This window comes from Bartonella sp. AA18HLJMS, from assembly GCF_042197245.1.
Classification (GTDB): Bacteria; Pseudomonadota; Alphaproteobacteria; order Rhizobiales; family Rhizobiaceae; genus Bartonella.
This window is the reverse complement of sequence record NZ_JBHIRP010000005.1, coordinates 57,672-115,342: the sequence shown is the minus strand read 5'-3', so window position 1 is coordinate 115,342 and position 57,671 is coordinate 57,672. Positions and strand designations below refer to the sequence as shown.

At 35.2% G+C, this 57,671-nt stretch carries 53 protein-coding genes, 1 tRNA gene and 1 pseudogene (2 of these 55 cut by a window edge); 28 read left to right on the top strand and 27 right to left on the bottom strand.

Annotated elements, in window-relative coordinates; all coding sequences use genetic code 11:
* On the bottom strand, positions 1 to 759 hold the 5' portion of the coding sequence (locus tag ACFINW_RS04745; RefSeq protein ID WP_375621287.1) for a DsbA family protein. 114 nt of this gene lie to the left of the window's left edge; 759 of the gene's 873 nt are visible here — the first part of the coding sequence; it begins with the start codon at positions 757 to 759; the stop codon falls past the left edge of the window.
* 345 nt (positions 760 to 1,104) lie between these two features.
* Here ACFINW_RS04745 and glpD point away from each other — a divergent pair, with 345 nt between their 5' ends.
* The 3 genes from glpD (at position 1,105) to cobT (ending at position 5,696) form a co-directional block, all read left to right on the top strand.
* Entirely contained in the window at positions 1,105 to 2,634 is a 1,530-nt protein-coding gene (glpD, locus tag ACFINW_RS04740; protein WP_375621286.1) for a glycerol-3-phosphate dehydrogenase, read from the top strand.
* A 702-nt stretch (positions 2,635 to 3,336) separates the two neighbouring features.
* On the top strand, positions 3,337 to 4,317 hold the full coding sequence (gene dusA, locus ACFINW_RS04735) for a tRNA dihydrouridine(20/20a) synthase DusA (protein WP_375621285.1): 981 nt from the start codon (positions 3,337 to 3,339) through the stop codon (positions 4,315 to 4,317).
* A gap of 392 nt (positions 4,318 to 4,709) precedes the next feature.
* Complete coding sequence (gene cobT / locus ACFINW_RS04730) at positions 4,710 to 5,696, top strand: nicotinate-nucleotide--dimethylbenzimidazole phosphoribosyltransferase (protein ID WP_375640810.1); 987 nt, start codon at positions 4,710 to 4,712, stop codon at positions 5,694 to 5,696.
* Positions 5,697 to 5,744: 48 nt separating this feature from the next.
* Here the strand turns inward: cobT and ACFINW_RS04725 are convergent, their stop codons facing one another.
* From ACFINW_RS04725 to topA, 7 genes are all read right to left on the bottom strand, one after another.
* On the bottom strand, positions 5,745 to 6,236 hold the full coding sequence (locus ACFINW_RS04725) for an Lrp/AsnC family transcriptional regulator (protein ID WP_375608344.1): 492 nt from the start codon (positions 6,234 to 6,236) through the stop codon (positions 5,745 to 5,747).
* A gap of 21 nt (positions 6,237 to 6,257) precedes the next feature.
* Positions 6,258 to 6,887, bottom strand: coding sequence for a uracil-DNA glycosylase family protein (locus ACFINW_RS04720; RefSeq protein ID WP_375640809.1), 630 nt, complete (start codon positions 6,885 to 6,887; stop codon positions 6,258 to 6,260).
* Positions 6,888 to 6,915: 28 nt separating this feature from the next.
* Positions 6,916 to 7,479, bottom strand: a complete 564-nt coding sequence (locus ACFINW_RS04715; protein ID WP_375640808.1) for a thermonuclease family protein — start codon at positions 7,477 to 7,479, stop codon at positions 6,916 to 6,918.
* 315 nt (positions 7,480 to 7,794) lie between these two features.
* Positions 7,795 to 7,962, bottom strand: a complete 168-nt coding sequence (rpmG, locus tag ACFINW_RS04710) for a 50S ribosomal protein L33 (RefSeq protein ID WP_004864083.1) — start codon at positions 7,960 to 7,962, stop codon at positions 7,795 to 7,797.
* A 102-nt stretch (positions 7,963 to 8,064) separates the two neighbouring features.
* Positions 8,065 to 9,237 carry an MFS transporter gene (locus ACFINW_RS04705; protein WP_375640807.1) on the bottom strand — a complete coding sequence of 391 codons (1,173 nt, stop codon included), beginning with the start codon at positions 9,235 to 9,237 and terminating at the stop codon, positions 8,065 to 8,067.
* Positions 9,238 to 9,513: 276 nt separating this feature from the next.
* On the bottom strand, positions 9,514 to 11,784 hold the full coding sequence (gene rnr, locus ACFINW_RS04700; protein ID WP_375640806.1) for a ribonuclease R: 2,271 nt from the start codon (positions 11,782 to 11,784) through the stop codon (positions 9,514 to 9,516).
* A gap of 3 nt (positions 11,785 to 11,787) precedes the next feature.
* Complete coding sequence (topA, locus tag ACFINW_RS04695; protein ID WP_375640805.1) at positions 11,788 to 14,361, bottom strand: type I DNA topoisomerase; 2,574 nt, start codon at positions 14,359 to 14,361, stop codon at positions 11,788 to 11,790.
* 264 nt (positions 14,362 to 14,625) lie between these two features.
* Here topA and ACFINW_RS04690 point away from each other — a divergent pair, with 264 nt between their 5' ends.
* Positions 14,626 to 14,832, top strand: coding sequence for a hypothetical protein (locus ACFINW_RS04690; protein WP_005773510.1), 207 nt, complete (start codon positions 14,626 to 14,628; stop codon positions 14,830 to 14,832).
* Here ACFINW_RS04690 and dprA read toward each other — a convergent pair.
* From dprA to ACFINW_RS04670, 4 genes are read right to left on the bottom strand one after another with little or no spacing between them, the layout of a single operon-like run.
* Entirely contained in the window at positions 14,762 to 15,994 is a 1,233-nt protein-coding gene (dprA, locus tag ACFINW_RS04685; protein ID WP_375673840.1) for a DNA-processing protein DprA, read from the bottom strand. The two genes, ACFINW_RS04690 and dprA, sit on opposite strands and share 71 nt — an antisense overlap.
* The gene (gene plsY / locus ACFINW_RS04680) at positions 15,951 to 16,583 is read right to left on the bottom strand and encodes a glycerol-3-phosphate 1-O-acyltransferase PlsY (RefSeq protein ID WP_375673838.1); all 633 of its coding nucleotides are present in this window, start codon (positions 16,581 to 16,583) and stop codon (positions 15,951 to 15,953) included. Before plsY ends, dprA begins: the two co-directional genes overlap by 44 nt.
* Positions 16,584 to 16,594: 11 nt before the next feature.
* Complete coding sequence (locus tag ACFINW_RS04675) at positions 16,595 to 17,896, bottom strand: dihydroorotase (protein WP_375629874.1); 1,302 nt, start codon at positions 17,894 to 17,896, stop codon at positions 16,595 to 16,597.
* On the bottom strand, positions 17,893 to 18,858 hold the full coding sequence (locus ACFINW_RS04670; RefSeq protein ID WP_375621278.1) for an aspartate carbamoyltransferase catalytic subunit: 966 nt from the start codon (positions 18,856 to 18,858) through the stop codon (positions 17,893 to 17,895). Before ACFINW_RS04670 ends, ACFINW_RS04675 begins: the two co-directional genes overlap by 4 nt.
* Before the next feature lie 125 nt (positions 18,859 to 18,983).
* On the opposite strand from ACFINW_RS04670, the gene ACFINW_RS04665 reads away from it, so the two are divergent.
* Positions 18,984 to 20,603, top strand: coding sequence for an acyl-CoA dehydrogenase family protein (locus tag ACFINW_RS04665; protein ID WP_375621277.1), 1,620 nt, complete (start codon positions 18,984 to 18,986; stop codon positions 20,601 to 20,603).
* Here the strand turns inward: ACFINW_RS04665 and ruvX are convergent.
* Entirely contained in the window at positions 20,588 to 21,067 is a 480-nt protein-coding gene (ruvX, locus tag ACFINW_RS04660; RefSeq protein ID WP_375673837.1) for a Holliday junction resolvase RuvX, read from the bottom strand. The genes ACFINW_RS04665 and ruvX overlap by 16 nt on opposite strands.
* Before the next feature lie 148 nt (positions 21,068 to 21,215).
* Here ruvX and gatC point away from each other — a divergent pair, with 148 nt between their 5' ends.
* Positions 21,216 to 21,503, top strand: a complete 288-nt coding sequence (gene gatC, locus ACFINW_RS04655) for an Asp-tRNA(Asn)/Glu-tRNA(Gln) amidotransferase subunit GatC (RefSeq protein ID WP_375621275.1) — start codon at positions 21,216 to 21,218, stop codon at positions 21,501 to 21,503.
* 31 nt (positions 21,504 to 21,534) lie between these two features.
* On the top strand, positions 21,535 to 23,019 hold the full coding sequence (gene gatA, locus ACFINW_RS04650; protein WP_375621274.1) for an Asp-tRNA(Asn)/Glu-tRNA(Gln) amidotransferase subunit GatA: 1,485 nt from the start codon (positions 21,535 to 21,537) through the stop codon (positions 23,017 to 23,019).
* 94 nt (positions 23,020 to 23,113) lie between these two features.
* On the opposite strand, the gene ACFINW_RS04645 is transcribed toward gatA, so the two are convergent.
* From ACFINW_RS04645 to ACFINW_RS04625, 5 genes are all read right to left on the bottom strand, one after another.
* Positions 23,114 to 23,824, bottom strand: coding sequence for an ABC transporter ATP-binding protein (locus ACFINW_RS04645; RefSeq protein ID WP_273791026.1), 711 nt, complete (start codon positions 23,822 to 23,824; stop codon positions 23,114 to 23,116).
* Positions 23,811 to 24,593 (bottom strand): ABC transporter ATP-binding protein, encoded by a 783-nt coding sequence (locus tag ACFINW_RS04640; RefSeq protein ID WP_375621273.1) that lies wholly within the window; start codon positions 24,591 to 24,593, stop codon positions 23,811 to 23,813. Before ACFINW_RS04640 ends, ACFINW_RS04645 begins: the two co-directional genes overlap by 14 nt.
* Positions 24,590 to 25,648: a branched-chain amino acid ABC transporter permease gene (locus tag ACFINW_RS04635; RefSeq protein ID WP_375621272.1), complete on the bottom strand. Its 1,059-nt coding sequence runs from the start codon at positions 25,646 to 25,648 to the stop codon at positions 24,590 to 24,592. Before ACFINW_RS04635 ends, ACFINW_RS04640 begins: the two co-directional genes overlap by 4 nt.
* Positions 25,648 to 26,724: a branched-chain amino acid ABC transporter permease gene (locus ACFINW_RS04630; RefSeq protein WP_375621271.1), complete on the bottom strand. Its 1,077-nt coding sequence runs from the start codon at positions 26,722 to 26,724 to the stop codon at positions 25,648 to 25,650. Before ACFINW_RS04630 ends, ACFINW_RS04635 begins: the two co-directional genes overlap by 1 nt.
* A gap of 114 nt (positions 26,725 to 26,838) precedes the next feature.
* Entirely contained in the window at positions 26,839 to 27,972 is a 1,134-nt protein-coding gene (locus tag ACFINW_RS04625; RefSeq protein WP_375621270.1) for an ABC transporter substrate-binding protein, read from the bottom strand.
* Positions 27,973 to 28,296: 324 nt separating this feature from the next.
* Here ACFINW_RS04625 and ACFINW_RS04620 point away from each other — a divergent pair, with 324 nt between their 5' ends.
* The 4 genes from ACFINW_RS04620 to ACFINW_RS04605 all read left to right on the top strand — a co-directional run bounded on the left by ACFINW_RS04620 (position 28,297) and on the right by ACFINW_RS04605 (position 31,237).
* On the top strand, positions 28,297 to 28,872 hold the full coding sequence (locus tag ACFINW_RS04620; RefSeq protein WP_273791031.1) for a cold-shock protein: 576 nt from the start codon (positions 28,297 to 28,299) through the stop codon (positions 28,870 to 28,872).
* A gap of 251 nt (positions 28,873 to 29,123) precedes the next feature.
* Entirely contained in the window at positions 29,124 to 29,636 is a 513-nt protein-coding gene (locus tag ACFINW_RS04615; protein ID WP_375621269.1) for a DUF192 domain-containing protein, read from the top strand.
* Positions 29,633 to 30,406: an alpha/beta fold hydrolase gene (locus ACFINW_RS04610; protein WP_375611926.1), complete on the top strand. Its 774-nt coding sequence runs from the start codon at positions 29,633 to 29,635 to the stop codon at positions 30,404 to 30,406. The genes ACFINW_RS04615 and ACFINW_RS04610 overlap by 4 nt, the downstream gene beginning before the upstream one ends.
* A gap of 618 nt (positions 30,407 to 31,024) precedes the next feature.
* Positions 31,025 to 31,237, top strand: coding sequence for a DUF3126 family protein (locus tag ACFINW_RS04605; RefSeq protein ID WP_375621268.1), 213 nt, complete (start codon positions 31,025 to 31,027; stop codon positions 31,235 to 31,237).
* Positions 31,238 to 31,281: 44 nt separating this feature from the next.
* Here the strand turns inward: ACFINW_RS04605 and radC are convergent, their stop codons facing one another.
* The 3 genes from radC to sfsA are packed head-to-tail and all read right to left on the bottom strand — an operon-like array spanning position 31,282 to position 33,633.
* Entirely contained in the window at positions 31,282 to 32,076 is a 795-nt protein-coding gene (gene radC / locus ACFINW_RS04600) for a DNA repair protein RadC (protein ID WP_375621267.1), read from the bottom strand.
* 17 nt (positions 32,077 to 32,093) lie between these two features.
* The gene (gene map, locus ACFINW_RS04595; protein ID WP_375629859.1) at positions 32,094 to 32,924 is read right to left on the bottom strand and encodes a type I methionyl aminopeptidase; all 831 of its coding nucleotides are present in this window, start codon (positions 32,922 to 32,924) and stop codon (positions 32,094 to 32,096) included.
* On the bottom strand, positions 32,917 to 33,633 hold the full coding sequence (gene sfsA / locus ACFINW_RS04590; RefSeq protein WP_375640803.1) for a DNA/RNA nuclease SfsA: 717 nt from the start codon (positions 33,631 to 33,633) through the stop codon (positions 32,917 to 32,919). Before sfsA ends, map begins: the two co-directional genes overlap by 8 nt.
* A 302-nt stretch (positions 33,634 to 33,935) precedes the next feature.
* Between sfsA and ACFINW_RS04585 the strand changes: the two are divergent.
* The 4 genes and pseudogenes from ACFINW_RS04585 (at position 33,936) to ttcA (ending at position 37,524) form a co-directional block, all read left to right on the top strand.
* Positions 33,936 to 34,773 (top strand): annotated as a pseudogene (locus tag ACFINW_RS04585) (RNA methyltransferase).
* A complete protein-coding gene (murI, locus tag ACFINW_RS04580; protein WP_375640802.1) occupies positions 34,766 to 35,593 on the top strand; it encodes a glutamate racemase in 828 nt (275 codons plus the stop codon). The pseudogene ACFINW_RS04585 and the gene murI overlap by 8 nt, the downstream one beginning before the upstream one ends.
* A gap of 170 nt (positions 35,594 to 35,763) precedes the next feature.
* Positions 35,764 to 36,381 carry a 30S ribosomal protein S4 gene (gene rpsD / locus ACFINW_RS04575; protein WP_273722651.1) on the top strand — a complete coding sequence of 206 codons (618 nt, stop codon included), beginning with the start codon at positions 35,764 to 35,766 and terminating at the stop codon, positions 36,379 to 36,381.
* A 267-nt stretch (positions 36,382 to 36,648) separates the two neighbouring features.
* Entirely contained in the window at positions 36,649 to 37,524 is an 876-nt protein-coding gene (ttcA, locus tag ACFINW_RS04570) for a tRNA 2-thiocytidine(32) synthetase TtcA (RefSeq protein ID WP_375634106.1), read from the top strand.
* Between the two features lie 532 nt (positions 37,525 to 38,056).
* Here the strand turns inward: ttcA and rimO are convergent.
* A complete protein-coding gene (rimO, locus tag ACFINW_RS04565) occupies positions 38,057 to 39,370 on the bottom strand; it encodes a 30S ribosomal protein S12 methylthiotransferase RimO (RefSeq protein WP_375640800.1) in 1,314 nt (437 codons plus the stop codon).
* A 460-nt stretch (positions 39,371 to 39,830) separates the two neighbouring features.
* A complete protein-coding gene (lexA, locus tag ACFINW_RS04560) occupies positions 39,831 to 40,535 on the bottom strand; it encodes a transcriptional repressor LexA (protein ID WP_375621262.1) in 705 nt (234 codons plus the stop codon).
* Positions 40,536 to 41,745: 1,210 nt separating this feature from the next.
* Here lexA and ACFINW_RS04555 point away from each other — a divergent pair.
* The 9 genes from ACFINW_RS04555 (at position 41,746) to ACFINW_RS04515 (ending at position 50,916) form a co-directional block, all read left to right on the top strand.
* Positions 41,746 to 41,821: transfer RNA gene (locus tag ACFINW_RS04555), tRNA-Lys, on the top strand.
* Positions 41,822 to 42,361: 540 nt separating this feature from the next.
* Positions 42,362 to 43,261, top strand: coding sequence for a septal ring lytic transglycosylase RlpA family protein (locus ACFINW_RS04550; protein WP_375621261.1), 900 nt, complete (start codon positions 42,362 to 42,364; stop codon positions 43,259 to 43,261).
* 1,089 nt (positions 43,262 to 44,350) lie between these two features.
* The gene (locus ACFINW_RS04545) at positions 44,351 to 45,514 is read left to right on the top strand and encodes a D-alanyl-D-alanine carboxypeptidase family protein (RefSeq protein WP_375640796.1); all 1,164 of its coding nucleotides are present in this window, start codon (positions 44,351 to 44,353) and stop codon (positions 45,512 to 45,514) included.
* A gap of 28 nt (positions 45,515 to 45,542) precedes the next feature.
* Positions 45,543 to 46,187: a dTMP kinase gene (tmk, locus tag ACFINW_RS04540; RefSeq protein WP_375621259.1), complete on the top strand. Its 645-nt coding sequence runs from the start codon at positions 45,543 to 45,545 to the stop codon at positions 46,185 to 46,187.
* Positions 46,184 to 47,227, top strand: a complete 1,044-nt coding sequence (locus ACFINW_RS04535; RefSeq protein ID WP_375621258.1) for a DNA polymerase III subunit delta' — start codon at positions 46,184 to 46,186, stop codon at positions 47,225 to 47,227. Before tmk ends, ACFINW_RS04535 begins: the two co-directional genes overlap by 4 nt.
* Positions 47,228 to 47,303: 76 nt before the next feature.
* Positions 47,304 to 48,863, top strand: coding sequence for a methionine--tRNA ligase (gene metG, locus ACFINW_RS04530; RefSeq protein ID WP_375621257.1), 1,560 nt, complete (start codon positions 47,304 to 47,306; stop codon positions 48,861 to 48,863).
* Positions 48,853 to 49,626, top strand: a complete 774-nt coding sequence (locus tag ACFINW_RS04525; protein WP_375618142.1) for a TatD family hydrolase — start codon at positions 48,853 to 48,855, stop codon at positions 49,624 to 49,626. Before metG ends, ACFINW_RS04525 begins: the two co-directional genes overlap by 11 nt.
* Positions 49,627 to 49,636: 10 nt before the next feature.
* Complete coding sequence (locus tag ACFINW_RS04520; protein ID WP_375640792.1) at positions 49,637 to 50,446, top strand: MBL fold metallo-hydrolase; 810 nt, start codon at positions 49,637 to 49,639, stop codon at positions 50,444 to 50,446.
* A 110-nt stretch (positions 50,447 to 50,556) separates the two neighbouring features.
* Positions 50,557 to 50,916, top strand: coding sequence for a hypothetical protein (locus ACFINW_RS04515; protein WP_273791051.1), 360 nt, complete (start codon positions 50,557 to 50,559; stop codon positions 50,914 to 50,916).
* A 301-nt stretch (positions 50,917 to 51,217) separates the two neighbouring features.
* Here the strand turns inward: ACFINW_RS04515 and ACFINW_RS04510 are convergent, their stop codons facing one another.
* Genes ACFINW_RS04510 through pcsA form a run of 3 tightly spaced genes read right to left on the bottom strand, consistent with a single transcriptional unit; the run spans position 51,218 to position 53,513 of the window.
* Positions 51,218 to 51,631 (bottom strand): DUF6163 family protein, encoded by a 414-nt coding sequence (locus ACFINW_RS04510; RefSeq protein WP_375613429.1) that lies wholly within the window; start codon positions 51,629 to 51,631, stop codon positions 51,218 to 51,220.
* Positions 51,628 to 52,674: an enoyl-CoA hydratase/isomerase family protein gene (locus ACFINW_RS04505; RefSeq protein ID WP_375640787.1), complete on the bottom strand. Its 1,047-nt coding sequence runs from the start codon at positions 52,672 to 52,674 to the stop codon at positions 51,628 to 51,630. The genes ACFINW_RS04510 and ACFINW_RS04505 overlap by 4 nt, the downstream gene beginning before the upstream one ends.
* A gap of 26 nt (positions 52,675 to 52,700) precedes the next feature.
* Positions 52,701 to 53,513, bottom strand: a complete 813-nt coding sequence (pcsA, locus tag ACFINW_RS04500) for a phosphatidylcholine synthase (RefSeq protein WP_375621252.1) — start codon at positions 53,511 to 53,513, stop codon at positions 52,701 to 52,703.
* Positions 53,514 to 53,698: 185 nt separating this feature from the next.
* Here pcsA and ACFINW_RS04495 point away from each other — a divergent pair, with 185 nt between their 5' ends.
* The 4 genes from ACFINW_RS04495 to sodC all read left to right on the top strand — a co-directional run bounded on the left by ACFINW_RS04495 (position 53,699) and on the right by sodC (position 57,067).
* A complete protein-coding gene (locus ACFINW_RS04495) occupies positions 53,699 to 54,925 on the top strand; it encodes a UbiH/UbiF family hydroxylase (RefSeq protein WP_375629829.1) in 1,227 nt (408 codons plus the stop codon).
* Positions 54,926 to 55,441: 516 nt separating this feature from the next.
* Positions 55,442 to 55,786 carry a hypothetical protein gene (locus ACFINW_RS04490; protein WP_375621250.1) on the top strand — a complete coding sequence of 115 codons (345 nt, stop codon included), beginning with the start codon at positions 55,442 to 55,444 and terminating at the stop codon, positions 55,784 to 55,786.
* Positions 55,764 to 56,087, top strand: a complete 324-nt coding sequence (locus tag ACFINW_RS04485) for a hypothetical protein (protein WP_375673835.1) — start codon at positions 55,764 to 55,766, stop codon at positions 56,085 to 56,087. Before ACFINW_RS04490 ends, ACFINW_RS04485 begins: the two co-directional genes overlap by 23 nt.
* 452 nt (positions 56,088 to 56,539) lie before the next feature.
* The gene (sodC, locus tag ACFINW_RS04480) at positions 56,540 to 57,067 is read left to right on the top strand and encodes a superoxide dismutase [Cu-Zn] SodC (protein WP_375621248.1); all 528 of its coding nucleotides are present in this window, start codon (positions 56,540 to 56,542) and stop codon (positions 57,065 to 57,067) included.
* A 546-nt stretch (positions 57,068 to 57,613) separates the two neighbouring features.
* Here the strand turns inward: sodC and ACFINW_RS04475 are convergent.
* Positions 57,614 to 57,671, bottom strand: the end of a protein-coding gene (locus tag ACFINW_RS04475) for a COG2958 family protein (protein ID WP_375628106.1). 881 nt of this gene lie beyond the right edge of the window; only the last 58 of its 939 coding nucleotides appear in the window; its start codon lies beyond the right edge, outside the window; it ends in the stop codon at positions 57,614 to 57,616.

Below are 57,671 nucleotides of genomic sequence, written 5' to 3'. Positions count from 1 at the left end.
TTGAATGTTTTCTTTAAAAGCGTTTTGCAGAGTGGGATCTTTTATTGCATTATGTAGTTTTTTTTCATCTGCTCCTAATGAAACAGCTACTTTAATAGCTTTAGCTTCATTTGCACGACCCTGATACATTAAAAGCGTTTTGTGAAACTGAGGATATTTCTCTGGAAATTGTTTTCGAAATGCGTAGGCAACAGTATGGGCTGCCATAGAATCAGAGCTTAAAATTGGTAAGTCCTTGATAATAACCTTTAAATCTGGATATTCTTTTATCAAGTCTTCTATATTTGAATAGGAAATTTTACAATAACCACAGTTGTAATCAAAAAAATTGACAAGCACTCTTTTACCATTTGGGTTTCCCAAAACAGCGTCATGAGGAGAATGAAAAATCTCTTTTTCTAATGAATGAATGACAGAAGTTTGTTTTTGGTTTTCGTATTCATTCTGTTTTTCCAGCTTATCTTGAAGAATAAGCTGCATTTCAATCATAATTTCTGGATGAGTAAGAAGATACTCTCTGACGATTTGTTGAATATGATGAGAATCAGTATGTGGTATCATTTTTTCTTTAAGCTTAGATAAAAAGCTAGAATCTTCCAAAAGTTGTGATTTAAGCTTTTCTAAGCTTAAATCATTTGCTGTTTTTGAGTGTGATGTTGCGTTTGATAAAGAAGGTAAAAAGATTAAAATACTCGACATAACTATGACTAAAATTTTTGAAAAAAGTGTTATTTTCGAGTTTTGAGAGTGATAATTCATTTGTATACCTTCACATTTTTTAGGGTGTCATTGAGTGAACTATATGAAAAGCGCTATCTATGTGCAATGAAGCATTTAGTTATAGTGTATCTTTAAGAATGAGAAAAAACATCAATTTTTCTCTAAAAAGATTTCATATGATAAACCTTGGCTTGGTAAGGATTATGTTTTGTAAAAGATAAAAAAATTCTCTTTAATTTGTCAAATGTTGTTTTGATGTATAAGGGTATCAAAAGCTTTTTGTGCGTGTTTATTTTAGGAAAAAGTACGTTGATAATACAATGAAGAACATTTGTATTATTTTTTCCTGTTGCTTTATTGAGTACTGAGAAACAAAATTAAATAATGAAAAGTGAAATTATGAAAACCACAACACATTATGATCTGTTTATCATTGGAGGAGGGATAAACGGCTGTGGATTGGCAAGAGATGCAGCAGGACGCGGATTTAAAGTGGGATTGGCTGAAATGAACGATCTTGCATCTGGGACCTCAAGTGCGTCAACAAAGCTTATTCATGGTGGGCTTCGTTATCTTGAACACTATGAGTTCAAACTTGTTCGTGAAGCATTGAAAGAACGCGAGATTATTTTACGTATGGCTCCACATATTGTGCGTCCTTTGCGTTTTCTCCTTCCTTATCATAAAGAATTGCGCCCTGCTTGGATGTTGCGTTTTGGACTTTTTATTTATGATTATTTAGGGAATTGGAATCAGAAATTGTGGCGCAGTAAAACGATTAATTTTTCACAAAAATTTTGCTCTACACTGAAGAAAGAATATCAGAGAGGTTTTGAATATTCTGATGCAAGAGTAGATGATGCGCGTTTAGTTATTGGCAATGCTCGTGATGCAGAAAAGTGGGGAGCTGATATAAAAGTACGAACAGAAGTTCTCTCTTTAAAAAAAGAAGACAATAAATGGCGTATCTTTCTTCAAGACAAGTTAAGTAGCAAAGAATATAGTGTCACAGCTTCTTATGTCGCGAATATGACAGGTCCTTGGATTGATCATGTTTTAGCAAGCATATTAGATTGTAAAGAACATCCACCAGTACGGCTTGTTAGAGGTTCTCATATTTTAGTTCCCAAGCTTTATACTCATGATCGTGCTTATATTTTTCAAAATGGTGATGGGCGTATTATATTTGCTATTCCGTATCAAGAAGAGTTTACCTTACTTGGAACAACAGATTGTAATTATCAAGGAGATCCGGCTGACGTTCATATTACTGATACAGAAATTGATTATATTTGTGCAGCAGCCAGTGAATATTTCATACAACCAGTGTTGCCTGAAACGATTGTCTGGTCTTACTCTGGAGTTCGTCCACTCTATGATGATGGAGCTTCAAAAGCACAAGAAATTACGCGCGATTATGTTTTAAAAGAAATGGGAACAGGAACGACACCAAAGATACTTAATCTTTATGGTGGAAAGATTACAACTTATCGTAAGTTGGCTGAAGATGCGATGAAATTTGTTGAAAAAGAGCTTGGTAAAAAGGGAGCATCATGGACGGCTAAGGCAGTACTTCCAGGGGGTGATTTTCCCTATAACAAATTAGATACAATCGAAAATAGGATTGCTCTTTTAATGCCAGATTTAGATGCTTTTACACATCGCAGGCTTGCACGCTCCTACGGTACGGAAGCATTGGTGATCTTTGCACATGGTAAGGCAAATAAAGGAAAAAATTTTGGACATGGGCTTTATGAAGTAGAAGTAAAATGGTTGATGGAAAAAGAATGGGCTAAAGTATGTGAAGATGTGTTATGGCGTCGTTCAAAACTGGGGCTCCTATTTAATGAACAAGAGGTTGATACTCTTTCTTCCTATATGCAAAGCCAACAAGAGATTGAACAACGTTTATGATCATTTCATTTTACAGATTGTATCTGCAATATTGTAAAATATTTTCCTTCGAGAGATACTGATATTAGTTATAGATATTAAAAAGGCAATGGTTGTCTATACCCTGATTTTAGTTTTTTTTTGCAAGAATCACAAAATGGCAAAATTAGATAGAATATTTAAGATGAAATTTGTCTATCTTATAAAGTGAAATCTAAGAATATTACCAAAAAGAACTCATTGATAAAAAATAATTTATAATTAGATTCGTGTGAAATAAGGTTTTTTTCTTCTTTAAGAGAAGATAAAAGCTACTTTCTGTATCGTTTATTTGCACAATGAGTTAAAAAAATATAAAGAAAATTAAATCGATCATGAAAAATTCTATAATGTGTTAGTTTAGCATTTATTATCTTAAACGCTGTACTAAATCATGTAAGGGAAGAGGCTTGAAGAGCGTAATAAGAAGAACTTATAAATGAGTTTTTTATATTATAGTAAAAATCTTCTTTTTTCATGTTTATATACCTGAACACTAATCTATGAGAAATGCGATATTGTGTTGTGGCATGATTGATTGTAGTAAACCTTGATATCAATTGAAAATAATGAGCTGTTATTATACTCATGATAGTATAAGAGAATAAAATTTTCCGTAAACTAAAAGTAAGTATTTTTTTATGTATAAAGAGAGAGCTATAGGGACATGAGAGTAATACCCTCATGATATTTTACAACCTTCCATCGCCTATAAAATTTGCAGTAGCACCAATGTTGGACTGGACAGACCGACATTGCAGATTTTTTTATCGTCTTTTAACGAAAAAAGCTCTCCTTTATACGGAAATGATGGTAGCAGATGCTGTCATTCATGGTGTTCGCGAACAATTGTTGGCTTTTAGCGACAAAGAATGTCCAGTTGCATTACAATTAGGGGGCGCAGATCCGAAAAAGTTAGCAGAAGCTGCACGAATTGCTGAGGATTTTGGCTACAACGAAATAAATCTCAATGTTGGTTGCCCATCAAATCGTGTTCAAGCAGGTGTCTTTGGAGCTTGTTTGATGCTACATCCAGACATTGTGGCAAATGCCGTAGAAGCAATAAAACGAGAGGTTACTATACCTGTAACTGTCAAATGTCGGATTGGAGTGGACGAACAAGATGAAGAGTTAGCGTTAGATCTTTTGGCTAATCAGGTTTGGAATGCTGGATGTGATGCGCTTTGGATACATGCACGCAAGGCATGGCTACAAGGATTGAGTCCGAAAGAAAATCGCAATATTCCGCCCCTTAATTATGAAAGGGTTTACAAATTAAAACGTCAATATCCTCATAAATTCATTGGGATAAATGGTGGAATTAAATCGATTGATGAGATCAAAGAACACTTAACTTTCTGTGATGCTGTCATGGTTGGTCGCCAAGTTTATCATGATCCAACTTTGTTAAAACATATTGATTTTGAACTCTATGGTGAGTCGCAGAATAGTCTAAGTGAGAGTGATCTTATTGAGGTTATGTGTGATTATGCGGCTCGACATATTGCATCGGGGGGGCGGCTTTCTCATGTGACGCGTCACATGATTGGTTTATTTCATGGGCGGGGTGGGGCACGTCGATGGCGGCAAATACTATCAAATGATGCGACAAAACCAAACGCAGATATATGTACTTTAAAAGAAGCTTTTTATGCTCTCATTTAATAACAGTCAGACAATTAACATATATTAGAGTTGAGATCCTTTGCGTTTTGATTTCTTTGCGATAATTTTGATCCTTTTAATTTTATAAGTTTTTGAAAGTTTATAACTTTTATTATGAATAAGAATGTTAGAATTTATATATTAAACGGCATGCTGATTATACTTATTAAATAAAAAATAACTTAAGGGTATCACTGTAAAGGTAGTCATAAGATATTAATAACATTTTGAATCTTGCACGTTTGTTATTGGGGTAGAAAATAGAATATAGAAATTATTGCCTTCATAGTATTTAACTTTTTTAAAGCACTGTTAAAAAAACAATAAATTATTTATATCCTGTATATATGACGTGATTTTCATAAACATTGTAGATTTTAAAAGGTATCCTTATGATCGCTAGTCCATTTGATGATTTTCGTGCTTTGCTTACAAATTTACCTGTTGCTGATGAGTTTTCTATAATTTTGGCAAAAAAACGGCAAAAAAACTTAACAAAAGAGCAAGGAACATTGGGAAAACTAGGAGATATTGCTGTTTGGTATGCGGGGTGGAGGGGTACAGAAAAACCTATCGTAACGCGACCTTTGGTTGCTATTTTTTCTGGAAACCATGGTATTGTAGAGGAGAATATTACACCATTTCCACAATCTATGACACAAAAAATGGTAGAAAATTTTGCATCTGGTAGAGCTGCTATCAATCAAATTTGTATTGCTTATGATCTTGGATTAAAAATTTTTGATTTAGCATTGGAATATCCAACAATGAATATTACGAAGGATGCCGCAATGGATGAGCGGAGTGCGGCTGCTACAATGGCATTTGGAATGGAATCCATTGCGGGTGGGACAGATCTTTTATGTATTGGAGAAATGGGAATTGGAAACACAACAATAGCTTCAGCTTTATGCTTAGCATTGTTTGGAGGGGAAGTGGAAGAATGGACAGGAAATGGTATGGAATCAGAAGGCGATTTTTATCAGCGTAAAATTGCAGCGGTTAAGACAGCCATTTCTTTGCATAAGGATTATTTTAATGATCCTTTTGAGATAATGCGTCGCTTAGGAGGACGTGAGATTGCTGCTATGGTTGGTGCTATTTTAGCAGCAAGAATAGAAAAAATACCCGTTATTTTAGATGGTTTTGTGGCAACAGTAGCTGCAGCGGTTCTTTATAAAATGCATCCAAAAGCTCTTGATCATACCCTTGTTGGACATGTTTCTTCTGAGACAGCTCATCGTAAACTTTTAAAAAAAATTGGCAAAGAACCACTTCTAGATTTAGGGATGCGTCTTGGTGAAGGAACAGGAGCAGCTATGGCAGCTGGTATTGTCAAAGCTGCTGTTTTAACACATGCACAAATGGTGGTTTTTTAACAAGAAAGTTTGAATGCCTAAAAGATCATAAGACGGATATAAAAAATCTTAAGAGCTTTGTTCATGCGTCTTGTCGTGTAATTTAATATAATTAAGTGGAAGTTCTGTTGTATATTTAATCTGTTCCATTGCGAAAGAAGAAGAGACATCACGGATGTCAATTTTAGAAATTAATTTTTTATAAAAAAGATCATAAGCTTCAATGTTGGGCACAACAACACGCAATAAATAGTCAATATCTCCACTCATTCGATAAAATTCAATGACTTCACGGAATTCTTGCACAATTTTTGAAAAACGCTTAAACCATTCATGACTATGTGTATTTGTGCGAATAGACACAAAAACAGTGACGTGTGCGTTTACTTTTTCTGGAGAAAGAACAGCAACACGACGCTGAATGACGCCATCTTCTTCAAGTTTTTGAATTCTACGCCAGCAAGGAGTGGTCGAAAGTCCCACTTTTTTAGCAATATCAGCAACAGAAAGTGTCGCATTTTCTTGCAAAAGATGTAAAATTTTTCGGTCAAGACGATCCATATTTTTTCTCAATATTTTAATTTATAAAAATTTACGCACTAAACGACGCAGATATACAATAAGCTCATCGTTAAACCATGGGTTTTTCTGTAACCAAAAAGTATTTCGCCATGACGGATGAGGCAAAGGCATAACATTATAGCCTCGAGGTTGAGGAATGGAAAGAATATTTCTCCAATCACCAACAGTTGCAGAAACGGTTTTATGTTTTAATTCTGTAATGTGCCACTTTTGCGCATAACTGCCAATAGCAAGAACAAGCTTTATTTGAGGCATTGCCTGAAATATCTTTTCATGCCATATTTCTCGACATTCACGTCTTGGTGGTAAATCAGCTTTATTTTTATCATAACCTGGAAAACAAAATCCCATAGGAACAATAGCAAAGAGAGATTTATTATAAAATTCTTCTTTCGTGACACCTAGCCAATTACGCAATTTTTCGCCAGAGCGATCATTAAAAGGGATAGAAGTTTCATGGACACGCAACCCTGGTGCTTGGCCTGCAATTGCAATCGAAGCAGTATCGGATAAATAAACGACAGGGTTTGGTTCATGAGGAAGAGGAGGAAAATAATGGGGTTGTTGGACGCAAACACGACAGGAATAGATCTCTTTTTCAAGTTTGATAATTGGGCTACATTGTTTCATTAGTAAATAAAATTAAAAAATATTTTTTTTATTCTGTGCGAGGATTTGCTTTGCGCCATTCTTTTGGTCGTTGAAAACTTGATGCCCATATTCCTTTCTTTTTCTTTCTAGCTTCTTGCTCTTCTTTGGGGTATTCATAATAATTTACAGCCCAACCATTATGTACAAGTGTTGCGTTGATATTGCTAACTTGTTTTGTTTTACATGTTGCAAGAATACGGCGATATTTATCTGTTTTTTTCCAGTGACATGTAACAGTTTGATTTTTTAATAGTTTTTCTAAATATTTTTTTGCCTCAAGCCCACAAGGGTAGCGCGCTTCCTTTTTTCCACAAAATTGGTGGAGTTCAGGAGCATCAATTCCAGCTAGTCGAATCTTAATTGAAGAAATCATAATGGTATCGCCATCAATGATTAATGCATTTCCTTCAACAGAGTTTTGAGAAGAAAATTTTTCTTTTTGAGGCAACCGCTGAGTTTTCTTAAAATAAGTTGACATAATGATAAGAATGCTAGCAGCAACAAAAATACTGAAACCGATAACTTTTAGATTAAAGCTTCTTAGATTAAAATGAGAAAAAGATTTTTTCATGAAATAAAGAAACTGCTAACATTATTATAACTCTATTTTAGTATCGAGAAACTTTATTCATATGACGAAACAATGTTTCGTTTTAATGACAAAATTTTCATTAGATATCACAATAATCAAATACTCATACAGAATATATGTAAGCAACTTAAATAATAAATCAACTTATCCAAATCCGTACAAAACATACAAAGTTTAAAGTAAACTTTTTAAACTTAAGGAAATAAAAAACACCCCTCAAAAAATAAATTTGAAGAGCAATACTCCCACATTTCTTTTGGAATATAAAATCTATCAATTCAATGATAATTTTATTTATTTAATTTTTGTTTCTTTAAATTCAACGTGTTTTTTTACAACTGGATCATATTTACGCTTGCTCATTTTATCTGTCATTGTACGGCTGTTTTTCTTTGTTACATAGAAAAAACCAGTATCCGCAGTTGATAAAAGCTTGATCTTAATGGTTGCTGCTTTAGCCATAATGTAAGTACCCTATTTATACTGAAAAAATATTATTGCTGTCAAAACTTATTTCCGACATCATCAGATTTTCCGGCAACACTACGGATGTTCTCAAAAAAGTCAAGAGCTGATTAATTTTCTCATAAGTTGGACAAACACGAAAATGACATATAAACCGAAAAAAACAGCCATAGCTATTGAAAAACCAAAGGGTTTAAAGATATCCATGGATTTTCCGATAAAGGTCGGTCCGATGAGCATACCAATTCCATAACAAAAAATAAAAGCAGAATTAGCAGCAGCAAGCTCTTGCCCCTTGAGACGGGCTCCTAAATGTGCAAGACTAATTGTATAAAGGCTCGCTGATACACCACCCAGAAAAAACAAATCAAGCATCAGAATCCATGGATATTGAAGAATCCATGGTACTATAAAAGTTCCTATAAAACCTAAAATAGCGCAACTCATCAGCGGGTAGCGTCGATCTTTGGCGTAGTCGCTTATAATGCTGATAGGAATTAAGAGGAAAATATTCCCAAGTGCAAGGGTTGCCATAAAATGTGCTGCTTCATTCTCATTATAACCAATGGATAAACTAAAGGGTATTATAAGAGTTAATACGCCCATTTGAATGGCCCCGTAAACAAGGACCGCCATCATTGCACTTGGAACGTGAAAAAGATAACGAAAAAATGGCATATATTGATTTTTTTGAAATTCTGGACTTAATTTCCAAGCGGTAAGAATTGGTATAGTAGCAAGTATAATAAGGCTATATCCAACAGCAAAAGGAATAAATCCTTGTGTTCCCACTTTTGCTAGCAGCGTTAGACCTATTATAAACCCTAATCCTAAGACAATAGCATAAATAGAAAGGATAAAACCGCGTTTTTTGGGGGGAGCATAACTGTTGATCCAAAACTCTGACAGGATAAACATAACTGTCATGCTGAAATGTAATATAAACTTTAAAATAAACCAAACCCATATGGGATCAAAAAAATAGAATCCTAAAAAACTTAAAGATCCTATCGCCATCATAAGCAATATTGTTTGAGCGATTCCTAAGCATAAGGCAATTCGAGACGTAAAAATAGCTGCAATAATTATGGCGATTCCACCAACTGTTCCACTATAGCCGATTGTACTGTTGGAAAGTCCTTTCTCTGCCATAAGAAGAGAGACAAGTTGTGTTCCCATTGCCAATGCTGTTCCAACAGTGCCAATGGTTGCAATAGCGGCAATAATTGCACGCAAAGAATTATTTTGAGAGTCAAAAGGTTTTTTTTTCATGAGAATGGCTTAAGGTACTCTTGTTTATTTAAACAATGAAAAGATGAGCTGAAATGAAAGGGAGCCAAAACTATCCTTTGCAGTTTCTCTCATTTCCTAAGTATAAAAAACTGCAAGATTTTTATATGGTTATTATAGACTTAATAATAAAATTTATCCTCTTGTATACTAAAGAAATAAGATTGTATATATAAAATAATATAAATATTATATAATATAAGTCATTTCTTAAATTGAATTTATTATTCATATTCTATGTAATTGAGGGAAAGAAGCTTAATTTTTTCTTTTCCCATAAAGAGTATACTTTTGTTTTTTTAATTTGTTTTTATGGTAGGATGTCGGTGAAAATTTTATTGGACGAGGTTTTGTTAACAGTTCAAAGCATAAAGCGCCAGCAAAAGGTTGTACCGTTATAAGTTTTACTTCTACAACATCACTGAGCTGATAGCCTTTATGGCTACGCTGTCCTACAAGAACATGTTGTGCTTCATCAAAATGATAATAATCATTTTTAAGTGTAGAAATATGGACAAAACCATCTGTATTGAGTTTATCAAGTGAGATAAAAAGACCTGCTTTTGTAACTCCGGAAATGCGACCTGTAAAAATACGACCGATTTTATTCATTAAATAGTGAGCAACAAGCCGATCAATCGTTTCTCTTTCAGCCATCATTGCACGGCGTTCGTATAAAGAAACTTGCGTAGCAATTTCTGCAAGATTTTGTTCTTGTGTATCTGTTAATTGATCATTTCCTAATTTGAGAGCTTTAATGAGTGCTCGATGAATAATGAGGTCAGCATAACGGCGAATTGGTGATGTAAAATGCGTATAGTTCTGCAAATTCAAACCAAAATGGCCACTGTTTTTAGGGTTGTATTCTGCCTGTGATTGTGAACGCAAAATAACTTGATTGATCAGTTCTTGTTGTTCAGTATGAGCGACCTTTTCTAAAATTCTATTAAGACGTGCTGATGTTAGTTCTGCACTTTTAGAGAGTGATATCCCTAAACTTTGAAGAAAGCTCCGAAGTATTTCTTGCTTAGCAAGAGAAGGTTTTTCATGAATACGATAAATGAGCGGCTGGTGATGTTGTTTTAATGTTTCAGAAGCTGCAATATTGGCTTGTATCATAAACTCTTCAATCAAACGATGGGCTTCTAGATGTTCTTCACTCACAACATCTTGGATAGATCCATTTTGATCAAGAATAATCTTTTTTTCTGCAATTTCTAATTCTAGTGGTTGGCGACAATTTCGCGCAGTTTTAAGGCATGCATAGGCTTCCCATAAGGGGTGCAAAATGCTCTCAAAAAGAGGGGCTATTTTTTCATTTATATTACCTTCAATTGCCAATTGTACTTCTTGATAAGAAAGTTTGGCTCTTACACGAATCATAGTACGATGAAAACTATGTTTTCGTTTATTACCGTTTGCATCAAAAATCATACGAACGGCTAAAGCTGGTCTTTCTTTTCCTTCATGCAGAGAACATAAATCATGAGAAAGGCGTTCAGGTAACATTGGCACAACGGTATCGGGAAAATAAACAGAATTTCCACGTTTCAATGCTTCTTTATCTAAAGCGCTTCCTGTTTTGATATAATAAGAAACATCTGCAATGGCTACAATAATAATCCAACCATCATTATTTGCTGGATCCTTATCCTTGGTTGCATAAACTGCATCATCATGGTCTTTGGCATCTGGTGGATCGATCGTAATAAATGGTAATTGTCGCCAATCTTCGCGGTTATCCATCTTGGCAGCTTTGATATGTTTAACTTGCTCAAGAACGCTTTCAGGAAAAATATAAGGAATTCCTTTTGAGAGAAGAGCAATCATGGAGAGTGTTTTTTCACTCTTAATATGTCCTAAGACATTTTTTACTTGTGCACTTTTTAGTCCATAACCAGTATTTTTTTTTATTTCAACTTCAACAAGATCACCCGTTTCAATCTTCATGTCTGGAGACATTTCAACTATGAGCTCATTGGTTTTGCGATCTATAGGATCAAGGCGCCATTGATTATTTTCCAACTTTCGTACAATACCAAATGCGCTCTTTGGGGATAGTTCAATTTTACGAATAATTCGCCCCCTATATGGGGGATTTTGAGAATTTTTATTTCGAAAAACTTTTACAAGAACATGATCTCCAACGCCAACACTCCCTCCCTTTATGTGATGAAAAGAGTGTATTTCAATATTGGGCTTTGGCGTATCTTCCCATTCAAGAGGTTGTGCAATAAAACCGCCATCTTTATCACGTTCACTAATTTTTACTAAAGCAACAGGAGGCAATTTTCCTTTGTTTATTTCTCTTTTGCGCTGTTTAGATATAAGATTTTGATCCTTTAACGCACGTAATATATCTTTAAGCCAGATACGAGAATTACCTTTTAAGTTAAAAGCTTTGGCTATTTCTCGTTTATTTGATCGATCAGGATTCTCATTAATAAAGGAAATAATTTCTTCCTTATTGGGCAATTTTTCTCCCTTGAATGAGGAGAGATATTTTACGTTTTTTTCATCTTTAGCCAAAATTTATGTCTCTTTTGTCTTTGCTTTTGTCTTGGAAGAAGCTCTTTTTGAAGTTGTCTTTTTGCTCGATTCTTTGGCCAATATAAGTTCTAATGCCTCTGGAAGTGTTACACTAATGGGATCTTTCTCTTTTGGCAATGTTGCATTAATTTTACCCCAATTGACATAAGGACCGTAACGTCCATTGCGTACGGTGACTGTTCCGCCTTCTGGATGCTCTCCTAATGTTGCCAATGCTGCAGATGTTGCTCTGCTTTGCTTGGTTTTATTTTCTTGTTGTTCTGCCAATACTGTAACAGCGCGATTAATACCAATATCAAAAACTTCATCTGCATGAAGAAGGCGTGCAGATTTTCCATTATGACTAAGGTAGGGACCATATCGTCCAATTGTCGCGGTAATCATTTTGCCAGTTTCAGGATGAAGGCCAATTTCACGGGGAAGGGATAGTAAAGCCAAGGCCTTTTCGAGGGTTATGTTTTCTGCCTGCCATTCTTTTGGTAGTCCTGCGCGCTTAACTTCTTTGCTTTCACCTCGTTGAATATAGGGACCAAAACGGCCATTGCGAAGAGAGATATCTTTTCCTGTTTCAGGATCAATCCCAAGTATAACAGGTTCGTCATTGTGCGCAACTTCATTATCTTCTTTTGTATCTGTACCAAGTTGGCGTGTGTATTTGCATTCAGGATAATTGGAACAGCCAACAAAAGCGCCATAACGGCCGAGTTTTAATGATAATTGACCATTTTTACAAAGAGGGCAGGAACGCACATCACTTCCATCTTCGCGTTCAGGAAAAGCAAGAGGTGCTAATGTTACATTTAAAATATCAAGGACATTGGTGATACGGAGTTCTTGGATATTGCTAATAGAGGCATTAAATCCATCCCAAAAATCGCGTAATACATCTTTCCAAGAAAGTTTGCCATCAGAGATAAGATCCAGTTTTTCTTCAAGATCTGCTGTAAAACTATATTCTACATAGCGATTAAAGAAATTTTCAAGAAAGGCTGTAACAATACGCCCCTTAGCATCAGGAATAAGTTTTCGCTTATCAATGATAATATATCCACGATCACACAATGTCGCCAATGTGGAGGCATAAGTTGAAGGACGACCAATTCCTAATTCTTCAAGCTTTTTAATTAAGGAGGCTTCAGAATAACGGGGAGGGGGCTCTGTGGTATGTTGTACAGATTCAACTTTTTCTTTTGTAAGTGCTTCACCAGTGTTTATTTGTGGTAAACGTGTTGTTTCATTTTCTTCATTATTTTCTTCGTCTCGTTGATCCGTGTAGACGGAAATAAAGCCATCAAAGCGAATAACAGATCCTGTTGCCCGTAGATTTGCACAGTTTTCTCCTGTCTGTGCTTCAATTTCAACAGTTGTACGTTCAATTTCAGCAGAGCGCATTTGGCTGGCAATGGCACGCTTCCATATCAGATCATAGAGCTTTGCTTGATCGCTATCGAGAAAATTACGGACTTGACTAGGATTGCGTTGAAAATCTGTTGGGCGGATCGCTTCATGTGCTTCCTGTGCATTTTTTGCCTTTGTTGAATAAAAACGTGGCTTTTCAGGAATATAGTCTTTTCCGAAAGTTTCATGAATAACTTTTCTTGCTGAATCAATAGCCTCTGGTGCTATCTGCACACCATCGGTACGCATATAAGTAATAAGCCCTGCCGTTTCACCATTAATTTCAATGCCTTCATAAAGCTTTTGGGCAATTTGCATAGTGCGAGAAGCTGAAAAACCTAGTTTTGAAGAAGCTGCTTGTTGTAGTGTAGAGGTTGTAAATGGAGGAAAAGGATTTCTCTTTGTAGGTTTTGCTTCAACACTGAGTGTATGATATTGAGCTTTCTCCAGCATAAAGCGAATTTGGTCTGCTTGTTCTTGAGATTGAATATCAAGCTTGCCTATTTTTCTTTGATTAAACATTGTCAATCTTGCTTGGAAACTATCATTTCGGATGGTTTTTAACTGTGTTGTAATGGACCAATAATCTTCTTTGATAAAATGTTCTATTTCTGATTCACGATCACAAATAATACGCAAAGCAACCGATTGAACCCGTCCTGCTGAACGCGCACCAGGGAGTTTACGCCATAAAACAGGTGAAAGTGTAAAACCAACGAGATAATCAAGAGCGCGACGTGCAAGATAAGCATCTACAAGTGATGTATCAATATCACGTGGATTGTTCATAGCATCAAGCACAGACTTTTTGGTGATGGCATTGAAGACAACTCTTTTAATAGGTTTATCTTTTAAAACTTTTTTTTGACGGAGAACATCCAGAATATGCCATGAAATAGCTTCCCCTTCACGATCAGGGTCTGTTGCTAATATAAGGCTATCGGCTTCTTTAACGGCTTTTGCTATTTCATTTAAACGTTTAGCGGCAGCAGAATCTATATCCCATTTCATAGAAAAATCTTGATCCGGTAAAACAGAACCATCTTTTGCAGGCAAATCACGAACATGTCCAAATGATGCGACAACTTTGTATTGAGACCCAAGATATTTATTAATTGTTTTTGCTTTTGCTGGAGATTCAACGATAACGATATTCATAATTTTACCCAAATATTGAAATAAAAATTTTTTTATAAACGCCTTTTACGCGAATAGCTAATGCCAATTGCTTAAGAGCACATAAAAAAATATTAGCCATATAAAAAACATGAATATTGTACAACTTATGATTGTCATTATTAGAGTACACCCTATATAGAATTACACGATTTATTTTCCACTGTTATTACAAAAACATACGGCGAAATACTAAGATAACGTCTATTGAGAGGTAGGAGGGGAAATGCTCAAGGATAGAGGATTATGTTTATAAATCATTTAAAAGTTATCCAATATATTACAGACATGTCAAAGCAAATGAATCAGATGGCACGTCAGGCGCACAGTCCGCTTTTAGCATTGCTTTTGGATATGGTTGCCAAAGAAGGGCAAAGCATTATTAATAGTGCTGAGGCTCTTGGGGAAGATCAAGATTCGACAATGACACACAACCACCAGAGTGTCGAATAAGCTTTCCAGCAAGGTCGAGTTCTACCAACAAGAGGTAGAGAGCTGGGAGTGAAACACCTGAGTGGATACTGAGTGTGTCTAAATCGATTGGCGTTGTTGAAAGAGCGGAGAGAACTGCTGCACGTGCTGCATCATCATCTGCTAAAGAGAGATCGCTGTTTTTTTCATCTGCTAAATTAAAATTCTCCTTTTCAAGTTGTAAAGAGGATGGTTCCTCAAAAAAATTGAGTTGCGAATTTGGAAGCGGTGAAATTAATGGCGTAAGTGTTTCTATAATGTCAGAAGGATGTGTGGTGAGTAGAGCCCCGTCTTTGATAAGATTGTTTGTACCAACAGATCTTGGATCAAGTGGAGAACCGGGAATGGCAAAAATTAGCCGTCCCATTTCAGCTGCTTGACGTGCGGTAATTAAGGACCCTGAGCGCAGGGCTGCCTCTACAACCAAGAGACCAAGTGATAGAGCTGCAATAATACGGTTTCTTCTTGGAAAATCGATAGCACGCGGCTTCCAAGAAATGGGCATTTCGCTGATGATGGCTCCACCGTTAGCAATAATATCTTCATGCAACTTTTTATTTTCAGGAGGATAGATATGATCAATTCCTCCCGCCATGACTGCAACAGTTCCTGTTTTTAAACTTGCTTGATGCGCAACGCTATCAATTCCACGAGCGAGCCCAGAAATTATTACAAAGTCTGCTTCTCCGAGAAAACGCCCAAATTGAGCCGTAAGCTTTTTTCCCGCAGCTGAAGCATTTCGAGAACCTATAATTCCAATAGAAGTTTTTTGAAAAATTGAAACATTACCTTTGATAGCAATAAGCGGCGGAGGGGCTTCTGTAACCTTAAGAAAAGCTGGATAATCTGGTTCTCCCATACCGATAAACCGGACACCTAATCTTTCAGCTTCTTGCATTTCTTTTTCTGCATCTTCTAAGCTTGCTATTTTAATAGATACAGAACCACCACCTTTTCTACTAAGCTCTGGCAGTGCTGCCAGAGCATTTTCTGCTGTTTTATAATGATCAATGAGATTGCGAAAACTAACAGCTCCAATATTTTCACTGCGCAATAACCGTAACCAGCTTAGACGTTGATGATCAGTAAGTAGGATTCCTTTATTTATCTCCGCTTTGCGTACCAATCTTACTTTCTTCCCCAATTAATAATCTACCGATATTTGTATAATGTTTTATGAACACAAATATGCTCATCGCAATCAGCATACAACAGAAATAAGAATCGGAAAAATAAAAAACAAATATCGGCGTGATCGTAACAGCAACGAGTGCGGATAATGAAGAATAGCGTGTGAGGAGAAAAATCGCACTCCATACAATAATAAAAATAATTGCTGCGGACCAGTAGGTCCCTAAGCAGACCCCTAGATAGGTAGCAACACCTTTGCCACCTTTAAATTTAAGCCATACGGGGAAAAGATGTCCTAAGAAAACAAAAAAGCCTGCTAGAGAAACAAGGATACTATTGTCTAGCGGATCACTAAAAAACTTTATAACGAAAACAACGATAGTTCCTTTCAACATATCACAAAGAAGTGTTAGAGCAGCAAGCTTTTTATTTCCTGTTCGTAAAACATTTGTTGCTCCAATATTGCCGGAACCGATTGTTCTTATATCACCAATTTTGAACAATTTCGTAAAAAGAAGCCCAAATGGAATCGAGCCAATGAGATAAGATACGAGGAAAATAAACCATGGAGTGGATTGAAAAAATATTTCTGCTTCATTCATTAAGAATCTCATTAAGTTTGTTGATCAAGTTTAAAAACGTTTTTCCCTTTCACAAAAGTCTGGATCACGCGTCCTTGAAAACGTGCATTCTCAAAAGGGGTATTTTTTGAACGTGAATAGAGCTTCTCTTTCGAAACAATCCATGGTTCTTCAAGATCAACCACAATAAGGTCTGCATGAGCCCCTTTTTTGAGTGTTCCTGCATTGAGTCCAAAGAGCTTTGCAGGCGCCGTTGACAAAAGTTCCGTTATCCGTAGAAGAGATAGGCTCTCATCATGATAAAGGCGTAAAGCTGCACTCAATAAGGTCTCCATACCAATAGCGCCAACTGCCGCGTCATTAAATGGTAAATGTTTTTTGTCGATACTCTGAGGATCATGAGAAGAGACAATAACATCTATAGTCCCATCCTTTATTGCTTCAATCATTGCTATACGGTCTTCTTCTGTACGCAATGGGGGCATTAAGCGAAAAGAGGTGCGATATTGTCCAATGTCATTTTCATTGAAAGATAAATGATTAATAGATACACCCGCTGAAATCTTCTCACTGCGTTTTTTACCTAAACGGAGTGCATCAACAGAGAGTGCTGTTGATATTTGAGCGGCGTGATAACGTGTTTGCGTTAATACTGCTAATCGCAGATCTCTTTCAAGTGGAATAACTTCTGCTTCGCGAGGGATGCCAGAAAGACCAAGCCAACTGGCAAGCAGTCCTTCATTCATCACACCTTGCCCTGTAAGATCTTTATCTTGCGTTTCATGTATCAATGGAACATCAAAATCACGTGCATAAGTCATTGCACGCCGTATAACAGATGAATTTTGAAGTGTTTTTTTTCCTTCACTAAAAGCAACGGCTCCTGCATCTTTGAGCAAACCAAATTCGGTTATTTCTTGTCCGTTGAAACCTTGTGTGATTGAAGCAACGGGATAAATATTGACCAATGACATTTCCTGTGCTGTATGCGTAATAAATTTAACGAGTGCTACATTATCAATAACTGGATGCGTGTTTGGCATCATAAGAAAGGAAGTAATACCACCTGTTGCGGCCGCGTAACTTGCTGATGTAATTGTTTCACAATGTTCATTTCCTAATTCTTCAACAAAAACGCGCGCATCAACAAGTCCAGGGAGAATTGCTTTGTTTTGTGCGTTAATAACTTCTGCTTCTTCAGGGAATCCCTGATTCAGAGCTTCTTTTCCAGCGGCTATAATTCGTCCATTTTTAACAATAACTGTACCAATTTCATCGATTGCGCGCGAAGGATCAATAATACGAGCATTCTGAAAAACAATTGGTTTTATCATTTTTTTTCTCCACTGATCTTTGTGCGTGAATCTAATAAAGCCTCCATGACAGCCATACGCACTGCAATTCCCATTTCTACTTGTGTCTGAATCATACTTTGTGGTCCATCTGCTATATCGGATGCAATCTCTACACCACGGTTTATTGGTCCAGGGTGCAGAATAATAGAATCATTTTTGGCATAGGCTAAATTTTCTTTATGTAAGCCAAAATAATGGAAATATTCACGCGTAGAAGGAATAAAAGAGCCTGTCATCCGTTCATGCTGTAAGCGCAACATCATGATAACGTCAGCATTTTTAAGACCTTCTTTCATCGTGTTAAAAACCTCAACACTCATATGAGCAATTTCTGCGGGTAAGAGTGTTGAGGGAGCAACAGCACGAACACGAGCACCCAAAGCATTGAGACACAGGATATTGGAACGGGCAACACGCGAGTGTAAGATATCTCCGCAAATCGCAACAGTTAATCCTTCAATACGACCTTTTGCCCTTTTAATGGTTAGAGCATCTAATAAAGCTTGGGTTGGATGTTCGTGGGCACCATCACCCGCATTAATAACACAACAATCAACTTTTTGCGCTAATAAAGCTGCCGCTCCTGCACTGTTATGGCGAAAAACCAGTATATCGGGCTTCATCGCATTGAGAGTTGTAGCAGTATCAAGTAATGTTTCTCCCTTTTTTACAGATGAGTTGCCGATCGCAAGACTCATCACGTGTGCACCTAGCCTTTTACCCGCTAATTCAAAAGAAGATTGTGTTCGCGTAGAGGCTTCAAAAAAGAGATTAATTTGAGTCCGTCCATGCAAAGTAGATTTTATTTTATCAATTTTGTTAGAAAGGATAATATTTGCTTCTGCACGATCAAGCAATGTATTAAGATCTTGTACACTCAGATCTTTAATAGCTAAAAGATGTTGATGAGGGAAAAGTGGGAAAAAATTATCTTGCATCATAGCATTCTTCTTTATCTCTCTCTAAACAGGTTAAACAAGCATTTGTTTGAATATGATAAATGTTTCTTAACTCTAAAAAGACAAATAGTCTATGATATGAATGATTTGAATGTAGGAATATACCTATGAGTGCTGTATCTGCGCAAAATACTCGTCGAAAAAATACATTTCTTAGCGATACGCTTATGTTTCGTATTGCTTCTACTTTGCCTAAGTTTTTGTTAGCAAGTTTTGAAGAAATAGGGGATTTTGCCGCGAGTCGAGAAGCATGGAAACTTTCTTGCTTAGCGAATCATTATAAGCCTTTACTATGCTATAATGATGAATGGGGGCAACCAACAGAAAGATTAGAGATCCATTCTTCCTATCAAGCTCTTCAACAATATTCTAGACAAGCAGGTTTGGTTACCTCGCTTTGGGAAAATACGAGCTCAGAAAATGGAGTACGCTATCAAGCGCGTGCGATTCGTTTAGCTTTATCTGCTGGTTTAGAAACAGGACATTTGAATGAAGTTATCATAACGAGTGCAGCTATTGCTGTTTTAATTAGTGATATCGAGCTCTTCAAAAAATGGCAAAATGTACTTTTATCACGCCAATATGATTCCTCATCAAAACCTATTCATCATAAAAAGGCTGCTTCTCTAACTTGTGCATTTGACGATATTGAAAAATACGCTTTCAATTTTCCAAGTGTTAAGAAAATTTCTTTCGATGAAAGTATGGAACGTGATCTATATCGTTTAAATGTTGTAAAAACCAACGTTATTAATCCTACCGCTGACGGATATCTTGTTAGTGCAGATTTAGATGGTCATTTAAGTTGTTTTTTTATTCCACGCATACAAGAAAATGGCGCATTAAATGGATCTATATCGATTCGTCATTTAATTCAGCGTTCTGGAGAACTTTTAACACCAGAGGGGGTTGTCGACTTCCAAGGTAGTTATGGCTGGCTTTTGGGAAATGCTGGAGAAGGGCTTAAAGTTATTAAAGATATCGAGACGATGATGCGTTTCGATCAATCTGTCATATCGGCAGGTGTTTTACGAGCGGCTCTTCAATTTGGTATGGATTTTTTCCGGAAAAAAATGCCCAATCAGCCTTTACCTCCACTGACAGAACGTATTTTTGCAGATATTGCATTAGATATAGCTGCCTCACAAGCATTGGTTTTACGTTTAGCGAGAGCATTTGACAATGCAGCAAATGACCGTTCTGAAGCAGCTTTTGCCCGCATTATGACACCTATTATTGCTTATCATGTAAGTCAATTGGTTGTGCCTATTATTGGTGAAATTATCGCACAACTTGGTATTGAAAGTTTTATAGAGAATAATCCATTATCACAAATGTTGCATAATGGGCCTGCGCGAATTGTGAGAAATAGTTCTGCTAATCAATTGGTAAAGGATGCCATTCTTATTGCTGAAAAAGCACCGGGATTGTTTCAGAAATTGTTGGAAAAAATTGCTCTTGATATTGGACCAGCAGGACCCCGAGCAATTGAAATTATTAAGTCAGCAGGTGATATGGCATCAGCAAATGAAGGTGCAGGAAGATTTTTTGTTGAACAAGTAGCTTATGCAGCAGCAGCAGCAGCATTACGTTCTACAGACATAGAACATGTTGCGAATGCCTATATGGAAAGCCGCCTTGGGGGACAATGGAGATCTTCTTACGGGATGCTCATTGCACGATATAATGCAGGGCATTTGCTCAATGTTCTCTATCCTTCCATATGATGAAAGTTTTGAATTCTATTGAGAGCACCTTGCAATATAAAAGCGGCGGCTGCTGAATCAATACGGCCTGCTCTTTTAGCGCGCGATACATTCATTTCTAAAAGAGACCGTTCCGCAGCAATTGTTGATAAACGTTCGTCCCAAAAAACAAATGGAATTTTTGTATAAGCTTTCATATTACTCACAAAAGCTCTGGTTGCTTGAACACGAGAGCCACTGCTTCCATTCATGTTAAGAGGTAAGCCAATGATAATAACGCCTACATTTTCACGGTCAAAAATTTTAATAAGTCTGTAAGCATCTTCTGTAAATTTTTTTCGCTGTAGTACAGGACGCGGATTTGAGACAGTCAGCCCCCTATCAGAAATCGCAATTCCGATAGTTTTTGTCCCTAAATCTAAGCCTGCTATTGTTTGTCTAGGCAAAAGATGTTTTATAACTTCATCTATATTAATAACAGTCATAAAGGTATAATACGTTTTTTAATGTTTCAGATCTATAGTTATATTCTTTATTCATGTTATCTAATATTCTTGCACTTACAAGTGCAGCCTTGTATAGCCAGAATAAAGATCAAATAAATAAACAAAAAAGCAGAAAGGCGTAAAGAGTATGTCTGTTGATCAAGAGACAGTCAAGCGGATAGCACATTTAGCAAGGATTGCCCTCCACGATGATGAGATAGAACCTGTGACAAAAAAATTCAATGCTATTTTAGGTTTTGTAGAGCAATTGAATGAAGTTGATGTCAGTGGAGTTGAGCCATTAACATCTGTGATGCCGATGACTCTACGAATGCGTGAAGATACTGTTACAGATGGCGATAAAGCAGAAGATATTGTAGCCAATGCCCCTGTTACAGAAGAGAATTTTTTTCTTGTCTCAAAAATTGTTGAGTAACTTTTTATATTTTTGAAATTTGAGAACCAATATGACTGATTTAACAACTCTCACAATTGCGCAAGCTCGTGATGCTTTAATAAAGAAAAATCTCAAAGCAACAGAATTAACGGAAGCTTATTTACAAGCAATAGAATCAGCTAATCCAGTTTTGAATGCTTATGTAACAATAACAGCAGAACAGGCAATGAAAATGGCTGCTGAATCAGATAGTCGCTTAGCGAGAGGGCAGGGAGGGCTTTTGGAAGGAATTCCCTTGGGGATTAAAGATCTTTTTGCAACCTATGGTGTTCATACTCAAGCCTGTTCAAATATCCTTGATGGTTTTAAACCGCACTATGAATCAACTGTCACGGCTAATTTATGGCAAGATGGTGCTGTGATGTTAGGAAAACTTAATATGGATGAGTTTGCTATGGGCTCATCCAACGAAACATCATATTATGGTCCTGTTATTAGTCCATGGAGAAAAAAAGGCTCAAATGAAAAACTCGTACCCGGTGGTTCTTCGGGGGGATCCGCAGCCGCTGTTGCTGCACAAATTTGTGCTGGTGCAACTGCAACCGATACAGGTGGCTCAATACGTCAACCAGCAGCTTTTACTGGGACTGTAGGAATAAAGCCAACTTATGGACGTTGTTCGCGATGGGGCGTTGTCGCGTTTGCTTCATCTCTTGATCAAGCTGGACCTGTTGCTAGAGATGTTCGTGATTGTGCTATCTTACTCAGATCAATGGCCTCTTTTGATGAAAAAGATTCTACTTCCGTCAATTTACCAGTTCCTGATTATGAAAGTTATCTTGGTCAATCAATCAAAGGAATGAAAATCGGTATTCCAAAAGAATATCATGTGGATGGAATGTCTCCAGAAATTATTGAGCTTTGGCAAAAAGGAATAAATTGGTTAAAAGAAGCAGGTGCTGAGATTAAAGATATTTCTTTGCCCCATACAAAATATGCTCTACCTTCTTATTACATTATAGCTCCTGCAGAAGCCTCTTCTAATTTAGCGCGTTATGATGGTGTGCGTTTTGGTTTGCGCATGCCTGGAAAAGACATCATTGAGATGTATGAAAATACGCGTTCTGTTGGTTTTGGTGATGAAGTCAAACGGCGCATTCTGGTTGGGACTTATGTTCTTTCATCAGGTTATTATGATGCCTGTTATTTAAGAGCTCAAAAAGTAAGAACACTCGTAAAACGTGATTTTGATCAATGTTTTGCTTCAGGCATTGATGCTATTTTGACACCAGCAACACCAACACCTGCTTTTGGTATTGCTGATGAAAAAATAAAAAATGATGCTGTAGCAATGTATCTTAATGATATTTTTACGGTACCAGTTAATATGGCTGGTTTACCAGGAATTTCTGTTCCTGCTGGTCTGTCATCAAATGGTTTACCTCTAGGATTGCAATTGATTGGTAAACCTTTTTCTGAAGAAGTCATTTTTCAGATAGCGCACATTATTGAACAAGAAGCAGGAATATTCAGTGCAGAAAAATGGTGGATGTAATAGTCAAAATTCACAAAGGAGCATTTCTCATCCTTAATAAGAAATGCTTTTTTAAAAGGTGGAGGGATGAGCTCTATTTCCTTAATTCGTAGTCTTACCCACCAAGATAGGCTTCTTTAACACGCGAATCAGAGAGCATAGTTTTTCCTTCACCGTGAAATAAAATATGTCCTACCTCTAAAATATAAGCATAGTCAGCTATGGAAAGTGCAGCAAATGCATTTTGTTCAATAAGAAGAACAGTTTTTCCCATATCATTAATTTTTCGAATAATCGAAAAAATTTCTCGAACGAGAAGTGGTGCTAACCCCAACGAGGGTTCATCTAATATGACCATATCAGGATTGCTCATGAGTGCACGGCCCACAGCAACCATCTGTTGTTCACCACCTGACATTGTTCCTCCCAACTGTTTTGCTCTTTCACGTAGGCGCGGAAAAAGGTCAAATATCCATTCAATATCACGGGAAATTCCCTGCTTATCGTGACGAATATAAGCGCCTAGATGAAGATTCTCTAAAACAGTGAGATGGGGCATGATACGTCGTCCTTCAGGGCTTAGAGCAATCCCTAATCGCAAAATCTCTTCTGGTGATTTTTTTATAATAGATTTGCCATTATAGGTAATTTCTCCATAAACAGAGCGATTAAGCCCTGTAATAGAACGTACAATACTGCTTTTTCCTGCACCATTGGCTCCAATTAAAGTGACAATACTGCCCCGCTTTATGGACATAGAAAGATTTTGGACAGCTTTAATGGCGCCATAATGAACATAAAGATTTTTTATTTTAAGAATATCCATAAACATCTCCGCCAAGATAAGCTTCAATAACTTTAGGGTTATTACGAATTTCATCTGGTGTACCACTGGCAATGCAACAGCCATATTCCATAACCAAAATATGTTGGCAAAGCCCCATAACCACTTTCATATCGTGCTCAATAAGAAGAATTGTAAGATCAAAGTCTTTTTGCACTTTTGCTATGAATTTTCTAAGATCTTCACTTTCTTGTGGATTCATGCCAGCAACAGGTTCATCAAGAAGAAGCAATTTGGGCTTTGTGGCTAACGCACGCGCAATTTCTAGACGTCGTTGCACACCATAAGGTAAAGCTGTTGCCGATTGATTGGCAAGATGATCAAGTTGTAGCTGTTCAAGGAGCTCCAAGGAATTTTTATAAACTTCCTTCTTTTCTTTTATTGCTTTTGAAAAAAAGAGAGCTGACGAAAACCAAGGATATTTTTGTCGAACATGCGCTCCTACCATAACATTCTGCAAAACCGTTAACCCTGAGAAAAGACGAATATTTTGAAATGTTCTGGCAATATGGCTTCTACAGATAATATAAGGAGACGCTCCAGAAATTTTTTTCTCATCAAAAAGAATGGTGCCGCTTGTAGGAGCATAAAATCCAGAAATCATATTGAAAACTGTTGTTTTTCCAGCACCATTGGGACCAATTAATCCAGTAATACTTCCTCGTTTAATTGCCATATTAACATTATTTACAGCAACTAATCCGCCAAAACGCATTACAATATTATTGAGTGAAAGGATATTGTCGTTCATAGCTTTCTCTCAGTATTAGAAAGCTTTTTGCGTGTCAAAAAGCTATAAATTCCATTCCATGAAAATTCTCGTTGTCCCATTAACCCTTTTCTCCAAAACAAGATAATTACCAGCAATAAAAGAGAAAAAACAACCATACGAAGCCCTGGGGTTTCTGGAATATGTATAAAACCTAAGTCAAATGGACTTTCAATAATACGAAGCCATTCAAGCATGACTGTAATAATAATGCTGCCAATAATACTCCCTGTAATTGAACCGAGACCACCAGCAACAACAATCATTAAAATATTAAAAGTCAGAAGAAAATTAAACATTTTGGGATCAATGGTTGAAATAAGAGCCGCCATTAATGCGCCACCTATACCTGCAAAAAATGCTCCAACAGTAAAGGAAAAACTACGGTAGAAAAAAGCATTTATTCCCATAGTTTTCGCAGCTATTTCATCATCACGAATAGCACGTAATACGTTACCAGTATTACTTTGCAGTAAGAGGACAATAAAGAGAACTGTAAATGCTAGCCAACCATAGTTCCACCATAATGTTGCATTTTGAGGTATTCCTTTGATTCCCAAAGAGCCATTTGTGAGCGATGTTGCGTTCGTAATGACAATGCGAATAATTTCCGCAAAACCTAATGTTGCAATTCCAAGATAATCGCCACCAAGACGCAATATTGGTAAAGCAATTAATAAACCTACAACAGCAGCACACAAACCACTTATAACAACAGCGATAAAAAAAGGTAACTGTAAATGATATAATGGTTCAGCAATAGGCTCAAGAATCCACATCATTTCTTTTTGTTCAGGGGAAAGAAGTAAAATTGCGCAAACATAAGCACCAATAGCCATAAATCCAGCATGTCCAAGAGAAAACATACCTGTGAAACCATAAATCAAATTAAGCGAAATTGCCAATATCGCATTAATAGCAATCAGATTGATGATACGAAGCGTATAGTCATTAAAATGGCTATCAGCATAAAATAAAAAACCTATGAGAACTAAAACACTTATACACGATAAAACAGTTGTCGCTGACTTTGCCATTAGATTTTCTCCTGATTTCTTTTACCCATTAATCCTGTGGGTAATATCAATAGAATCAGAATCAATAAAATGAAAGCGAAGGCATCTCGATACCCAGATAGCGCGGGGAAAAATGCGATAATCATAATTTCAATAAACCCTAATAATAATCCTCCCAACATTGCACCTGGTATCGAACCAATACCTCCGATAACAGCAGCGATAAATGCTTTAAGACCAGGAAGAACACCCATATAAGGCTGAATTTGAGGATAACGTAAAGACCACATAATGCCAGCTATGGCGGCAAGAGCTGAGCCTATTCCAAATGTAAGCGCAATAACTTTATTGACAGACACACCCATCAAACGTGTTGTTTCAATATCATGGGAGATTGCGCGCATAGCAAGACCCGGTTTTGTTTTATGGATAATCCATAACAGTAATAAAATAAGAATTAATGACACAAAGGGAACGATCAGAGACATGGGAGCAATTCTGATGATACCATCTGCTCCTGATCCTAGATGCCATAAAAATGGTGTTACAAGAAAGTCTGGCTGTTGTACACCTTTCGGAACACCACTAAAGAGTACAGTAGCAAGATTTTCAATAAAAAAAGAAACACCAATTGCACCGATAAGTGCCGAAATACGCGGAGCATGGCGTAGAGGTTTATAAGCAAATTGATCAACAGCAACACCCACAGCACTTGTAATAAAAATGGAAAAACAAAGAGCTAAAACCCAAATCGGTGTAAAGTCTTGCGGGGAAATTTTAAAATAATAAACAAATCCTAGCGCAAGAATTAAAAAAGCAGCAATCCAATAAATTGGAGGACGCCTTTTAAAGCCTATAAAGACCGAATAATAAACAAGAGCAGCAAGGAACAAAAGAAGAAAAGCTGCCCACGCAGGCATAAAGCCAATTGTGGAAAAGAAAACAAAGTATGCTCCCAGCATAAAGATATCACCGTGAGCAAAATTAATGAGTCTCAGTATACCGTAGACCATGGTGTAGCCAATAGCAATAAGCCCATAAAGAGATCCCAATGCCAGTGCATTAAAAAAGTACTGGATGAACATTTCAGTGCTCATCTCTCATCCTTCCACATTTGTTAATTTACATAGGACAATAAGAAATTTCTAAGTTTTTGGTTGAGAAAAAAATCCTCAACCAATTCTTGCATTTTAGTAAGTAAAACTTTTTAATTAAAAAGCAGGTTTAACTTCTTCTAAATAAACACGTTTTCCATCCTGTATTTTAATGATACCAATAGGAATTTTAGGATTATGATTTTCATCCATTGACATATCCCCAAAGGGGGTAGGAAAATCTTTTAATTGGCTAAGTGCGATAGTAATTTTTTCACGATCAGTGCTACCAGCATTTTCAATAGCCTTCATGAACATCATATAACTCGTGTATCCCAAAACAGAATTGATATTTGGCTCTTTGTCTGGGTAAGCTTTTTTCCATTCTTTTGTGAATTCTTGCGCAGCTACTGACATATTTGGCATATCCTCACTATAGGGAAGTGTCGTATGTAAGAAACCTTCTGCAGCTTTTCCTGCAATCGTAATGGTTTCTGGATTATCCATAGCATCTCCACCCATAATTTGAAACTTCGCCCCTAATTCTCGTGCTTGTTTCATGATGATAGCACCTTCAGAAAAGTAAGATGGAATGAATAAGATATCAGGTTTCTGGGCGATAATTTGCGTGAGAACAGCTGAAAAGTCCTGATCTCCAGAATTATAATTTAAATTTGAGATAACTTCACCACCTAATTTTTTGAAAGCACGCGTAAAATAACTTGCAAGACCAATGGCATAATCGCTTGAAATATCTTTAAGGATAGCAGCTTTTTTTGCGTGTAAAGTTTGGCTTACATAAGTTGCGATTCCTACTCCTTGATAGGAATCAATAAAGCAAGCACGAAAGTAATATTTTTTACCCTGTGTAACAAGGGGACTTGTTGAGGACGTTGCAATGGTTGGAGTCTTTGCCTTTTCAGATATTTCACCACCTGCTAACGAAAGTGAAGAACCATAGCTACCAATGATTCCACTCACTTTTTCACTTGCTGTTAAACGCATAACAGCATTAGCCGCTTCTACTTTATCAGATTTATTATCAATAATAACAAGTTCCACTTTACGTCCTAAAATTTCTGGAACTTTTTTATGGGCTAATTCTATACCTCTAATTTCAAGCTGCCCTCCAAATGCATTTTGACCACTTAATGGAAGATAAACACCAATCTTAATAGGTTCACTCGCATAAACATTTGCTGTAAATGCCATAAATGCTGTGATTATCGTAAGGATTTTCTTCAATTGCATTGCGCATTTTCCTTAATTGAATTGTCGTTTTTTCACCTTATATTGAACTTCTTCATCATGCAAGTTACACATTAATCAAAATATCATTATGTAAAAAAACTTTGTATATGACCTCTTTTGTAGGGCACTCCTTGTAAGGTATGTAAAGTGTACAATCAAATAGTTTTATAAATATTCATGTTGATATTCTCTGACATTAACATAGAAGATACGACAATGTGGGGAAATCTTATCTTGGGGCTTGCGTGTTGATACAAGAGCAATGTTTACTTAAACCTAGAGAATCAATATCGTACAATTTATAAGCTACAGGATCACGTTATTATGACGAGTAAGGATGCATTAAAGGATTGTTCCCCATCTGAGGATAGTATAGGTGCTTGTGGGGAGATTATCGAAATCAGTGGTGTCATTAAGTGGTTTGATGGTAGTAAGGGGTATGGATTTATTGTACCTGATTTACCTCATTTTCCAGATATATTATTGCATGTTACGGTAATGCGAAGGGATGGTTTTCAAACAGCTTTAGAGGGAGCTAAAGTCATTTGTGCTGTGGAAAAAACTGAACGAGGGTTAAAGTGCGTTCAGGTGAAATCCATAGATTGTTCTTCAGCAATTCATCCATCAGAAGTTCCTGCCCGTACCCATGTTGTTGTTACTCCAGAAAGTGGACTAGAACGAGCAATTGTTAAATGGTTTAATCGTGACAAAGGATACGGTTTTCTTAGCCGAGGGCAAGGAACAGAAGATATTTTTATTCATATGGAAACATTGCGCCGTTTTGGTTTAGCAGAGCTTCGTTCCGGCCAAGTTGTTCTTGTACGTTTTGGTAAAGGAGAAAAAGGTTTAATGACAGCAGAGATTTATCCGGACATAGGCATTCCTTTAGCTACGCATTGAATTTCACGAGTGAAATCAGTGTGTTTTCTATATTTTTAAAGATGGTTATTCCGTAAATTGCTATAGAGGTAGATTTTTAAAGAAAATATGGCTCTCGTTAATCCATAAACCAAATGAAGAAAATTTCGCATATTACGTTGAAAAAAACTAGAAAATAACAAGGAAGCAATCCTCTTGTTTTTTGACTTTTAAACTCTGGTACTTTTTATTTTAGAAACAAAATTTAAAATTTTTCTGTGGTGGAGACAAGAATGTTAAAGCCTTTTAAAAAGGGGCATATTGTTTTATTGGTGATGCTTTTTATGTTAGATATGCGTGTTGTTGTAGCAAAGGAGCCCATAGAGATTCCTGTGCATCCGGTTCCTTTAGAAATACATACAAAGCAAGGTCCGGTTTTTTATAAGGTAGAGATTGCTTTTACGCCATCTCAAGCAGCAGCTGGTTTAATGTATCGAACTGATTTTCCACGCGATCGTGCAATGCTCTTTAAGCAGCTAAAAAGTTCTCGATCGGGAGATGAGCAGAAAATTTTTATGTGGATGGCAAATACGCCTTTACCTTTAGATATGATTTTCTTAAACTCTGAGGGAATTATTGTATCGATTATTGAAAATACTTCTCCACTTTCAACAAATACCATTTCATCAGAAGTTCCTGCAGCTTTTGCACTTGAAATTAACGCTGGTGAAGTTTCTAAAAAAAAGATACAAAAAGGACAACGTGTTATTCATCCTGTACTTTGTGGAAAGTGCAATAAAAAATGACCGCTGAAGATATTCGTTTTTTTGAATATAATGGTTTGCGATTTGCTTATCGAGAAGAAGGGCAGGGCGCGCCTATTTTGTTGATCCATGGTTTTGGATCTTCTGCACGGGTGAATTGGTATGCAACGGGTTGGTTTCGTATTCTCACTGAAGCAGGATATCGTGTTATTGCTCTTGATAATCGCGGTCACGGAGATTCAGTTAAAAGTTATGATCCTATCTTTTATACACCTCAAGCTATGGCTGGCGACGCAGTAAAGTTACTGCAGCATTTAGAGTTATCTAAAGCCCATGTTATGGGATATTCTATGGGGGCTCGTATTAGTGCTTTCATGGCTCTTTTGCATCCAACATATGTACACAGTGTTATTTTTGGTGGTTTAGGTATTGGTATGGTGACGGGAGCAGGAAATTGGGAGCCTGTTGCTGAGGCCCTTTTAGCAGAAGATATTTCCACTATTACCAATACGCGCGGTTTAATGTTCCGTAAATTTGCAGATCAAACGAAAAGCGATAGGCGTGCTCTTGCTGCTTGTATCATTACATCAAAACAGGAGTTAACGGCGTCTGAAGTTTACAAAATCAAACAACCAGCACTTGTTGCCGTTGGTTCATTAGATGAAATTGGTGGTGATGCAGAGCCATTGGCAGCCTTGTTGCCTTGTGGTGAAGCTTTATCAATTCCTGATCGAGATCATATGCTTGCTGTAGGCGATAAAGTTTATAAAAAAGGCGTTATCGATTTTCTTTCTCGTTATCCTATAAAATAAGAACTCTTCATAGCTTTTAGAATTTACAGAAATACCCAATATTTTTATTTCGTATAAATTGAAAAAAGCTTATTAAAAAATCTTTTTGTTGTGACGTAAGTTTTTATAAAAAATGAAAAGAAAAATAAACTCTTATTAGCTTATTTTGTATATTTTCCAGAGACGTAATTCTTCTAAGATTAGATAATTATACTTTAAAGGTTATTAAAAAGAATTATTTTCGAATGATGTAATAAATATTTTTTGCTAAAAAATGTAGTTTTAAATAAAAAAATATTTTTATTTATATTTTTTATAAAATAAACAAAATTATAAATTATTGATCAATTTATTCTTACGAATATGCATTTTAAATACAGAGGCTAAAATTGGAGATAAAGTAAAATTATTAAAAATATACAGTTTTTTTGCCATTTTTTAATCTATACGGGTATATTTAATAATGATAGACTCCTTTTGTAAACGTTCTTTATGAATGTATAAAGAACGTTGTGAATATATGTAATATTAAGTAAATATTCAGATTATGCTTTTTTACTGACTTTACAGAATCATAAGAGTGTCTTATTTGCACGACACGCAATTATTTTAATCGTTTCAAAAAAACAGGAGAGCATAGTGAATGCTGATGAAATAAAAAAACTTGATAATTATTTTAAAAATATATTCCAAAACTCAGCATTGCAAGTCAGAGCACGGCCTAAAAAGAGTGATTCTTGTGAGGTTTATATGGGAGATGAGTTTTTAGGCATTATCTATCGAGATGAAGATGAAGATGAGCTCTCCTATAATTTCTCAATGGCTATATTAGATATTGATTTAGAAAATTGATTCGTTATTCATAGTTGAATGAAGTCTTTTTTATCCCATAAGATTTATATAAGTTTTAACGCTTTAAAACTCGTATGGTTATTTCGTGCAATAATAAGATGGTCATGGATAATAATGCCTAATGCATTTGCTGCATCTTTTAATCTATATGTCATTGTTATATCTGCATTAGAGGGTGTGGAATCGCCAGAAGGGTGATTGTGGACTAAGATAAGTCCTGATGCGGATAACTCTAAAGCTCGAGAAATAACTTCACGAGGATAAACAGGGGTATGATCAATGGTTCCAGTTTGTTGCACCTCATCAGCAAGTAAGCCGTTTTTCTTATCAAGAAACAAAATACGAAATTGTTCACGTGTTTCGTGAGCCATAACAGCTTTACAATAAGCTAACACTTTATCCCATGATGAAAAAATATCGCGCTTAAACAATTGCGCACGAGCAAGACGTCCAGCAACATCTGAAATAATTTTTAAATCAACTGCAGTGGCGGGACCACATCCTGGAATTTCTTGAAGTCGGTGAATATCCGCTCCCAACACATCAGCTAATGAACCAAAACGTGCTATCAAATTTTTAGCTATGGGTTTTGTGTTTGCACGGGGTATTGTGCGAAAAAGCAATAATTCAAGATATTCATAATCTTCAATTGCATTTCCTTTTGACTTTAAATAGCGCTTCCGAAGACGTTCACGATGGCCTTGATAATGTTTATGAAGCTGTGCGTTTTTCTGAGGCTCTTCACTTTTTCTTTCTGATACTGGGGTGAGTGGAAAACTCGATGTTAATGCAAAGTGATTACTTTGAGTACCTTCCTTTTGATTTAATTTTTTAGCCATAACATCTCTACATTGCGTTAGGTATGGGAATTTGGAATATAAAAAATATTTTTAGGAGATTGTGTAAATATTTCATACCCTTCATTTGTAACACCAATTGTATGTTCATATTGTGCTGTCAGAGAGCGGTCACGGGTAACAGCAGTCCAACCGTCAGATAAAATCTTAACTTGTGGTTTACCAAGGTTAATCATAGGCTCAATTGTAAACATCATACCTTGTTTTAATTCAATTCCTTCTCCAGGATTTCCATAATGGAGGATATTGGGAGCATCATGAAAAAGTTGGCCGATACCATGTCCGCAAAAATCTCTCACAATTGAACAGCGTTCAGATTCTGCATACTGTTGAATGGCTGCCCCAATATCACCTGTCGTTGCTCCAGGCTTAACGACAGCGATTCCTTGCATAAGACTTTCATAGGTTATTTTTAGCAAGCGTTCTGCTGCACGCCTAATTTTTCCAACAGGATACATTCGGCTTGAATCCCCATGCCAACCATCAAGGATAAAGGTTACATCAACATTTACAATATCACCTTCTTGCAAAGGTCTTTTATTGGGAATGCCATGGCAGACAACGTGATTGATAGATGTACAGCATGAATGGCTGTATCCATGATAATTTAGATCAGCAGGAAGTGCTCCTCGCTTAGCTCCAAAAATAAATACAAAATCATCTATTTCTTGCGTAGTAACGCCCGGCTTAATAATATCTGTAAGCGCATCAAGGCATTCTGCAGCAATACGACCAACTTCACGCATTTTAGCAAAAGCATAATCATCGAAAATGCGGATTTTTCCATTAAATTTTAAAGGGATTTTATTATATTCGATATACTCAGTCATTGTTTCTTCTATTTTCTATTTTTACTCTCTGAATCGGAAAAATGCCTTCTACACTTACATGACACTTTACAGCATAACATTCTACTCCTGATTTTAATGCTAAATCAAACTTACGTCCATAGAGTGGATCAAGATCATGACAAATTGTAAAAGCTGAGCAATCTTCTCGTTGAATAATATAAAGCATAGCAGCTCGTTTTCCTTGTTGTACAACTCTTATGAGCTCATCAAGGTGACGTGCACCACGTTTTGTTTCGCTATCAGGAAATTCTGCTAATCCTTTCTGACGAATAAAATGAACATTTTTGACTTCTAGGTAACAATCAGGAAGAATGTCATCACGTAAAAGAAAGTCAATTCGTGATTGTGTCCCATAGCGTTGTTCTTTTAAAATTGTTTTATATCCATTTAATTCTGGTAGTAATCCGTTTTGAATTGCTTCTAACGCAAGTTTATTGGGTAAAGACGTATTAATGCCAACCAAAGTATTATCGGCTTCAATAATTTCTAATTGATAGGCATATTTTCGTTTGATGTTGTTATGATAAGAAAGCCAAATATTGGTATTGAAAGCTGTTAATCCAAGCATTGATCCTGTATTAGGTACAGACACGGTGAGGACATGCTGATCATCTTGTTGAACATCCGCAAGGAAACGTTTATAACGACGGATAAGCTTTGCAGGAAAAAGTTTGGGAATAAAGTGCATATCCCTTTTTTAGGATTTATGATTTCATAATTCAACTGAGATTATGATTTATAGGGACTGTTCCCTATTAAAAAAGATAAAATTGATGTAAAAAACGCTACGATATCTTATATAAATTGTTATAAATTCCATCGTTCACTTTAATGGCTTTTAAAATTTATTATTAGGTTTAGAAACTATTATCTTTGAATGAAAAGATAGATTATCTATAATTTATTATTAAACAGCATTAGAGTATTGTGAAAAAGGTTTCGTAAAAATAGTGGAGAGGGAGATAGTTTAAGTGAAACTAGGTAAAATTGATGGCAGGAACGAATAGGAATCGTGAAAATTTAACAAATGGTCCCATTATTATTTTAGTTGAACCGCAGCTTCCTGAAAACATTGGTATGGTCGCAAGGGCAATGGCAAATTTTGGACTTTCTAAGCTTCGATTAGTCAATCCTCGAGAAATGTTTCCAAATGAAAAAGCTAGAGCTGCTGCAAGTAAAGCTGATCATGTCATTAACAATGCTGTGATTTTTAACACATTGCGTGATTCAATTGCAGATTTACACTATGTTTTTGCCACAACAGCACGTGAAAGATGTGGATTTAAAACTGTAAAAAGTGCTGTCGAAGCAGCAAGCGTATTACGTCAGCGTGAAAGTATCGGACATAAGACTGGGATTGTCTTTGGAAGAGAGAGATGGGGACTAGAAAATGATGAAATCAGCCTTGTTGATGAAATTATTACTTTTCCAGTTAATCCTGCTTTTGCGTCACTTAATATTGCGCAAGCGGTTCTTTTAATGTCTTACGAATGGATGAAAACTGGTTTAGAGAATGTCAGCGATACGGCATTTCGTGCAGCAGAGATGGAACCTGCAAATAAAACAATATTCCATGGTTTTTTATCTCAGTTAGAAGAGGCTTTGAATATCCGTGGGTATTTTAGACCACCAGAACGTAAAGAAGTAATGCTTGCAAATTTGCGCTCTGTTTTTACGCGCGCTAACTTTAGTGAACCTGAGGTTCGTTTATTGCGAGGCATTATATCTTCTTTGGATCATTTTTCGCCACAATATCCACGAGGGAGTAGAGCACCGGAAGAGCGTGATCGTAAAAAAATTAAAAATAAGTGTGAAAACTAATGGATGAACGACCTGTTCTTTTTTTTGATAGCGGTATTGGTGGTTTAACAGTATTCAGGGAAGCGCGTATTCTTATCCCTGACATGCAATTTATCTATGTTGCTGATGATGCAGGATTTCCTTATGGAAATTGGAAAGAAAATATTTTGAAAGAGCGTATTTTGAAGATTTTTAAAAATATTTTAACACGTTACAATCCAGCTTTATGTGTGATTGCTTGCAACACTGTTTCTACACTGATGATAGCAGATTTACGACAGAATTTTCCTCATGTCCCTTTTGTAGGAACGGTTCCTGCAATTAAATCAGCTGCTGAACAAACAAAATCTGGTTTTATTTCCGTATTAGCGACTCCTGGAACAGTTAAACGTGCTTATACAAATGAATTAATTAACTCTTTTGCTGGACAGTGTCATGTTCAGCTTGTGGGAAGTAAAAAGCTAGCTGGACTTGCTGAAGATTATTTACGGGGAAAATCTATCGATTCAGAAGAGTTAAGAAAAGAAATCCTGCCATGTTTTGTGGAAAAAAATGGACAATATACGGATGTTATTGTTTTAGCCTGCACACATTATCCTTTTTTGATTAATTTCTTTCGTGATCATGCTTTATGGTCCGTTGAGTGGATTGATCCGGCGAAAGCGATCGCCAAACATATCAGATCTTTATTACCATTGTCGGGAAAGATACACCATCAATATATAAAGAAATATCAAGATTTTGCGTTATTGACATCGAAAAATATCACTTCTTTAACGGAGAATTTGTTTAAAGGATTTGGCTTAAAACTCATGAAAGGAGTTGACTTTGGGTTACGAGACCAATAATGATGATCTAGCTATTTTTTCAAGAAAATAGCATTAATTGACGTGTCCCGTGGATAACTTTGCATATTGATATGTTAAGGTATTCTGTCAGTCTTTAGTATTTAAAGGCAGAGGAGGGCGCGTTTCCTTGGGGTCTTAAGATCTCGTGTTTTATTTTATAAGGAAATGCGATGAGTAAACGCGAAACAACAAAGTATAAAATTGACCGTCGTATGGGAGAAAATATTTGGGGGCGTCCAAAATCTCCTGTCAATCGTCGTGATTATGGTCCAGGTCAGCATGGACAGCGTCGTAAAGGAAAACTTTCTGACTATGGGGTTCAGTTGCGCGCTAAACAGAAATTGAAAGGGTTTTATGGAGATATTTCAGAAAAACAATTTCATAAAACCTATGAAGAGGCAGCTCGTCGACGGGGCGATACTGGCGAAAATCTTATCGGTCTGTTAGAATCACGTTTGGATGCTGTTGTTTATCGTGCAAAATTCGTACCTACGATTTTTGCTTCTCGCCAATTTATCAATCACGGTCATGTTAATGTCAATGGGCGGCGCACAAACATTCAATCTTATCGTTGTAAACCCGGTGATGTTATTGAGGTTCGGGAAAAATCGAAACAACTTGTTTTAGTGTTAGAATCAGTGCAATTGGCAGAACGTGATGTCCCTGATTATATTGAAGCAGATCATAAACAGATGAAAGCAACCTTTACACGTATTCCTGCTTTTGCAGATGTTCCTTATGCTGTGCAAATGGAACCTAATCTGGTTGTTGAATTTTATTCTCGATAATTTTTCTGTAAGAGAAATTGTTTCTCTCTTCTATTATGATAACTTCAAAATATTGTGTTATTCTTACAATATTTGAAGTTAATAAGTTCTTTTTGTAAATGGTTCTATATTAAGTTTATTGCTATGTTTTATAGTCATAAATTTGTATAGTTCCATTTCTTTTTTGTGTATCTAATTTATAAATTCAAAAAACATAAATATAAGCTTGCTTTAATATTTGTTTTTATCTTTGCAAAACGAACCGTTTATTGTGCAGGATATGGTATTATGAATGATGTTTCAGTTGAATATCAGGCAATAGAAGAAAACAAAGGGAGAGATGATCCTTTAATAAGCGAAGCAGATAATTGTCATCCAATGTTTCGTGTTGCTCCTTCAAGCGTAGAATTTAATAAATTGCGCAAACGGCTTTTACGTCATATGCGACAAGCTTTGGATGATTTTTCTATGCTCTCTACAGGGAAAAAATGGCTTGTTGCTTTATCGGGTGGAAAAGACTCTTATGGTTTATTAGCGCTTCTTTTAGACTTAAAGTGGCGAGGTCTTTTATCCGTTGAAATTCTAGCCTGTAATCTTGATCAAGGGCAACCAGGATTTCCTAAGCATATTCTTCCAGACTTTTTAAGTTCTTATAAAATTCCATATCGTATTGAATATCAGGATACTTATTCCATTGTTACAGATAAATTGGCAGAGTCGCAGACATATTGTTCACTTTGTTCTCGATTGCGACGTGGTAATCTCTATCGTATTGCACGTGAAGAAGGATGTTCTGCATTAGTTTTAGGTCATCATCGTGATGATGTTTTAGAAACATTTTTTATGAATTTGTTTCACGGTGGCCGATTAGCTGCCATGCCTGGAAAACTTAAAAATGATGAAGGAGATCTTTTTGTATTACGTCCTCTTGTTTATGCTGCTGAGGAAGATATGGAAAAATTTTCTCAAGAAATGCAATTTCCAATTATTCCTTGTAATCTTTGCGGTAGTCAAGATGGATTACAACGTAATGCAATGAAAGAAATGCTGAAAAATATAGAAAGACAAATGCCAGGACGTAAAGATACGATGATTCGCGCTTTAACAAATGTACGCCCAAGTCATTTGCTTGATAAGAAATTCTTTGATTTTAAAACGTGTTAATAAAAATTAGATATTTTTAAAATAAGTTTAAAGAGTTTAAGATAAGAGACTTATTTATAATGATAATTTATTTTTTTTCATTTAAATATCGTCAGATTGTTTTGTTTCAAATTCTCTTATATTGCTTCCATAAAAAACATCCGTTTGCATATCACAAAGGAAATTCTTGTGTGCATAAAACACTCTTGAAAAAAGTTTCCTTTCACTAACCAATGACTGTCGTAATATGAAAAATGGGAAAATAGTAAGGTTGTCGATTTGCTCTTTTGTTAATTAAAAATGGTGAGCCTTGTGGATTTTATTCTTTTGCGCCGCCGTCACCGCCATTTAAAGCTCATTTAAGGCATTAAATTAAGAGAATATATAACTGCTTGGTATTTTGGGAGTGTATAGCAAACATTCAGAATAAGGATTGCTCGTAAATTCTCATGAAGTAAGTCACATGATCGGTTCTTGTTATGAAAAGTCGCTTTTTTATAAACCAATGCTGATAGAAATCTTCATCATTGAGGACAGGGAAGGAGTTAAATTTTTAAACTGCTATACCATAAAGGTCATAGGCATCCGATTGTTCGATTTTAACGGTGACAAATTCACCAACACGCAGTGGGCGTCGTGATGATATATGGACAACACCATCTATTTCTGGAGCATCGTACTGACTACGTCCTTTGGCAACTTTTCCTTGACTTTCATCGATAAGCACTCGGAGTCTTTTTCCAATTTTTTTCTTTAAAAGATGTGTAGAAATTTGTTGTTGTTTTGCCATAAAACGATGCCAGCGGTTTTCTTTCACCTCTTCAGGAATATTTTCTAATCCCAAATCATTTGCGGCAGCTCCTTTTACTTCTTCATATTTAAAGCACCCCGCGCGTTCAATTTTTGCTTCTTCTAGCCATTCTAGAAGTATATTAAAATCTTCATTCGTTTCACCAGGAAAACCAACGATAAATGTTGATCGCAAAGTAAGATCTGGACATATTTTCCGCCATTTTTCAATTCTACGGTTTGTTTTTTCCATAAGTGCGGGACGCTTCATGTGACGCAAAACAGTTGGTGATGCATGCTGAAAAGGTATATCCAGATAAGGAAGAATTTTTTTTGCAGCCATAAGTTCGATAACTTCATCAACATGGGGATAAGGATAAACGTAATGCATACGTACCCAAATACCCATATCGCCTAGTTCGCGACAAAGATCAAAGAATTTAGTTTTGATTGTACGATCTTTCCAAGCATTTTCGAGATATTTAAGATCAACACCATAAGCACTCGTATCCTGTGAAATAACCAAAAGTTCTTTTACACCCGCTTGCACGAGTTTTTCAGCTTCACGAAGAACATCGCTGATGGGACGTGAAGTGAGATCACCACGCAGTGTAGGGATGATACAAAAACTACACCGATTAGAGCATCCTTCAGAAATCTTTAAGTAGGCGTAATGGCGAGGTGTTAAACGAATACCTTGGGGAGGAACTAAATCAAGAAAAGGATCATGAACAGGAGGAATTGCTGTATGAACAGCTTCTATAACGCTTTCATAAGCTTGCGGTTTTGTAATAGCCAATACATTAGGATATGTTTGGCGAATAGCATCAGGATCAGCACCAAGACACCCCGTTACAATAACTTTTCCATTTTTTTTAAGAGCTTCATCAATATTGGCTAATGATTCTCTCCTTGCCGAGTCAAGAAAACCACAGGTATTCACAATAACGACATCAGCTCCTTGATGTTGACGTGAAATCTCATACCCTTCAGAGCGAAGGCGTGTAATAATTCGCTCAGAATCTACGAGTGCTTTTGGGCATCCGAGGGAGACAAAACTAATACGAGGTGCTACCATGATGATCCTACAATTACTATGAATGATTGAGTTGCGCTTTTATTAATTTAAAAATAATGTTCTTTATTTTTATACCTATGCAATACAATCTGTTACAAAGTTATTTGATTTTTTTCTACAAAATTTTATGTGTTTTTATGCATGCATACAATTTTGTCTTATTATATCGTAAAATTCCGTTATTGAGGATGATGATATAAGGCAGCTTCCTTCAAAGCATTTAAGTTCTTTTCAAAGTACGTGGTGAATATTTTAAAACTTACTTGTCAAGCCCTGCATTAAGTGAAGAACATGGAGGGAAGGGAAAGTGAAACCCGCTCGATAAGGATCTGGATTGTTTATAAACTGAATTGGGGCCATCCTTTGACTGTGGAGAAGAAGTCAATTGCGTGTGGCACAATAAAAAAATACTCAACAGATTCTTACTGCGATATCTATCGCGTACTATAAGGTTTATTTTTTAATATTTGCGAATAAGTCCGGTAAGTTTTCCTTGTATTTCTATACGCTCGGATTCGTATGTCCGTACTTCATAATGAGGATTTGCGGCTTCTAATGCAATAGAAGCTCCTTTGCGTCGATAACGTTTTAATGTGGCTTCTTTTTTATCAATAAACGCAACAATAATTTCACCTGTTATTGCTGTATTTTGACGTTTCACAATGATCGTATCTTTATCAAGGATACCAGCCTCCATCATAGAATCATCTTTAACTTCTAATGCGTAGTGCTCACCTGTATTAACCATATCGAGTGGAAGAGAAAGGCTGTTTATTTGTTGCAGTATAGCAGAGGCGGGTACGCTCGCAGAAATACGTCCCATAATAGGAATGGTGATATTTTTTTTTTCTTCTTCATCAAAGGGACTCAAGCTTTTTGATATTTCCCTTTTCTTTCTTTCTATCATACTGGGAGAAATTTTACGTGCTAAAGAAAGGTTAAATGTTATTTTCTCAGGAAGTCGAATCACCTCCACAGCACGAGCACGATTGGGCAAGCGACGTATAAAACCTCGTTGTTCTAAGGCTATAATGAGCTTATGAATACCAGACTTTGAAGAAAGTTCTAATGCATTTTTCATTTCTTCAAAAGAAGGAGGAACACCAGTTTCTTTTATATGGTTATGAATAAACAAGAGTAGCTCATATTGTTTACATGTTAACATTCAATATTCCAATCAAAATAATAAAAATTAGTAAAGTAAAAATACATGTATATATAGCACTTTTACAATTTTTATCGCCAAATCAAAATTATTTTCTTTGTTTTTGATCTTATCGTTTAATAAATAAATATGTTTATTTATAGATATATTTAAATTGTTATTTATATACTGCATATATACATTAATATTAAATAATGTATATATATACTTTATAGTTCTGACTGAATTATCCAACACTAAATTTTGTGACTAGTATTATCCTTTTCTTCTAAAAATATATCTACGTATTTTGTAATTTTTGATATAAAAAAGTTAATTAGAAGGCATTCTATATATTCAAAACACTTAAAATAATTTTGCATACTGCATATTATTTCTGCTTTTTTATTCTTAGTAAAATTATCTACAGCTCTAATAGTGAGCATAATTTATAGTCATTCGGGATATTTTCAATGAGACTAAATTTTTGCTTCATATCTACTTGATTCTATAGGATAAATTGGCTTTCGTTATATATTCATTATACATGAATAAAAATCATACTCTCAAAGCCATTGTTGCTCATTGTTCCATTTTCAAGTCTAACGTGTCAACCGCTATATACTATTTTCATGAACCCTAATGTTGCGATAATTTTTGGTTGTTGAAAGGAGGCATAAAAGGTATTTTCATTTCTTTTTTATAGTTTTATTCTCTCGCTTATATCGATCAAGAAAATGCTTTTTATTGTTTCAATATAAAAAAGATTTGAAATGAGAAAAACTTACAGTATTTGAGAATTTTCACTCAAGTGAAAAATAATAAATTATTATAAATCAATATATTATCTTATAAATCTGTATTCATATTTGAGAATTGAACACTAAAATATAAAGATATAAAAATAATATTATAATAAAAGGTATTTTTTCTTCTCTACCCATTATGCTCAACAACCCATGTGAGGGGAAAGGGGTATTTCTCATAATTTTAACGCTTCGAATCTATGCAATATTTTACAGTAAAATTTTTCCTTTATTGAAACTTCAAAAAGAAGATTAAAGAGTACTTATACAATGATGAAGTAAAGGGGCGAAAACGGAAAATTATTGATAACTGAAGAAAATAATAATATTTTTTTTCAAAAGGTGTTGACCTAATGGAAAGTCAACCGTATGTTCCCTTCACTTTCTACAAATTAGATAGTGTGAAAACTAGATAGCTTGTGTGAGAGCGCGTAGCTCAGCTGGTAGAGCAACTGACTTTTAATCAGTAGGTCCAGGGTTCGAATCCCTGCGCGCTCACCAAATTTAAGTAATATCAATAGGCTATAAAAAGTTTAAGAATCTTTTTTGTTTTGATTCTTTTTGAAGTTTTTATTGATTCTATAGCCTGTCATTTTCTATCAGCTGTTTTAGAATAGAGCAGTGCTATGCTGTCTCCATTTTCAACAAACTTGCGGATAGGGTTGTACCTGCGTTGGCAGCACATGCGGTTTCTAATTTTCTCAATCCATAGGTGGTTTTTTAATACCCACTGCATTACATGATTCGCAAAACAGTTGCTAAAATCACCACTTATTCACACTTATATTATGAATATGAATTTTCTATAAGATGTTGATTTGTTTAAATTTTAATCTTTTTAACATCTAGTATAGTACATTTATTTTGTATGAAAACCATAAAAAGGTTAACAATACGTTAATTTCTTGATAGAAGGGGCCAATTCAAGAGTGGTATATGCGTGAGGGGAATCATTTAAAAACGTAAATTCTTCCGTTGCGTACAAAAAGCGTGACGTGGTTTTTACAAGTAGTACTTAACAGAAATAAGTGGACTGAATAGATGCCTTCAAATAGAAAAAAGAAAATTACTTTTATGATTAAACCAACACTTCAATTGTTTTCTATGATCGTCATTTCTCAGTCACTGGTATCTTGTTGCGCAAGCCAAACTATGAATTTTTCAATAAAAGATTCCTATCATAATAAACCAATTAACGTAAACACTTCTGTACTACCTCAACAAGTCTCCAATAAGAAGAATCAATCGGAAGAAAAAAAGCGTGGACGAGCGATTGTTGGTAAACCTTATCAAATAAAAGGAAAGTGGTATTATCCTCAAAGTGATCCAACTTATAAACGTGTTGGCGAAGCATCATGGTATGGTTCAGATTTTCATGGACGTTTAACTGCCAATGGTGAAATTTATGACATGAATCTTTTGACTGCTGCTCATCCTACAATGCCTTTACCTAGTTATGCTCGTGTTACTAATTTGAAAAATGGATCTTCAATCGTTGTTAGAGTGAATGATCGCGGACCTTTTATGAAAGACAGAATCATTGATTTATCAAAGCAAGCTGCGGCAATATTGGGGTATGTAGATAGGGGGGTCGCAGATGTTAAAGTAGAATATATTGCTGAAGCACCTGTTGGCTATTATGATGGTGCATATTTAATGTCCTCTTATACTCCTGGAAATGCTGCCCCATATTCATTAGCGTCGGAAAATATTGCGAAAAAAAGAGAAACTGTTTTGTTAAAAGAGCAGCGCAATACAAGGAACAAAAAAGACTTAGCTAAAGCTGCTGCTGTTGAACAAGAACAACGTAATAAAACTGTTGCAGTTAAATTGCCAGAAATTGGTCCTATCATGGTTGATAAGCCGATACCATTCGATCAAGTTGCTTCTATAAATAAGCTAAACAAAAAAACAAAGGTTAATTGGCTACAACTGTTTTAAGAAAAAATGCATTGATTTTTTATCTATATAATTTTCTAGTAAAAAAGGTAAGAAATTACGGATTTAGTGTAGGATTTTTATCTTAAAGCGCTTTGTCCTTTTCAAAAAGCATGGTTGGGTTCTGTTATTATAAATTCAGTACGGCCTTTTCACTCCATTGCTGGTCTATTCGTCGTTTTATGATATTGCTTGCTTAATAAAGCGCGTACTTTTCTTGCTGTAATAGCTTTTGCTAGACGAAGGTAAATTATTGTGTCAGTCTGTTTGTGTAATCTCTAAAACAACTTGTACAATCGATTTGAGAGGAATAAAAAGCTTAACAAGTAAAAAAATATTTTATTTTGATTCGGCTTTGCATCTTTCTAAAGTATCTACGGTAATATCTTATGAAAAGATTATGCATTATCTCATGCTTTTGTTTATCATGTTCTTTAATGGAGTAAGTTCCCTCACGAAAAACAGAGCGTCTCAAACAAAATACACTTACATTGCCAATTCATGGACTTATTTAAAAGAGACATACTTTAACACGCTACAAGCCTATTTTGCGACAGCGCCTGTGAATGGTATAACTGTTAACGCCTTTAGACATCAGCATCTTTACTCTTATGAAGATATAAATCGACACCATCATACACTTTGCAAATCCCCAATGTTTTGTGCGATAATTCTTAACACTTGAGAGGTTTATAAGAAGTATTTTTACTCTCTTTTTTAATAATTTTTATCCATATACGAACCCTACTTATGACCCGTAAGTAAGCGATTTTTAATGAATTCAATATGAGAAGAGGAGATGAGAGAATCTTACAGTATTTTGAGTTAGCTTCAATTTTAAAATGATAATTTATCATAACAAATCAAAATACTATCAATAAAAATAGGAAAAAATCTTTTGTCTCTCATACATTTAAAATGTTAAATTGAACCTACATGGAAGATAAAAAACGTGTCATATTATATATTCTAAAGCTAAATGAAAATAAAATCTTTTTATGAGTTGTAAATAATTCCTCAATTTTCAGAAATCAAAAAGTTTTTTCCTATATAAGATTCTTTATGTTGATCTTTGGGATGGGAGGAGCAGCTATGTATACAGCATTAAGGATCTTATTGATATTATGGGGAGTATTGGCATTTGATATGTGGGGGAGAGCACAAGATTTTCAAACTCCCGCATCACAACTGTTATTACTCGATGATGATACAGAGACAATACTTTATGAAAAACAAAGTGATATTCCTTTTTTTCCTGCTTCATTAGTAAAATTGATGACAGCAGAAGTTGTATTTCATCAATTAAAAAAAGGATTATTAAAAAGTACGCAGAAATTCAAGGTCAGTGAAAATGCTTGGCGCAAAGGTGGAGCACCTTCCGGTACAACCACTATGTTTGCAAAGATAAAGACAGAAATCAGTGTTTCTGATCTTTTACGTGGTTTAATTATTGTGAATGGAAATGATGCTGCTATTATTCTTGCTGAAGGAATATCAGGACATGAAGATCATTTTGTAAAACTGATGAATCAGCGCGCAAAAATAATCGGATTATCTCAGAGTCATTTTGTTAATGCTACAGGGCTACCGGAAGAGGGACAATTTGTAACTGTGCGTGATATGATTATATTAGCACGTCATATTGTTCAGAAATATCCGGATTATTATGCACTTTATTGTGAGCCTCATTTTACATGGAATAATATTTTTCAACGTAATAAAAACCCTCTTATTTCTAAGGAAATTGGTGTAGAAGGATTTGGTTTTGGCTACAGTGAAAAAGAAGGTTTTTCAATGGTTGCCACCATTTCTAAAAATCATCGACGTCTTTTTTTAGCAATCAATGGTTTGCAAGATGGTAAAAAATATACAAAAGAAATAGAACGCATTCTTCAATGGGGGATGACGGCATTTGATCTCAAAACAATTTTCACAAAAGAAGAAACGGTTGGTCTTGCTTCTGTTTATGGTGGAAAGAAAAGTTTTGTCCCACTTATTGTCAAAAAACCGATAAGTTTTATGCTTTCCAATGAAAAAGAAGTTAATGTTAAAGCAAAAATTAAATATCATGGTCCATTGAAAGCCCCCATCGTTTCTGGGCAATCAGTTGGTGTTATTCAAATTTTAGAAGATAAAAAGGTTCTTCTGGAAAAACCAGTTTTTGCCGGAATGAATATTCAGGAAGGAAGTTTCTTTGCAAAAGTAAAAAATGCATTCTATGAAATAACAATTGGATGGTTACGGAAATATTTGTAGTTACGCGCTAATAAGGTTAAGGTCATACGTGTCAGGTTATTTTATTACATTCGAAGGAGGGGAGGGGGTAGGAAAAACGGTGCAGATTTCTTTACTTGCTGAGTCTCTCTCTCACCAAGGTTATGATGTTGTTACAACACGAGAACCAGGAGGAACGCCAGGAGCAGAAGCAATCCGGCATATTTTGTTGTCGGGGCAGGCGCGACAGTATGGACCGTTGATTGAAGCTGTTTTGTTTACAGCTGCACGCGTCGACCATTTTCATGAAGTTATTGCACCTTCTTTGCAAAAAGGTAAAATCGTTTTATGTGACCGCTTTATTGATTCTACACGCGTTTATCAAGGACTCAATAATAGAGTCAGTTCTTCTCTTCTTTCTGTTTTAGAGTGTATTGCGCTCAATGGTATTTTGCCTCATTTAACATTTTTATTAGATATGCCAGCAATGTGTGGTATGAAGCGTGCAAATTTACGAAGAAAAAAAACAGAAGAAATTGATTATTTTGAAAAAGATCAGTTGGAAATTCAAGAACAAAGACGTAAGGCTTTTCTTCAATTGGCCAAACAAGAACCCCATAGATTTCGAGTCATTGATGCCACTGGCTCAGTGGAAGCTATTGCTCATCAAATAAAAAATATTTGTCATCAGGTATTGTTGGATCAGCTTTCATGAGTAATTTAAATACCTTACGCCAATATGATGATATTGATACAATTTTATCACCATCCCAGAACAATGTTATCTTTGGTCATGAGGATGTGCGTCATTTTTTGACACAAATGCTTAAAGAAGAGCGTTTGCATCATGCATTATTATTTGAAGGAGAATACGGGATTGGAAAGGCTACATTAGCCTTTCATCTTGCTTGGAACATTTTAAGTTTTCAACAGAGTTCTTTCTTCAAACCCGATCCTTATTCTACCCCATGGCGCCAAATTACACAAGGAAGTCACCCTGGTCTTTTGTATATTTCACGTCGATTTGATGTGAAAACGCAAAAGTTTAAAACAGGAATACTCGTTGATGATATCCGTGATATTATGCATTTTTTAAGTCGAACATCGCAAGATAATGGATGGCGTATTGTTATTATTGATTCTGCAGATGATATGAATAGAAATGCAGCAAATGCAATTCTCAAAATACTTGAAGAACCACCTACAAAAACGTTATTTGTTATTATCGCACATTCTTCAGGAAAATTGCTTCCAACAATCCATTCACGGTGTCAAAAAATTTCTTTTCGTCCGTTGAATAACGATGAAATGAAAAAAGTTATTATACATATTTTCGCCGATCAGGATTTACCTGATGAAAAAACAATTGAAATGATTATTAAAAAATCTAAAGGAAGCCCTCGAAAAGCCGCTTTACTTATTTGCCATGGCGGTCTTGAAATTATTAAAACAATTGATGCTCTCCTAGAGAAACCTGTTTGTAACGCAACAATTGTACATACTCTTGCACAAACATTTTCATCTGCTTCTTCTACATTCCAATTTCAACAATTTTGTGATGAAATTCTTAATAAAATTCAAAAAAAAGCTATCATGCTCGTTGAAAAGGGAGACTTATTTCTCTCAAAAAAATATGCGGAAAAATGGCAGGAGATTCATCAAGAAATAGAGGAAATACAACTGTTTAATCTCGATAAAAAGCAGTTTGTTATTAACTTACTTTTTAAAGTTCATAAGATCATTCATGAGAATTAGTTTTTCCGTGACAATGCGATGAACAAGCGTTATGTCATTATATCTTCTATTTATAGCGTTTTACAACGAGTATGACATGCGTGACACATATTACATAACAACTCCCATTTTTTATCCTAATGGTGCTCCACATATTGGACATGCTTATAGTGCCATTGCAAGCGATGTTTTAGCCCGCTTTCAACGGTTAAACGGAAAAAATGTATTTTTTCTTTCTGGTACAGATGAGCATGGTCTCAAGATGCAACAAACCGCAGCTGCATTAGGCATGACACCTCAGCAACTTGCAGATCGTAATAGTGCGGTGTTTCAAAAAATGCTTGCAGTATTAAATTGTTCTAACGATGATTTTATCCGTACGACAGAAGAACGCCATTATCAAGCTTGTCAAGAAATTTGGAAAAAGATGGAAGCAAATGGCGATATTTATCTCGGTCGTTATACGGGGTGGTATTCGGTTCGCCAAGAAGCCTATTATGAAGAAAAAGATACGGAAATTGGAGCAGACAACATCCGTCGTGAGAAAGAATTAGGCTCTCCAGTTGAATGGAATGAAGAAGAAAGTTATTTTTTTAGACTTTCTCATTATGAAAAGGCTCTTCTTGAATATTATGAAAAACATCCTGATTTTATTGCTCCATTTGAGCGGCGTAATGAAATTATAAGTTTTATCAAATCAGGTTTAAAAGATATCTCTATTTCACGCGCAAGTTTTAACTGGGGAATTGCTGTTCCTGAGAATCCAAAGCACGTGATGTATGTCTGGGTTGATGCGCTTACAAATTATCTATCAGCAATAGGTTTTTTCAATGAAAATTCAAAAAAACGTGATTTTTGGCCTGCAAATACGCATATTATTGGTAAGGATATTATTCGTTTTCATGCAGTCTATTGGCCGGCATTTTTAATGTCTGCTGGAATTGAATTGCCTAAAAATATTTTTGCACATGGTTTTTTACTTAATCGTGGTGCAAAAATGTCAAAATCTATTGGAAATGTCGTTGATCCTTTTGAAATGGTTGATCATTATGGTCTTGATCAGGTCCGTTATTTCCTTCTCCGTGAAGTGCCATTCGGACAAGATGGTAGTTATAGTCATGAAAGCCTTGTGAACCGTATTAATGCTGATCTTGCTAACGATCTTGGTAATTTAGCACAGCGCTGTTTGTCTATGATTGCCAAAAATTGTAATGCACAAGTCCCGAAACCAGCTTCATTTTTAGCTCAAGATAAACAGCTTTTAGAACAATCTCTTCAAGTACTTGAAACTGTACACCAAGCTATGTCTTCTTATAGTATGCATTTAGCACTTTCAGCTATTTTTTCAATTGTAGCAGATGCCAATCGCTATTTTGCCAACGAACAACCTTGGAGTTTACGTAAAAACGATCGAGAACGATTTTCTACAGTTCTTTATATAACTGTAGAAATCTTGCGTAGAATAGGAATTATGCTTTTGCCTTTCATACCCCAATCAGCAACGAAACTTCTTGATAGCCTTGCAGTTGCTGAAGATGATCGGTTATTGTATCATATAAGTCATTCAAAAATTCAAGAAGGGCTTGATCTTCCACCACCAGAACCAATTTTTCCTCGTTATATCTTGAAGAAAGAAGACACTCATCATGTTGATTGATACACATTGTCATCTTGATTTTGAAGACTTTTCACAAGATTTGGATAATGTTATCCAACGGGCTTTAGATGCTGACGTTAAACGTATGATAACAATTTCAACCCATGTTCATAAGTTAGATAAACTGTTAGCCATTGCGCAAAGCTATGATCAAGTCTTTTGTTCCGTTGGAACACACCCCAATCACGCGCATGAAGAACAAAATATTACAGCGGAAGAGCTTATACAGCTCTCGAATCACCCTAAAATTGTTGCGTTTGGGGAAGGGGGCCTTGATTATCATTATGATTACTCTACACCAGAAGAGCAAAAGAAAGTTTTTCAAGAACATATCATTGCTTCTCGAGAAACACAGATTCCTCTTGTTATACATTCACGCAATGCCGATATCGATATGGAGAAAATATTACGTGAACAGATAAAAGAAGGAGCTTTTCCCTTTATCCTTCATTGTTATTCGTCTGGAATGCAACTTGCTCGTGCTGGAATTGAACTTGGTGGTTATATTTCTTTTTCAGGTATTCTTACTTTTAAAAACGCACTTGAAATCCGTGAAATAGCAAAAATTGTGCCCCATGAGCATTTGTTAGTGGAAACAGATGCTCCATTCTTAGCACCTAGTCCCCATCGGGGAAAAACAAATGAACCATCTTTTGTATGTTATACAGCAGCTGTTTTGGCTGAAACAATTGGCTTAAGCATTGAAGAAATAGCTCAAATAACAACGCGTAATGCTTTTCGTTTATTTAGCAAAATGAAATAAGGCAAAAGATATGTGTGATCAATACCGATTTACAATATTAGGGTGTGGGCCTTCTCCAGGAGTGCCAAGACCTAATGGTGATTGGGGAACATGTGATCCGAATAATCCTAAAAATAAACGCTACAGAAGTTCTTTATTAGTTGAACGTATTAAACCATCAGGGAAAAAAACAACAATCGTTATTGATACGGGGCCGGATTTTCGCTCACAAATGATCGATGCGCGTGTAAGCCATCTTGATGCTGCTCTTTATACGCATTCTCATGCAGACCATATCCACGGTATTGATGATTTACGCAGCTATGCACTTGCACAAAAATGTTTAATAGATATCTATGCCGACAGATTTACACTAGAGCATCTCAAAAGTGCTTTCGGATATTGTTTTCAAACTCCAAAAGATTCATCTTATTCTCCCATTTTAAAAGAGCATCTTATCAATGAAGATAGCCAATTTATTATTCAGGGGCAGGGCGGAGAAATAAGCGTCAATACACATTTACAACACCACGGAAACATTCATTCCTTAGGTTTTCGGATTGGGAATGTTGCCTATTGTACGGATGTTAGTGAATTTCCTGAAAAAACTTTATCCAAATTAATGGATTTGGATGTTCTCATCATTGAAGCTCTTCAATTTAAATCCCATCCGAGTCATTTTTCTGTTGATCAAGCATTACAGTGGATAGAATATTTAAAGCCGAAACAAGCAATACTCACACATATGGATAGAACTCTGGATTACAATAAGGTAATAAATTACGTTCCATCCTATGTAAAACCTGCATATCAAGGTCTTACTTTTGAAACAGATGCATAAGCTTATTATGCGCAATATTTTAAGTTAAATAAAACACTTTTAAATTTATCCTTTATTTTATTTCATTTTTGACATATTTAGTGTTTTTTTATGTTAAAAATGAGGCTTTTATGTATAAGAATTTTAAGCGGGGTGTATGTATTGTGGTTTTAGCGGTTTCCTTGACAGCATGTGGGGGGCGTTTAGAAAAAAATATTGCAACGACAACATTACATGACGGATCAATGAGTTGTGCCGATATTCAACGGGAGTTTTTTGCTAATAAACGTCAGATTAATGATACAATTGCAGAGCGTTCTAAAGCAAGAAATAAAAACGTGGCTTTAGCAGCGGCAAGTGTTGTATTTGTACCTGCTTTGTTTTTTATGGATACTAAATCCAGTGAAAGTAATGAAATTTCGGCTTTAAATAATCGTAATGCTGTTTTAAGTGATCTTGCACGTATGAAACGTTGTAAAATAGTACAGTAATTTTTCTTATTTATCATATGTAATTTCATTTTTTGGTCTTTAAGGAATATACCTTAAAGACCAAAATTTATTTTAAAAGTAAATTGTATGATATAAATATTATGATGATGTTTTAAAGTAGGGTTTTCTTTTTGGATAAAGGATTTATCTTCTGCATCATATTATCGCATAATATATATTATGGAACTTTATGGAAAAGTATAGCTAGCATCAGCGTTTTGAGGAACGAAGCTTTAAAATGAGCTACTTAAGTTAACTAAGATCGAAAATCGAGCCTGTTATTCTGGCTCGAAAATTTCAATTACAATGTTTTTTTATTTTTTACTCTTTTAAAAAAAATAATTACAATTTGTAGTACTATAAAAGCTAAAAACAATATTCCATGAAATAATGGTACAAATGGCTGATAAATAAAATCGGAATAATATATTGTTATTGCTTCAATCAACGCTGCAATACACCACACAATGATACCCCATAGTGAATACATCCAAAGTCCAACTAAGGCAATAGGATAGAGAATAGCCAATATAGCTGATGCAAATTGCCACTGCCAAGGCATAAGATCAAAACGCCATAGAATACCTGGAAAAACCCCAACAAGGCGTATCCAATAACAAATACCTAGAACTAAGCAAATAAATGCCAAAAACCGTAAGTAACAGTTATAGATTAAATTGATTTTTGAAATCTGTTTGTGAGAATTATTTTTCACAATAATAACTCTTGTTCAACAGGTTGGAAGTAAGAATCTACCATTTCATCTGTCACATTTGAAAGTTTATCTGGTTGCCATTGAGGTCTTTTATCCTTATCGATTAACATAGCACGTATACCTTCATAAAAATCATGTGAATGAATCATATGATACGCTATGCGGTTTTCAATTTTCATACAATCTTCCAACGTTTGAGATGAACTTTGTTTCATTTGTTTCCAGATAACTTTTAAACTTGTCGGAGAACGTGACTGCAAAATATCATAACATTCTTTAGCAAATAAAACATCTGCATTGCTTTTTTTATGTAGCAACTCGAGACATTCTTCTAAGGTATGGGCACTAAAACAAGTGTTAATAATACAACGTATTTCATGACTTGTTTCATAATCTTTTGTAATTGCTCGCTCGTTTAAAGCTAAAGTAGGATCTCCTTGCTCAATAACAGCTTTTCTAATCATATCGAATTCAGTTTCAGCAACGGCGTGTGTTGCTAGTCCTAAATTTAAGCAATCTCCCCACTTTATACGTGCACCAGTTAATGCAAGATAGATACCAAAATGATTGGGAAGAGATGGTAAGAAAAAACTTGCACCTACATCTGGGAAAAATCCAATCGCACCTTCTGGCATAGCAAAAACTGTATTTTCTGTAACAATTCGATGCGAGCCATAGAGAGAAATACCTACCCCTCCTCCCATCCAAATACCGTTTAAGAAAGAAATATAGGGCTTTGAAAAATGTTTGATATAAGCATTTAAACTATATTCATTTCTAAAGTATTGACAAGCAGCAGCACTTTTCCCCATATGATAGATTTCTACAACATCTCCACCAGCACAAAAAGCACGCCCTTCCCCTTCAATTAAGACACAAGAAACATTATCATCTGTTTCCCATGTTCTGAGAGCTTTTTTTAAAGCTGAAACCATTCGTTGATTAAGAGCGTTTAATGCTGAAGGACGTGTGAGCTTTATAATACCAGCACGCCCTTCTTTCGTAAAAGAAATATCATCATCTGCTCCAAAATTAATTTGCATCTCACACCCTTCTTAAAACAATTATTTCATTGTTTTTTTATACTTTTTGCCCCAAGTTTAGGAAATATTTGCATGATTGCGCCAATACAATATATATAAATTCCTGTTACCGAAATTCCTATTTTAACCCAATAGGGAGCCTCTAGTTGATAAAAGAAGGCAGAAACACCAAAAAAACACCATAAGAGAAAAATGGGAAAATTAATTCTACGTAAACGAAGGACTCTTACTGGATGAATAAAATAAATTGGCAAAAAAGATATAATCGCCGATAGAACAATAATAATAAAAGTAATCCACTCTCCTGGTCTGACGACAAAAAGCGTAAAAATCATCATATTCCAAACAACAGGAAATCCTTTAAAAAAGTTTTCTTTAGTTTTCATACTAGTATCTGCATAATAAATAGCAGATGAAATAACAATAATTGCACTCAATGAAAATGATAACCCTACCCCCATGAAACCACTTTGATAGAGTGCAAAGGCAGGAATTAAGACATAAGTCACGTAATCAATAATATTATCTAACAGCTCTCCAGACCATGTTGGAAGAACGTATTTAACATCAAGTTTGCGTGCAATTGGTCCATCTATACCATCAACGAGAAGAGCAAGCCCAAGCCAACAGAACATAGCTGTCCATTCTTTTTGAGAGGCTGATATAAGAGAAAGAAACGCTAAAAATGATCCCGAAGCTGTTAGTAAATGAACGGAAAAGGCCTTTGCTTGTGGCATTGTTACTTTTTTATGGCGTAATAATTTAGCATTTGTTTTGATTTTCTTTGTTAATTTACGTTTCAAGGTTTTCTTATCCTCGTTTTTAAAGTCTTCAACCATCTATCAATACGCCATTTTTTAACGATGATATAACTCAGCATTTAAAAAAATCATAAAAAGGTTACTTTTTTATATCGCATTATTTATTACATACTATAATAATAGAAGAGCTTCATATAATAAAAAGAGAGAGATCATTTGGAAATGTTAAAATATTTTCTCAATGAATAAAGGTTCAAATCGTTGTGATATTTGAAAAGGAAGAGTATAAAGATATTGCTGTTATTGGTGCAGGTCCTGTCGGAATGTTAGCCGCGCTGAGTCTTGCACAGAAGGGGCTTTCTGTTTTTCTTGTTGGGCCCCCTGCTCATACAGATGAGTTACGGACAACGGCTCTTATGATGCCCGCGATACGCACGCTTCAAAAACTCAATATTTGGGATAATCTTCAAAAACATGCAGCTGCTTTATCGTCCATGAGAATTATAGATATAACTTCTAGAATTGTGCATGCTCCTACGGTGCATTTTTCTTCTACTGAAATTGGCGAAAAAGCTTTTGGCTATAATATACCTAATGTAAAATTGAACAGTGCTTTAGTCGACGCTGTTACACATACACCCAATATTACAAGATTTGTTTCTGCAGCCAAATCTGTTCATCACACAAAAAACCATGTATGCATTACTCTTGCTGATCATAGAATTATTCAAGCACCACTTGTTGTTGCAGCTGATGGACGTCACTCTCTTACACGTGCCGCAGCAGGGATAAGTGTCAAACAGTGGAATTATCCACAAAAAGCACTTGTTCTCAACTTTTCTCATGAGTTTTCTCATCAAAATACATCAACTGAATTTCATACAGAACACGGTCCATTTACACAGATTCCACTACCAGGACGAAGATCTAGTCTTGTATGGGTTGTTCATCCTTCCCGCGCTGAGGAATTATTAAATATAGAACCAAAAACAATTGCAAAAATGATCGAAAACCAAATGCAATCAATGCTTGGAAAGCTAAGCTTAGAAACATCAATTCAAGCATGGCCGCTTTTCGGACTTCTTTCTCATCATTTTGCTGCTAATCGAACAATTTTAGTGGGTGAAGCCGCTCATGTTTTTCCCCCTATTGGGGCACAGGGATTGAATTTAGGATTCCGTGATGTCCAAACTTTAATTGATATTTTACCCAATAAAATATCCAATTCTAACTCTGAAATGATTGTTGCACATTATAACAAATGCCGCAAACCAGATATATTAATCCGAAGTGGAGCTGTTCATGCGCTGAACTCTGCTCTACTTTCTCATATGTTGCCTGTTCATATCATACGAAGCATTGGGCTTGGTTTGTTGCATAGTTTCCCACCATTACGTAATTTATTTATGCGCGAAGGAATGTATCCCGGTTATGGATTTAAGGAAATTATGCAAATATTTCCAACAAAATCATCAAAACAGCTCTACTAAGCAATAATGGATAATAACGTAAAATAATAAATAATAAATTGCATTTTGCAATCATATCTATTACTGATATAAAAAATATTTTTGTTCTTTATAAGAATTAACAAATTATATTAAAATAATTAATTATATTTATTTGATTTATTTATAATAATAACATGTGTAATTAATATAACTGTAAATTATTTTTTATTAAAAATTATTATATATATTTAGTATGTTGATATGAAATAAGAGAAAACTGAATTATATACTACAAATTAAATTATAAAGATATCTTCTAAATCATAGCTGTTAAATTTAGAACTATAAATAAAATGAAAAATAATACCGTTTTGAAAAAGTTATTTTATAAAATTAATTTTAATAAGAAAATAAATAATAAAAAAACAGTTTTATTTAATCAATATATTTTTAAAAATTTTTATTGTTAAGTATAATATTAAAAATAAAATCATCTTTGGAACCTGTTAGTAACACAGAGGTTAATGAAGTGTTGTTTCAACAAATGGTAACAAGATGACACTAAATAATTTTTTGAAATTAAGTACTTTTTTTATAATGATTGCATGTGTCTCGTTGATAGTCACGACTTCAATAAGTGAAGTTTTTCACCTTCCTTATTGTCAAACCTTTACCTATAGCTCTACTCAAAAGGTCACTAAAATAGGTCAGAACTCATTTACTGCTTCACAAGTTAAAAATTGTCTTATGCAAAATGGTTTTGGGAATATTAAACGATTGCGCTTAGATGACAATGGTATCTGGCGTGCTTTAGTAAAATTTAAAAAGTCCCTTTTTTTCGTATCCGTTGACTATTCAGGAACAGTTAGCATTCAAAATGAAAGAAAAGAATATGATTGATTTAAAAACTTACAGCAACGTTTCTTTTCACAGCTGTAAGAAAAAAAAATTAAAAAAGTGCTACCATTCTATTAAAGAATTTGCTTTCATTGGCGGTTTAAATGGTAGCATATCAGGAGCTATCGCGGCAACTCTTGCAGCTTATGGTTATATTGCTCTTCCAGGATTTGGTCCAGTTATCACAATGGGTATAGGAGTAGCACTTTCTGCCGGAATAATAATAGGAGCACTGATAGGATCAGGAATGGGAGGGAGTGTCGGTATATGCTGTATTTTATTGGGAAATTTATATGAATCATAATAATTTTTTCTCTTATAAATTTCATAATGAATAGAAATTTCTCGTCATTTTTTCTATGAAAAACAATTAAATCATCAACAAATTATATGTTCTTTTTTTGATGAAACGATTATCATATTATAAATGAAATAACATCTAACTTACTAAAATTCCTTATTTAATTTCTTATTATACCTCAAAAAGTAGATTTTTTAAAAGCATCTCTTGAAGAAATGTAAGCGAGATATAATTATCCATCCATAAAAGCTGTATTTTTTATAGATCAAGAAATAAAAGTTATGTTCAGAAATATATATAAACACACTTTAATTTATTTGCTCTTTCTAATAACAGAATATTTCTATGTAAATTATTTTTCTTAAATTTAAATTTAAGACATTTATATAATATATCATTAATATAGATTGTTATTTATAGATATAATATATTAAAGTATAAGATAAAGGTATTTCATGAAAAAAATATTATTATCATTATTGTTTTTTATGGCATTTTTAATTCATAAAAATTCTGCATTAGCACTATCAAAACAAGTAAATATTTATAAATTAGAAGATAACAATTCCAAAAAGGCTATTGGTAGCATTAAAATTGAAGAAAACATACACGGTTTGATTTTCATCCCTAATTTATCTACTTTATCAGAAGGGATACATGGTTTTCATGTACATGTAAATCCTTCATGTGATACAAAAGATGGTATAATTGGTGGAAGCGCAGGTGGACATTATGATCCGGAACATACCGGAAAACATTTAGGACCTTATAATGTCAATGGTCATCTTGGTGATTTACCAGCACTTTATGTTGATAAGCAGGGATATGCCATAATGAGCGTTCTTGCTCCACGATTAAAAAAAATCTCTGAAATTAAAGGGCGCTCTTTAGTCATTCATTTAGGGGCTGATAATCAATCAGATAAACCATTACCGCTTGGCGGAGGTGGTGCACGTTTAGCGTGCGGTATTATTGAAAAATAAAGAGTGTATTGTGGCAGACTGCGACAGTACACACTCCCTTTACCATAAGGTGTGAGAGAAATTTATTTTTTAAATCTATTTCAAGAAATTGAGTAAACTGTGTGAATATTTTATAAAATTAATGTTTTTTTGAATGTTTAGTTCGGATAACAAAAAGCTTAATAATCATCAAAACGAACAGCAATGGAAATTAAAGAAATAGTAGTGTAAATTCTCCGTAAGAAGACTTCAATATGAGGAAGTAATATTTTCCATGCTTGATGTAAAAAAGCAAAAAAGTCGAATTTCACTCTCTATAATAAAAAATTTATAATAAATTATAATCATTAAGTCTAGTATCTAATGGAATCACGCTCAATGCACAAAATATAACAGGCCTAAAACAGAATTTTTACTCTTCCCCTACTCAACCCTACTCATGAGGTACGTGAGAAAAATTTTAATTGATACAATATCAATATAATAAGTCAAACAAAATAATTAGAGTAATTTTTCATCACTCTGAAAAAAGGCTTTTAAATAATAGAGTCTTTTTAAAAATACTCCTCATAGATACATACGATCCCAATCTAGTGGACGCATCTCACCAGTTTGATAAAATTGA

Coding starts and splice junctions, on each gene's coding strand:
- glpD (WP_375621286.1), top strand. CDS start 1,105: ATGAAAAGTGAAATTATGAAAACCACAACACATTATGATCTGTTTATC.
- dusA (WP_375621285.1), top strand. CDS start 3,337: ATGATATTTTACAACCTTCCATCGCCTATAAAATTTGCAGTAGCACCA.
- cobT (WP_375640810.1), top strand. CDS start 4,710: ATGATCGCTAGTCCATTTGATGATTTTCGTGCTTTGCTTACAAATTTA.
- ACFINW_RS04725 (WP_375608344.1), bottom strand. CDS start 6,236: ATGGATCGTCTTGACCGAAAAATTTTACATCTTTTGCAAGAAAATGCG.
- ACFINW_RS04720 (WP_375640809.1), bottom strand. CDS start 6,887: ATGAAACAATGTAGCCCAATTATCAAACTTGAAAAAGAGATCTATTCC.
- ACFINW_RS04715 (WP_375640808.1), bottom strand. CDS start 7,479: ATGAAAAAATCTTTTTCTCATTTTAATCTAAGAAGCTTTAATCTAAAA.
- rpmG (WP_004864083.1), bottom strand. CDS start 7,962: ATGGCTAAAGCAGCAACCATTAAGATCAAGCTTTTATCAACTGCGGAT.
- ACFINW_RS04705 (WP_375640807.1), bottom strand. CDS start 9,237: ATGAAAAAAAAACCTTTTGACTCTCAAAATAATTCTTTGCGTGCAATT.
- topA (WP_375640805.1), bottom strand. CDS start 14,361: ATGAATATCGTTATCGTTGAATCTCCAGCAAAAGCAAAAACAATTAAT.
- ACFINW_RS04690 (WP_005773510.1), top strand. CDS start 14,626: ATGTTTATAAATCATTTAAAAGTTATCCAATATATTACAGACATGTCA.
- plsY (WP_375673838.1), bottom strand. CDS start 16,583: ATGAATGAAGCAGAAATATTTTTTCAATCCACTCCATGGTTTATTTTC.
- ACFINW_RS04675 (WP_375629874.1), bottom strand. CDS start 17,896: ATGATAAAACCAATTGTTTTTCAGAATGCTCGTATTATTGATCCTTCG.
- ACFINW_RS04670 (WP_375621278.1), bottom strand. CDS start 18,858: ATGATGCAAGATAATTTTTTCCCACTTTTCCCTCATCAACATCTTTTA.
- ACFINW_RS04665 (WP_375621277.1), top strand. CDS start 18,984: ATGAGTGCTGTATCTGCGCAAAATACTCGTCGAAAAAATACATTTCTT.
- ruvX (WP_375673837.1), bottom strand. CDS start 21,067: ATGACTGTTATTAATATAGATGAAGTTATAAAACATCTTTTGCCTAGA.
- gatC (WP_375621275.1), top strand. CDS start 21,216: ATGTCTGTTGATCAAGAGACAGTCAAGCGGATAGCACATTTAGCAAGG.
- gatA (WP_375621274.1), top strand. CDS start 21,535: ATGACTGATTTAACAACTCTCACAATTGCGCAAGCTCGTGATGCTTTA.
- ACFINW_RS04645 (WP_273791026.1), bottom strand. CDS start 23,824: ATGGATATTCTTAAAATAAAAAATCTTTATGTTCATTATGGCGCCATT.
- ACFINW_RS04640 (WP_375621273.1), bottom strand. CDS start 24,593: ATGAACGACAATATCCTTTCACTCAATAATATTGTAATGCGTTTTGGC.
- ACFINW_RS04635 (WP_375621272.1), bottom strand. CDS start 25,648: ATGGCAAAGTCAGCGACAACTGTTTTATCGTGTATAAGTGTTTTAGTT.
- ACFINW_RS04630 (WP_375621271.1), bottom strand. CDS start 26,724: ATGAGCACTGAAATGTTCATCCAGTACTTTTTTAATGCACTGGCATTG.
- ACFINW_RS04625 (WP_375621270.1), bottom strand. CDS start 27,972: ATGCAATTGAAGAAAATCCTTACGATAATCACAGCATTTATGGCATTT.
- ACFINW_RS04620 (WP_273791031.1), top strand. CDS start 28,297: ATGACGAGTAAGGATGCATTAAAGGATTGTTCCCCATCTGAGGATAGT.
- ACFINW_RS04615 (WP_375621269.1), top strand. CDS start 29,124: ATGTTAAAGCCTTTTAAAAAGGGGCATATTGTTTTATTGGTGATGCTT.
- ACFINW_RS04610 (WP_375611926.1), top strand. CDS start 29,633: ATGACCGCTGAAGATATTCGTTTTTTTGAATATAATGGTTTGCGATTT.
- radC (WP_375621267.1), bottom strand. CDS start 32,076: ATGGCTAAAAAATTAAATCAAAAGGAAGGTACTCAAAGTAATCACTTT.
- map (WP_375629859.1), bottom strand. CDS start 32,924: ATGACTGAGTATATCGAATATAATAAAATCCCTTTAAAATTTAATGGA.
- sfsA (WP_375640803.1), bottom strand. CDS start 33,633: ATGCACTTTATTCCCAAACTTTTTCCTGCAAAGCTTATCCGTCGTTAT.
- murI (WP_375640802.1), top strand. CDS start 34,766: ATGGATGAACGACCTGTTCTTTTTTTTGATAGCGGTATTGGTGGTTTA.
- rpsD (WP_273722651.1), top strand. CDS start 35,764: ATGAGTAAACGCGAAACAACAAAGTATAAAATTGACCGTCGTATGGGA.
- ttcA (WP_375634106.1), top strand. CDS start 36,649: ATGAATGATGTTTCAGTTGAATATCAGGCAATAGAAGAAAACAAAGGG.
- rimO (WP_375640800.1), bottom strand. CDS start 39,370: ATGGTAGCACCTCGTATTAGTTTTGTCTCCCTCGGATGCCCAAAAGCA.
- lexA (WP_375621262.1), bottom strand. CDS start 40,535: ATGTTAACATGTAAACAATATGAGCTACTCTTGTTTATTCATAACCAT.
- ACFINW_RS04550 (WP_375621261.1), top strand. CDS start 42,362: ATGCCTTCAAATAGAAAAAAGAAAATTACTTTTATGATTAAACCAACA.
- ACFINW_RS04545 (WP_375640796.1), top strand. CDS start 44,351: ATGTATACAGCATTAAGGATCTTATTGATATTATGGGGAGTATTGGCA.
- ACFINW_RS04535 (WP_375621258.1), top strand. CDS start 46,184: ATGAGTAATTTAAATACCTTACGCCAATATGATGATATTGATACAATT.
- metG (WP_375621257.1), top strand. CDS start 47,304: ATGCGTGACACATATTACATAACAACTCCCATTTTTTATCCTAATGGT.
- ACFINW_RS04525 (WP_375618142.1), top strand. CDS start 48,853: ATGTTGATTGATACACATTGTCATCTTGATTTTGAAGACTTTTCACAA.
- ACFINW_RS04520 (WP_375640792.1), top strand. CDS start 49,637: ATGTGTGATCAATACCGATTTACAATATTAGGGTGTGGGCCTTCTCCA.
- ACFINW_RS04515 (WP_273791051.1), top strand. CDS start 50,557: ATGTATAAGAATTTTAAGCGGGGTGTATGTATTGTGGTTTTAGCGGTT.
- ACFINW_RS04505 (WP_375640787.1), bottom strand. CDS start 52,674: ATGCAAATTAATTTTGGAGCAGATGATGATATTTCTTTTACGAAAGAA.
- pcsA (WP_375621252.1), bottom strand. CDS start 53,513: ATGGTTGAAGACTTTAAAAACGAGGATAAGAAAACCTTGAAACGTAAA.
- ACFINW_RS04490 (WP_375621250.1), top strand. CDS start 55,442: ATGACACTAAATAATTTTTTGAAATTAAGTACTTTTTTTATAATGATT.
- ACFINW_RS04485 (WP_375673835.1), top strand. CDS start 55,764: ATGAAAGAAAAGAATATGATTGATTTAAAAACTTACAGCAACGTTTCT.
- sodC (WP_375621248.1), top strand. CDS start 56,540: ATGAAAAAAATATTATTATCATTATTGTTTTTTATGGCATTTTTAATT.